This window comes from Stenotrophomonas sp. LARHCG68, assembly GCF_052871705.1.
Genome location: NZ_JBIXJV010000001.1, coordinates 57,128 through 114,798 on the forward strand (window position 1 = coordinate 57,128; position 57,671 = coordinate 114,798).

A 57,671-nucleotide genomic window follows, 5' to 3' on the forward strand; every position below is an offset into this window, starting at 1 on the left:
GCAGGTTGAGGTCGATGCGCACCGCCGGCGTCGAGGCACCGGCGATGTCCACCTGTGATACGCCCGGCAACTGGCGCAGCCGCTGCGCCAGCAGCGAGTCGGCCAGGTTGTACAGCTCGGCGACCGATTGTGTTTCCGAGGTCAGCGCCAGCGCGATCACCGGGTCGTCGTTGGGGTTGGCCTTCTGGTAGGTGGGCGTGTTGATGCCGGCCGGCAGGTCGGCCATCGCCGCGTTGATCGCGGCCTGCACGTCCTGCGCGGCGGCGTCGATGTCGCGGCTGGTGTTGAACATCAGGAACACCATGCTGCGCCCGTCGCTGCTGCTCGAGCGCATGGTGTCGATGCCCGGCACCTGGCCGAGGTGGCGCTCCAGCGGCGCGGTCACCGTGGCGGCCATGGTGTTGGCGTCGGCACCGGTGTTGGAGGCCTGCACGAAGATCACCGGGATGGCCAGGTTCGGCAGGGCCGCCACGCCCAGCCGCAGGTAGCAGACCAGGCCGGCGAAGAACAGGCCGATGGCGAGCAGGCCGATGCCGATCGGGCGCTTGATGAAGGGCGCGGAGATGTTCATCCGTGCGCCTCAGCGGGCGGCGTGCAGGCGCGCGGCGGCACGCTGCTCGCGGCGCCTGGCCGCCCATTCGGACAGGCGCTCGAAGTACAGGTAGATCACCGGCGTGGTGTACAGCGTGACCAGCTGCGAGAGCAGCAGGCCGCCGACGATGGCCACGCCCAGCGGGCGGCGCAGCTCCGAACCGATGCCGGTGCCCAGCGCCAGCGGCAACGCGCCCAGCATCGCCGCCGCGGTGGTCATCATGATCGGGCGGAAGCGCAGCAGGCAGGCACGGCGGATCGCGTCGTACGCGTTGGCGCCGGCCCGCTGCGCGTCCAGCGCGAAGTCGATCATCATGATCGCGTTCTTCTTGACGATGCCGATCAGCAGCACGATGCCGACGATGCCATCCACCGACAGGCTCATCCCGCACAGGTACAGCGCCAGCAGCGCGCCGACGCCGGCCGGCGGCAGCGTGGAGATGATGGTCAGCGGGTGGATGTAGCTCTCGTACAGCACGCCCAGCACGATGTAGATCACCGCGATGGCGGCCAGCAGCAACAGCACCACGTCGGTCTGGCTGCTGGAGAACTCGGCGGCGGTGCCGATGAACTGGGCCTGCATCTGCTGGGGCAGCTGCAGTTCGGCCACCGCCTTGTTGATGGCGTCCACGCCTTCGGACAGCGAGTAGCCCGGGGCCAGGTTGAAGGAGATGGTCGCCGACGGCAGCTGCTGCTGGTGGCTGACGATCAGCGGCGCGGTGCCGGGCACCGCGATGGCGATGGCCGACAGCGGGATGCTGCCGCCGCCCCCCAGCGCGATGCCGGTGTTGCTGTTGCCGATGCCGGTGGCGGTGGAGGAGTTGCTCGAGCTCACCTGGCCCAGCGTGGTGGCGTTGCTGCCGGTCAGCGTGCCGCTGCCGTTGCTGCCGATCGCCAGCTGGTTCATCAGCGCGTCGCTGTTGCGGAACTCCGGCGCCACTTCCAGCACCACGCGGTACTGGTTGAGCTGGGTGAAGATGGTGGAGATCTGGCGCTGGCCGTAGGCGTCGTACAGGGTGTCGTCGATGGTCTGCATCGGCACGCCGTAGCGGCTGGCCTTGTCGCGGTCCACCTGCACGTGCAGCGCCCGGCCATGGTTGGCCAGGTTGTTGTCCACGTCGGCCAGCTCCGGCAGGCGCCGCAGCGCATCGGTGACGCGCTCGGTCTGGGCGGCCAGCTCGGTGCTGTCCATGTCCGAGAGCGAGAACTGGTAGGCGGTGGCGGCCACGCGCGTGTCCAGGGTCACGTCCTGCACCGGCTTGAGGTACAGCGCGACGCCGGGGATATGCGCGGCGGCGGCCTGCAGGCGCGGCAGGATCACGTCCAGCCCGTCACGCTCGCCACGGTCCTTGAGCACGATGCTCAGCTGGCCCTGGTTGAGCGTGGGGTTCATGGTGCCGGCGCCGATGTAGGCGGCCACACCGGTGACCGCCTCGTCGTGGCGCAGCGCCTCGGCCACGGCCTGGGTGCGCAGCTGCATCTGGTCGAAGGCCACGTTCTGGTCGGCCAGCACCACGCCGGTGACCATGCCGGTGTCCTGGTCGGGCAGCAGGCCCTTGGGGATGGCCATGTACAGCAGCACGGTCAGCGCCACCGAGGCCAGCGCGATGCCCAGGGTCAGGCGCTGGTGGCGCAGCACCCAGTCCAGGCTGCGCTCGTAGGCGTGCACCAGCCGCGACCAGGCGGTGACCTTGCCGGCGGCCGCCGCCCGCTCGTGGGCGTCGTCACCCTCGGGCAGGGCGTCGGGCTTGAGCAGGTAGGCGCACATCATCGGCGTGAGCGTGAGCGAGATCAGCATCGAGATCGCCACCGCGATCGACAGCACCCACGCGAACTCGTGGAACAGGCGCCCGGTGACGCCGGGCATCAGGATCAGCGGCAGGAACACCGCGATCAGCGACACCGTCAGCGACAGCACGGTGAAGCCGATCTCCTTCGAACCCACCTCGGCCGCTTCCTGGCCGTCCTTGCCCTGCTCGATGTAGCGCACGATGTTCTCGATCATCACGATCGCATCGTCGACCACGAAGCCGGTGGCCACGGTCAGCGCCATCAGCGACAGGTTGTCCAGCGACATGCCGGCGAAGGCCATCACCCCGAAGGTGCCCAGCAGCGACAACGGCACCGCCACCGACGGGATCACCGTGGCCCACAGGCGGCGCAGGAACACGAAGATCACCGCCACCACCAGGCAGATGGTGAGGATGAGCGTGAACTGCACGTCGTGCACCGAGGCGCGGATGGTCACGGTGCGGTCGGAGAACACGTCCAGCGTCACGTCGGCCGGCAGCATCGCCTGCAGGCTGGGCAGGATCTGGCGGATGCTCTCCACCGTCTTGACGATGTTGGCGCCGGGCTGCCGGCGCACTTCCAGCAGCACCGCCGGCTTGCCGTCGGCCCAGGCGGCGATCTGGTCGTTCTCCACGCCGTCGACCACCTTGGCCACGTCGCGCAGGCGTACCGGCGCACCGTTCTGGTAGCGGATGATGATGTCGTTGTACGCCGCCGCGTCGGCCAGCTGGTCGTTGGTGGACAGCGTGTAGCTCTGCGTCTTGCCGTTGAGCGAGCCCTTGGGCGCGTTGACGTTGGCCTGGGTCAGCGCGCTGCGCAGGTCCTCCAGGGTCATGCCCATGTTCGACAACTGCGCCGGGTTGGCCTGGATGCGCACGGCCGGGCGCACGTTGCCGGCGATGGAGACCAGGCCCACGCCGTCGGTCTGCGACAGGCGCTGGGCCAGCACCGAGTCGGCCAGGTCGTTGACCTCGCGCAGCGGGCGCGTGTCCGAGGCCAGCTTGAGGGTCAGGATCGGCGCATCGGCCGGGTTCACCCGGTTGTAGACCGGCTGGTAGGGCAGCGAGCTGGGCAGGGTGGCCTGGCGGATCGCGGCCTGCACGTCCTGCGCGGCGGTGTTGATGTCGCGCTCCATCGAGAACTGCAGCACGATGCTGGACAGCCCGGCCGAGGAGTCGGAGGTCATCATGTCCAGGCCGGAGATCTGGCCCAGCTGCCGCTCCAGCGGCGTGGTCACCAGCGAGGCCATGGTCTGCGCGCTGGCACCGGGGTACTGCGTGGTCACCACCAGGCTGGGCGCCTCGATCTCGGGCAACGCGGCCACCGGCAGGCGCTGGTAGCCGAGGATGCCCAGCAGCATCAGGCCGATCATCAGCAGTGAAGTGGCGATCGGTCGGCGGATGAAGATAGTCGAGAAGCCCACGGGCGATTCCTGGTGCGAAGGGGGAGGGACGGAGGGCGCGCGGCGCGTCAGCGCGGCGGACCACCCCTGCCGCCACGGCCCTTCTGGCTGGCCGCCTTGAGCTGGTCCTCGGTCGGTTCCGGCGGTGCCTGGCCCGGCGCCAGCTGGGTCACCTTGCTGCCTTCCTTCAGGCGGAACTGGCCTTCGGTGACCACCTTGTCGCCGCCTTGCAGGCCCTTGCTGATCACCACGTGGCTGTCATCGACCTGGCCGCCCTGGACCACGTCGCGCAGCGTCACCGTGCCATCGGCCTTGATCAGGTAGACGAAGTCGCTGTTGCTGCTGCGCTGCACGGCTTCGGCCGGCACCACCACCGCATCGGGCAGCTCGTTGAGCTGCATGCGCACGTTGACGAACTGGCCCGGCCACAACGCGCCCTCGGCGTTGCCGAACTCGGCGCGCAGGCGGAAGGTGCCGCTGGTGCTGCTGATCTGGTTGTCCACCACCTGCAGCTTGCCGTCGGCGTTGACCACGCTGCCGCCCTCGCGGTCGAGCGTGGCGGTCTGCAGCGGTCCGGCCTGCTGGGCGCTGCGCACCGCGTCGAGCTGCTGCTCGGGCAGGTTGAACAGCACGTAGATCGGCTGCAGCTGGGTCACGGTGACGATCTGGGTGCCGGCGCTGACCACGTTGCCCGGGTCCACCGCGCGGATGCCGGCAACGCCATTGATCGGCGAGGTGATGCGGGTGTAGTCCAGCTGCACCTTGGCCTGGTCCATCGACGCCTGCGAGGCGGCCACCGCGGCCTGGTACTGGGCCACCTGGTTGCGCAGCGTGGTCAGGTCGGTCTGCGCGACGAACTGGCGGTATTCCGGTGAGTTGGAGCGCTCGAAGTTGGACTGCGCGGTGGCCAGCAGGGCCTGGTTCTGGCGCTTGCTGGCCGCGGCCTGGTCGTACTGGGCCTGGAAGGTGCGCGGGTCGATCTGCGCCAGCAGCTCACCCTTCTTCACGGCCTGGCCTTCGCGGAAGTTCACGCTCAGCAGCTCACCGCCCACCTGTGGGCTGACGGTGACGGTGTTGTAGGCGGTCACCGTGCCCTGGGCGGTCACGTACACCGGCACGTTCCTGCGCTCGGCGGCGACCACGGTGACCGGCACCGGGGCGTCGTTGCCCCCGCCCTGGCCCCCGCGCATGGCATCTGCCGCCGGCGCGCCCGCCTTCTGCTTGCCGCCCCCCATCACCCGGTAGCCGATCCCGGCCACGAGCAGCACTGCGATGACCAGCAGCACAATCTTCCAGAAACGCGACATGCGAAAACTCCTGAGAAACCGATAAGGGGAAGAAACGATCAAGCTGCCAAGGATAGCGCCGGCCCGTGTCGGTCTGTTTCATGACCGATGGCCTACGCGCTCAGACCGCGACAGGGTCGTGAACGTTCCAGAGCGCCCCGGGTTGACCGCCGTAGTGCCACACCCGGCCGTCATTGTCCCGGTAGTGCCGAGCCACGCTCGGCCGAAGCCTTCCGGTCACGCCCCGGCGGCGCACGGCCCCGGTTCTGGCTTACAGTCCCCCAACGCTCCCTTTCCAAGGAATTGCCGATGGCCCGCACGACCGTGTTGCTGACCGCGCTGCTGTGCGCCCTCTCCCCGCTGGCGCAGGCACAGCAGGCACAACGCCCGGAAGTGGCGGAGGCGGCCAGGCGGCAGCAGCAGCAGGTGGTGGACTGGCGTCGCGATTTTCACGAACACCCCGAGCTCTCCAACCGCGAGGAGCGCACCGCGGCCAAGGTCGCCGAGCGCCTGCGCGCGATGGGCCTGCAGCCGAAGACCGGCGTTGCCGTGCACGGCGTGGTGGCGATCATCAAGGGCGGCCTGCCGGGCCCGAAGATCGCCCTGCGTGCCGACATGGACGCGCTGCCGGTCACCGAGCAGACCGGCTTGCCGTTCGCTTCCAGGGCCAAGGCCGAGTATCGCGGCGAGCAGGTCGGGGTGATGCACGCCTGCGGCCACGATGCCCATACCGCCACCCTGCTGGGCGTGGCCGATGCGCTGGTGGCCATGCGCGACCGCTTGCCAGGTGAAGTGATGCTGATCTTCCAGCCGGCCGAGGAAGGCGCGCCGCCGCCGGAGCAGGGCGGCGCCGACCTGATGCTCAAGCAGGGCCTGTTCAAGGACTTCAAGCCCGAGGCCGTGTTCGGGCTGCACGTGTTCTCCAGCGTCCAGGCCGGGCAGATCGCGGTGCGCGGCGGCCCGTTGATGGCGGCCTCGGACCGCTTCTCGATCACCGTCAACGGCCGCCAGACCCACGGCTCGGCACCGTGGAACGGGATCGACCCGATCGTCGCCGCCTCCGACCTGATCGGCACCGCGCAGACCATCGTCAGCCGCCGCGCCAACCTGTCCAGGCAGCCGGCGGTGCTGACCGTCGGCGCGATCAAGGGCGGCATCCGCTACAACATCATCCCCGACTCGGTGGAGATGGTCGGCACCATCCGCACCTTCGATGCGGACATGCGCCGGCAGATCTTCGCCGACCTGCGCAACGTCGCCGAGCACACCGCCGCCGCGCACGGCGCCACCGCCGTGACCGATATCTACGAGAACGACGGCAACCCGGCCACGGTCAACGACCCGGCCCTGACCGCGCGCATGCTGCCCAGCCTGCAGGCGGTGGTGGGCACGGACAACGTCTACGAGCCGCCGCTGCAGATGGGCTCGGAGGACTTCTCGCTGTATGCCCAGCAGGTGCCGGCGATGTTCTTCTTCGTCGGCTCGACGTCCCCGGGCATCGACCCGGCAACCGCGCCCAGCAACCATTCGCCGAAGTTCCTGCTCGATGAAAAGGCGCTGGACGTCGGCCTGCGCGCGCTGCTGCAGGTGTCGCTGGACTACCTGCACGGTGGCAAGGCTGGCTGACTCCCGGTAGTGTCGTGCCCCCCTCGACACGGAAGAAGGACACTCCCATGAGCGCCAGCCTGGCCATGCTGCTGCAATCGCAGCTTGATCCAACGCTCACCGCCGACGCCCTGCTGGCGCAGATGCGCAGCGATTGGCCCGACCTGGACCCGTCGCTGCTGCGGCTGGGCGAGATGCCCGCCGAGGACGGCCAGGACAAGGCGGCCGGCGGCGACGAGTCGCCGATGCAATGCCTGGAGTACGGCGATGCGCTGATCGCGCTGATGCCGATCCCGGTGCAGATCGGCGACGACATCGACCAGATCTGCGCGCACAGCCGGCTGTGGCCCGACGCCACGCCGGCGCCGGTGGATTACGCCGCGCACACCATCGTCACCGTGATGGCGTTCGGCCAGGACGGCCAGGACACCAACCTGGTCGCCCAGGCCGCGCTGCTCAGCCGCGTGCTGGCCTCGGCCATCGCCCTGTCCGACAGCATCCAGGCGGTGTATTTCGGCAGTGCCAACCACGTGGTGCTGCCGGGCCTGTTCCGTGAACTGACCCAGGCCACCCTGCCCGAGCCGATGCCGATCGCCTGGGTGGCGATCAACGTCGGCGCCCGCCCGGACGGGGTGATGACCGGTCACACCCGCGGCATGGACATGCTGGGGCTGATGGACATCGAGATTCCCGAGACCCAGGACAGTGCCGAGGAGGTGTTCGGCCGGCTCACCGGCATCGTCGATTACCTGGTCGAGAACGGCATGGTCATCAGCGATGGCGACACCCTGGGGGCCAGTGCCGAGGAACGCATCCGCGTCGTCTACGGCCCCTCGGCGCTGGACCCGGAGCGGCAGGTGATGCGCCTGCAGAGCGAGGAGGTGCCGCAGGCCAAGCCGGGCACGTCGTGGTGGAAGCGGCTGCTGAACTGAACCTGCGCCTGGGGTGGGGTGTGCAGTGAAAGCGGGTGTCGGTAAATCCGCCGCTCAAACTGCTGCCCCTACAATGGCGCCGATGAATACCCCCCAAGATTCCAGCCTCGGCCGCGAGGTCGATTACCCCCGCCAGTACGACGCCAGCCTGCTGTTCCCGATCCCCCGTGCCGGGGCCCGCGCGGAAATCGGCCTGGGCGGCGGCGACCTGCCTTTCCACGGTGAAGACCGCTGGCACGCCTATGAACTGGGCTGGCTGGACGCCCGCGGCAAGCCGTGCGTGGAGACGTTGACCCTGTGGGTGCCGGCGACCTCGCCGAACCTGATCGAGTCCAAGTCGCTCAAGCTTTACCTGAACTCGCTCAATAACGCGCGCTTCAACCGGCCCGAGGCGGTGCGCGAGCGCATCGCCACCGACCTGTCGGCCTGCGCCGGCGCCGACGTGCGGGTCGAGTTCGGCCTGCCGGCCTTCGCCGGGGCGGACGGTGAGTCGGTGGACCACGTCGACGTGGACATCGACTGCTACGGGCCGCCGGACGCCGGCTTCCTGCTGGCCGATGCCGGCACGGCGGTCGAGGAGACCCTGACCTCGGCCCTGCTCAAGTCCAACTGCCCGGTCACCGGCCAGCCGGACTGGGCCAGCGTCAGCATCCGCTACTGCGGGCCGCGCATCGACCGCGAAGGCCTGCTGCGCTACCTGGTCAGCTACCGCGACCATGCCGAGTTCCACGAGCAGTGCGTGGAGCGCATCTTCCTGGACCTGCAGCGCCGCTGCGGCCCAGCCTCGCTGGAGGTGGAGGCCCGCTACACTCGCCGTGGCGGCCTGGACATCAATCCGCGCCGGGCCAGCCCGGACCGGACCGCCGCCACCGCGCCGATCCGCGACCTGCGTCAATGAACATTCAGCCCCGTACGCTGGTTTTTACACGGCCGAGATAAAACCTTAACAGGCGGCGTGTAATCGTGGTCGCCAGTCAAGAAGCGGAGTGGCTTGGATGGGTACCGACAAGAAGGCGGATTTCTCTGACGTTTCTGCCTCCGTTACCAGTACGGAGCAGATCGTGCAGAAAGCGGACTTTTCAGACGTGACCGCATCGGTGACCAGCACCGAGCAGATCGTGAGCGAGCAGCAGTACACGGTGCAGAAGGGTGACAACCTTTCCAGGATCGCCAAACACCTGCTCGGCGACGCCAACGCGTGGAAGCAGATCTTCGAGGCCAACCGGGATGCGCTGGACGACCCGGACAAGATCTTCCCCGGTCAGGTCCTCAGGATTCCGCCGCGCCAGGCCTGATGCAGCACCGTTTCCGCTGTCCAAAACCAAACACATACCGGAGCAATCCATGAAGAAGACTTCGCTCAGCAGTGCCCTGATGATCGCTGTGATCGGCGCCGTCGCGCTGGTCGGTTGCAAGAAGAAGGAAGAGGAAGCCGCACCGCCGCCGCCGGCCGCCAGCACCCCGGCTCCGGCCCCGGCTCCGATGGCTGAACCGGCTGCGCCGGCGTTGTCCGTCACCTCGGTGACGGTGGGCAACACCGTTGCCGCCGACCAGTCCGTGGCGCCGGTGGCCATGCTCGGCACCAAGGACAAGATCGTGGTCTCGGTGAAGACCAGTGGCACCGCCAACAATGTCACCGTCGGCGCCAAGCTGACCTACCAGGACGGCCAGGTGGCCGGTGAGCAGAGCGCGACGCTCAATGCCACCGACACCGGCACCACCAATGTCGAGTTCACCAAGCCCAGCGGCTGGCCGGCAGGCAAGTACACCGCCGACGTGACCGTCGATGGCAAGTCGGCGGGCTCGCAGCAGTTCGAAGTGAAGTGAGGTAGGGCGTCCACCGGCGCACTCTCTCCCGCCGGTGGTACGCATGGGCGCAGCCGATTGGCTGCGCCTTTTTTATGCGCCGCTTCCGGCCGCATGCCACCGCGCCTGCGCGTCCGCCGGGCCTGTCCCGGGACAACCGCATCGGTTGCAGCTGAGACCAGCAGCATGCACCGGGCCGTGATGCAAGGCACGCCAAGGCCTGCGCACGGTTGCATTGGAAACGCCGCGATCATCCCTACGTTTGCGTATGGCGCGCTTTTGCCGGACCCGGGTGAAAACGCGACAATGCAAAGGTTTCCCCACGGCGGCCCGGCCCGGGGCCGGGCATTGCCCGCGTCCGCTGCACCGGCCACCCCCGTTCACCACGCAACGCATCCGTCAGCAAGAGAGTTCCTGCCCCCATGTCGAATACGCCGAAGATCATCTACACGCTCACCGACGAAGCTCCGTTCCTGGCGACCCAGTCGCTGCTGCCGATCGTCGATGCCTATACCGCCACCGCCGGTATCTCGGTCGAGACCCGTGACATCTCCCTGTCCGGCCGCATCCTGTCGCAGTTCCCGGATTACCTGAAGGACGGCCAGCAGATCAGCGACGACCTGGCCGAGCTGGGCGAGCTGGCGACCCAGCCGGACGCCAACATCATCAAGCTGCCCAACATCTCCGCCTCGGTGCCGCAGCTCAAGGCCGCCATCAAGGAGCTGCAGGACCAGGGCTACGTGCTGCCGAACTACCCGGACGCACCCACCGACGACGTCTCGCGCGACATCAAGGCGCGCTATGACAAGGTCAAGGGCAGCGCGGTGAACCCGGTGCTGCGCGAAGGCAACTCCGACCGCCGTGCGCCGCTGTCGGTCAAGAACTACGCCCGCAAGCACCCGCACCGCATGGGCGCGTGGAGCGGCGATTCCAAGTCGCACGTCGCGCACATGGACGGCGGTGATTTCTACGGCAGCGAGAAGTCGGCCACGCTGGCCAATGCCGGTAGCCTGAAGATCGCGCTGGTCCAGAACGATGGCAAGACCGTCGTGCTGAAGGAAAAGACCGCGGTCAAGGCCGGCGAGATCGTCGACGCCTCGGTGATGAGCCGCAAGGCGCTGGCCAGCTTCATCGACGCCCAGGTGGCCGATGCCAAGGCGCAGGGCGTGCTGTTCTCGCTGCACCTGAAGGCGACGATGATGAAGGTCTCCGACCCGATCATGTTCGGCGTGGTGGTGGAGGAGTTTTACAAGGACGTGCTGGCCAAGCACGCCGCCGCCCTGAAGGAAGTCGGTTTCGACGCCAACAACGGCATCGGCGACCTGTACGCGCGCCTGCCGCAGCTGCCCGAAGCCACCCAGGAAGCGATCAAGGCCGACATCGCCGCCGAATACGCCAAGCGCCCGGCCGTGGCCATGGTCAACTCCGACAAGGGCATCACCAACCTGCACGTGCCGTCGGACGTGATCGTCGACGCCTCGATGCCGGCGATGATCCGTGACTCGGGCAAGATGTGGAACGCCGAAGGCAAGCTGCAGGACACCAAGGCCGTCATCCCGGACCGCTGCTACGCCGGCGTGTACCAGGCGGTGATTGAAGACTGCAAGGCACACGGTGCGTTCGACCCGGCCACGATGGGCTCGGTGCCGAACGTCGGCCTGATGGCGCAGAAGGCCGAGGAATACGGCTCGCACGACAAGACCTTCCAGATCCCGGCCGATGGCGTGGTCACCGTCACCGACGACGCCGGCAACGTGGTGTTCGAGCACACCGTGGAAGCCGGTGACATCTGGCGCATGTGCCAGACCAAGGACGCGCCGATCCAGGACTGGGTGAAGCTGGCCGTGTCCCGCGCCCGCCTGAGCAGCACCCCGGCGGTGTTCTGGCTGGATGCTGCCCGCGCCCACGACGCGCAGGTGATCGCCAAGGTCGAGCGCTACCTCAAGGACCACGACACCAACGGCCTGGACATCCGCATCCTGTCGCCGGTGGAAGCCACCGCGTTCTCGCTGGAGCGCATCCGCAAGGGCCAGGACACCATCTCGGTGACCGGCAACGTGCTGCGCGACTACCTCACCGACCTGTTCCCGATCCTGGAGCTGGGCACCAGCGCCAAGATGCTGTCGATCGTGCCGCTGATGGCCGGCGGTGGCCTGTTCGAGACCGGCGCCGGTGGTTCGGCCCCGAAGCACGTGCAGCAGTTCGTCGAAGAGGATTACCTGCGCTGGGATTCGCTGGGCGAGTTCCTGGCCCTGGCCGCGTCGCTGGAGCACCTGGCCCAGCGCTACGACAACAAGGCCGCCGCCGTGCTGGCCAAGGCGCTGGACGAGGCCAACGGCACGTTCCTGGACAACGACCGCTCGCCGGGCCGCAAGCTCGGCACCATCGATAACCGCGGCAGCCATTTCTACCTGGCCATGTACTGGGCGCAGGCCCTGGCCGAGCAGAACGACGACGCTGCGCTGAAGGCCAGGTTCGCACCGCTGGCCGAGGCGCTGGCCAGCAACGAGCAGACCATCGTCGACGAACTGGTCGCGGTGCAGGGCAAGGCCGTGGACATCGGCGGCTACTACCGCCCGGACCTGGCCAAGGCCGGCCCGGCGATGCGCCCGAGCGCCACCTTCAATGCGGCGCTGGCCAAGCTGAAGGGTTGAGTGATGTGAAGCGCGACGACGCCTTTCAGTAGCGGCCGTTACACAAGCCGCTGCGGGTGTCAGCACGTAAGAGAAGCCTGCATCCGTTGTCGGATGCAGGCTTCTTTCATTTTGGTTACCGCCTACGCATGCCTACGACGAACGTATAGGCGTGAAAGACTTCCTGACAAATCGAACTGTGGGAGCAGTCACCCTTTCACAGCCGGCATCTGGCATAGCCTCATTGGACTGCCATGGAAATGCATGACGCACGGCGTCGAAAGGGGACAGGCATGACCAGAGTGCTGGTGGTGGGCTCTGACAACCGTGAGGAGCAGGTATTGCTCGGCCGGTTGCGCAAGGCTGCGGGGTTGCCGCCGGAGGCGCTGCAACGCTGCGTGGACCTGGATCAATGCGACCTGTTGCTGGTGCGCGACACACCGGCACTGCGCAGCGCGGCATTGCACATGGCCAGCAAGCGGCCATCGATGCGGCTGTGGATGCACGACGACGACGGTGCCGTACACGATGGACGCGCGGCCACGCCGGTGTTCCTGGACGACCAGCAGATCCAGTCCGCGCTCGCCCCCCGGGTCGATGTCACCACCGATGGCCTGTACCTGGCCAGCGGCGCCAAGCAGGTCACCCGCCTGTTGCGGCAGCGCCTGCAGGAGCGCAAAGGCCGGGCGCTGCTGACGCTGCAGGGCCAGCCGCAACTGCTGATCGATTTCGAGCATGACCAGGCGGTCCCGCTCTACCTGCACCCCGGCGCGGGACCGACGCTGGCCCAGCAACTGGGCGAACTGCTTGAACTGCTCGCCTTGCAGGAGCTCTCGCCGGCGCGCTACGAGGCATTGGCCGAAAACCTGTCGCGGCAGCCGCTGCGGCCGTTGCTGTGGCAGATGGCGCAGCACGGCGACTACTGGAGCGATTTCGAACGCCGCCTCCAGCAGAACGCGCAGATGCACCTGCTGCGCTGGCCGGATTTCCGCGTACTGGCCCACCAGCACGATGGGTTCCGGCTGTGCTCGTTGCTGTTGAAGAAGCCGTGCAGCCTGAGCGAGTGCACCCAGCTGCTGGACCTGGACATCAATGCCACGCGGGCGTTCATGCGCTCGGCCTACCTGTGTGGCTACGCCGAGGTGAAGGTGCCGGTCGATGCACCGCCACCGGTGCCGGTGGCGCAGAAGCACGGTGCCAGTGCCTTGCTGGCCAGGATGTGGCGCAGCGTCCGCGGCCGCACGGGAATGCATGCATGATCGAGCACAAGATCGTTGTCCTCGGGGCCATGGGCGCCGGCAAGTCCACCCTGGTGCGTGCGGTGGCCGGTGGCACCGTGATCGATACCGACGTGCTCAACACCGACGTCAGTTCGTCCAAGCTGGCCACCACCGTGGCCATGGACTATGCCGACGTGAGCCTGCCCAACGGCGACCGCCTGCGCCTGTACGGTACGCCGGGACAGGAGCGTTTCTCCTTCATCTGGCCGGTGTTGCTGCAGGGCGCGCGCGGCGTGGTGATCCTCGCCGATGCCTCCAGCCCGGAGGTGGCGACCGAACTGGATACCTACCTGCGCACGCTGCGCACCCATGCCGACCGGGTTCCGGCGGTGGTGGGCGTGTCCAAGTTCGACCTGGTACCCGACGTGGACCTGGATGCGTGCCAGCTGCGCGTGCAGGAGGTGGCGGGGCGCCCGCTGCCCCTGGTGCCGTTCGATGCGCGGTCGGAAGACGAAGTGATGATGTTGATGGACGTGTTGATGGGCGAGGTGGAAGCGGCGGCACTGGTCGAAGCACATGGGTGAACCAAGGGGGGTAGCGGTGCTGGAGGACTGGGAAGTCACGGCGGTGGATGCCCGGCTCAGGGAGTTCACCGAATCGGTGGATGGCGTGCGCGCGGCGGTGGTGGCCAGCGTGGACGGCTTCGCCCTGGCCCAATCGGCCACGCAGCAGTCCAGTGGCGAGCGGTTGGCGGCGATGACCAGCGCGATGCTGGCGCTGGCCAGCGCGGTGGGTCGCGAGCTGTCGCTGGGAACGATGGAAGTGCTGATGCTGGAAGCCAGCGAAGGCAAGGTGCTGATGCAGTCGATCCCGCTGGCGCGTGGTTCGCTGTTGCTGATGGCCGCCTGCGGCCAACGCAGCGTGATCGGCCACGTGCTGTGGAGCGCCCGCGAATGCGGTCGCAAGATCCAGGCGGAGTTGTCCAGCGGCTGAGCGCTGGAGCCCGCGGTGGTGGCGAGCCGGTACGCCTGACGACACACGGACCGCCCCCTTCCTTTGCCGCAGGCAAGGGGAGGGCGGGGGAGGGGGGCCTTTCGCGCGATGTGGACTTCCCGGCTTCACGCCCAAGGACGCTCCCGCCGGGCGGGCGCCCTGTCGCGGGAGGCGTGCGGTGTCGTATGGTCATGTCCATCCCCCCTCCGGCGACAGCCATGCGATCCCATCTTCTCCCTGCAGTCCGTGCATTGCCGGTGCGGCCGTGATGAATGCAACGGTCATCGGTGCCGCCCTGGCGGACAAGCTTGCCCAAGGCATCGCTGCGGGGTTCGAGGACTACCACCAGGGCTTCGCCGACATTACCCGTCGGGCACGCGCGCGCTTCCAGACACGCGACTGGAGCGCAGCCAGGACGGATGCGGTGGAACGCATCGAGCTGTACGACGCGTGCGTGGCACGCTGCCGGGCGCAACTGCAGGCGTTGCTGGCCGGCATCCCGCCCACGCAGGCGCTGTGGCGGGAAGTGAAGCAGTGCTTCGACGCACGGGTTTCATCGCGCATCGATGGCGAGCTGTACAAGACGTTCTACAACACCCTGACCCGGCGCCTGTTCGGTACCCATGGCGTGGATGACGACATCGAGTTCATGGCGCTGGACATCGAGCCGTCCGATGCCATCACCCACCCGGTTGCGCGTCATGTCTACGCCGTTTCCGAAGCGCGTCCGGCCGATGCGTTCTCGCGCCTGCTCGCCGACTATGCCTTCGACGTGCCTTACCAGCATCGCCTGCGCTGCGCCGCGGCCATCGCGGTGCGCCTGCAGGACGACCTGGCCCATTGGGGCACGTACCCGGTGCGAGCCATCGAACTGCTGGAGACCGTGTTCTACCGCGAGCGCCGTGCATACCTGGTTGGGCGCGTGTTCGGTGAGCACCGCTTCTCGCCCTGCGTGATCGCGCTGGTCAACGGGGAGGAAGGCATCCGCGTGGAAGCGGTGCTGAGCCGACGCCGCGACGTGGCGCATCTGTTCGGTGTCTCGCGCAGCTATTTCCAGGCCGACCTGCCCACCGTCGCCGACGCGGTGGTGTTCCTGCGCAGCATCCTGCCGGGCAAGCCGGTCGATGAGATCTACACCGTGCTGGGCCGCGCCAAGCAGGGCAAGACCGAGCGCTATCGCACCTTCTTCAGCCATTTCCAGCAGCATGCCAACGAGCGGCTGGTGCATGCCGAAGGCACCCCCGGCATGGTGATGGCGGTGTTCACGCTGCCGAGCTATCCGCTGGTCTTCAAGCTGATCCGCGACCGCTTCGCCTGGCCCAAGACCATGAGCCGGCAGGACGTGGAGGAGAAGTACGCGCTGGTCTTCAACCTGGACCGCATCGGCCGCCTGCTCGACGCCCAGCCCTATCGCCACCTGCGCTTCCCGGTCAGTCGCTTCGCGCCGGAACTGCTCGATGAGCTGGTCACCCAATGCAGCCACAGCGTGCAGGTCGAAGGCGGCGACGTGGTGATCGCGCTGTGCTACGTGCAGCGCCGTTTCCGGCCCCTCAACCTCTACCTGCGCGAGCAGGGCAGTGAAGCGGCCCGCGCCGCGGCGTTGGACTACGCGCAGGCCATCCGTGACATGGCCTGCAACAACATCTTTCCCGGCGACATGTTGCTGAAGAACTTCGGTGTCTCCCGGCACGGCCGTGCGGTGTTCTACGACTACGACGAGTTGTGCCTGGTCACCGACTGCAACTTCCGGGCCTGGCCAACACCGCGCAGCGAGGAGGAGGCCATGGCCAGCGAGCCGTGGTTCCACGTCGCGCCCAACGACGTGTTCCCGGAACGTTTCGCGTTGTTCATGGGCCTGCCCCGCGCATTGCTGGACGTGGTGCAGGAGCGCTACGGCGAGCTGTTCGAGCCATCGTGGTGGCAGGGACTGCAGCAGGGCTTCGGCAGGGGTGAGTTCCCCGACACCCCGCCGTATCCGCGCGCGCTGCGCGTGGCCTGAGGGGGCATTGCGGCCGGGCGATGCCTGCGCTGTAATCCGCCGACCAAGGGAATCCAACGGGGTGGGCTATGCATGGCAGGTTCAGTGCGTGGGTGATGGTGGCCGGGGTGTTGTTCGGCATGTCCGGCACCGGTATGGCAGCCGGAGGCAGCAGCATCACGGAGGTGCGCGAGCGCATCGAGCGCAGCATGCTCGTCAAGGGGGAGCTGCTGCTCAGCGAGGAGGGCACGGTCGCCTCGTTGCAACTGGACAGGGAAGAGATGCTGCCGACGGCCATTGCCGGCTACGTACGCGCCACGGTACTGCCATGGCGGTTCGAGCCGGTTCGCGAGCTGGGTCAGCCCGTGCGCGCGAAGGTGCCGGTCAGCCTGCGGGTAGTGGCCAAGCAACGGGACGACGGCAACTTCGAGGTAGCACTGCGCGGAGTGAACTTCATCGGCGGTGGCAAGGATGATCCGCGCGGTCTTTCATGTATCAGCACGACGCCGCCGCGTTATCCGCGTGAAGCCATTGACCTTGGTGTTGGCGGCACCGTTTACCTGCGTTTGCGGATTGGCAGGGATGGCAAGGTGATGCAGGCATTCGCCGAGCAGGTCAACCTGAAGTTCGTCAGCCGCGAACGGGATCAGCTGAAGTTCCGCCAGTTGTTCTCCGAGAGTGCGATCGAGCAGGCGTTGAAGTGGAGCTATCGCACACCTACGGAAGGAGACCTTGCGGGTCGCCCATATTGGGATGTCTGGGTGCCGGCGGACTACTCCTTCACCGATAGAGCACAGCCGGCGGTAAGGGGGTACGGCCATTGGCAGATCTACGTGGCCGGACCCATCGAGCGTGCGCCATGGGCGGAATCGGCCGCGCAGACCTGGCTCTCGCTGGATGCCCTGGAGGAGGGTGGCGTCTACATGGCCGACGGCAACGGCGGCCCGCGCCTGCTGACCCCGCTGCAAGGCGGTTGAGCAACCGACAGGTATCCCGGCGTGGCGTGATTGATGCGGTCATCCGGTTTGCGTTGTAATCGGGGCACTTCAATCTCAAGGATGTGAGCATGAACGTTCGAATCGGCGCGTTGGGCCTGGCCGGGGTGTTGTTGCTGGGCCTTCCCTCGATGGTGGTTGCCGAGCCGTCGCCGGGCAGCGTGGCGCAGGTCCGCCAGCAGGTGGAAAGCAGCATGCTGGTCAGTGGCGATGTGCATATCGAGACCGATGGATCGGTGTCCAGGTTGGTGCTCCGCCAGGAGGAGACGTTGCCCGAGGGCGTGGTCAAGCTGGTGCGCGACAGTGCGCTGCAGTGGCGTTTCGAACCCATCGTCGTGGACGGGAAGCTGGTCCGCGCGGTGGCACCGATGAGCCTGCGGGTGGTCGCGCGCAAGCTGGAGGGCGGCAGCTACGAGGTCAGCCTGCGTGGGGTGAGCTTCCAGAAGTACGACTCCACCGATCCGCAGAACGTCGCAAGCATCCAGATGAATCCGCCGCGGTATCCCGAGTTGGCCTTCCGCGCAGGCGCAACCGGCAGCGTCTACTTGCTGGTGAAGGTCGGCCGCGACGGAAAGGTCGAGGATGCCTTCGCCGAGCAGGTGAACCTGACCTTCCTCAGCCGTGAATCCGACCAGCGGCGTTTCCGCGAGGTGCTGGCCCGCAATGCGATAGCGGCGGCGAAGGGCTGGACGTTCCGGGTCCCCACCGAAGGTGACGTCGCCTCGCTGCCCTATTGGAACGTGCGCGTGCCGATCAATTACGCGATGGACCCCGGCCGGGACAAGGGGGCCGAAACCTATGGTCGCTGGGTCAGCTATGTGGCCGGCCCGCGTGAGCGTGCGCCCTGGCGCACGGAAGACCGCAACGTGGAGACCTCCCCCGACAGCCTGGCCGAAGGCGGCGTCTACATGGCCGACCGCAACACCGGCCCGCGCCTGCTGACCCCGCTGCAGGGCGGCTGATTTCCTGCCGGGAAAACAGAAAGCCCCGCTTGCGCGGGGCTTTCTGCTGCAACGCATCCGGTGATCGGATCAGCGCTTCATCGAACCGAAGAACTCGTCGTTGGACTTGGTGTTCTTCATCTTGTCCAGCAGGAATTCCATCGCGGCGATTTCGTCCATCGGGTGCAGCAGCTTGCGCAGGATCCAGATCTTCTGCAGCAGCTCCGGCTCGATCAGCAGGTCTTCGCGGCGGGTGCCGGAACGGTTGATGTCGATCGCCGGGTAGACGCGCTTCTCGGTGATGCGGCGGTTCAGGTGCACTTCGCTGTTGCCGGTGCCCTTGAACTCCTCGTAGATCACCTCGTCCATCTTCGAGCCGGTTTCAACCAGCGCGGTGGCGATGATGGTCAGGCTGCCGCCTTCCTCCACGTTGCGCGCGGCACCGAAGAAACGCTTCGGGCGGTGCAGGGCGTTGGCGTCGACACCACCGGTGAGCACCTTGCCGGAGCTGGGCACCACGTTGTTGTAGGCACGGGCCAGGCGGGTGATCGAGTCCAGCAGGATCACCACGTCCTTCTTGTGCTCGACCAGGCGCTTGGCGCGCTCGATCACCATCTCGGCGACCTGCACGTGGCGCGCGGCCGGCTCGTCGAAGGTCGAGGAGACCACTTCGCCGCGCACGGTGCGCTGCATTTCGGTCACTTCTTCCGGACGCTCGTCCACCAGCAGCACGATCAGGTGCACTTCCGGGTGGTTGGTGGTGATGGCCGTGGCGATCTGCTGCATCATCATCGTCTTGCCGGCCTTGGGCGGCGAAACGATCAGGGCGCGCTGGCCCTTGCCCTGCGGTGCCATCAGGTCGAGGATGCGGCCGGTGATGTCTTCGGAGGAACCATTGCCGCGCTCCAGGGTGAAGCGCTTGCGCGGGAACAGCGGGGTCAGGTTCTCGAACAGCACCTTGTTCTTCGATGCTTCGATCGGCTCACCGTTGATGGTGTCCACGATCGACAGCGCGAAGTAGCGCTCGCCGTCCTTCGGGAAGCGGATGCGGCCGGACAGGTGGTCGCCGGTGCGCAGGTTGAAGCGGCGGATCTGGCTGGGCGAGATGTAGGTGTCGTCCGGGCCGGCCAGGTAGCTGGCCTCGGCTGCACGCAGGAAGCCGAAGCCGTCCGGCAGGATTTCCAGCACGCCGTCGGCGGCGACGCCGTCGCCGTGGCGGGTCAGCACCTTCAGCAGCGCGAAGATCACGTCCTGCTTGCGGGCACGGGCCACGCCTTCGGAGATCTGCAGCTGCTCGGCGATTTCCAGCAGCTTCTGCGCCGGCATCCGCTTCAGGTCGCTCAGCGAGTAGACCGGGAAGCCTTCCGGCACGCTCGGCATCGGGCGCGGCGCGTAGTTCTCGTTGCCGCCCTCGTTGGGCATGCCGTTGTCGTCGCGGAAGCGGTTGTTGCGGTCGCGGTCGCGGCGGTTGCGGAAACGGTCGCGGCGGTTGCCCTGGCCCTGCTGCTGGCCCTGGCCACCCTGCTGCCCGTTCGGGTTGTTGTGGCGCTGCGGGTTGTTGCCGTCACCGCGCGGCTCGCCGCCTTCCTGGCCGCCGGAGGCGTTGCCGGAAGTGGCCGGGCTGTCGTTGCCGCCGGCAGCGGGCGCCGGGGCGGAAGATTCCTGGGCAACCGGAGCCGGCGTCGGTGCGGCGGGCGGCAGCGGCAGTGCGGGCTGGGCCGGAGCGGGGGCGGCGCTGGTATCGCTGCCTTCGGTGGCCTTGGCGACACGCGGCTTGCGCACGCGCTTCTCGACGGGCGCGTCGGGGCTCCCGGTTTCGGAAGGAGTGTTCTCGGACAAGTGCTTGATTCCTCTCGCTAAGACGTGCGAGCGCCCTGGGGGCGGCGAACTGGTTGGGAGTGATCCGGTCGAGAACCCGGCCGGAGGGTGCGGCATGCGAACGCTGCCGGATAGGACGACACTAACACCGCCGCGCGCGGGGGTGCAAGTTGCCCGGAAACCCTGTTGGGCCGCCGTATTGGCAAGGCCCGCATGGCCCGGCGGCGGAGCGCCACCGGGCCGGGTGGATCGATCAGGCCAGGGCCTTGTCGATCATCTGGCTCAGCTGGCCCTTGCCGACGGCGCCGATCTGGGTGGCCTGGATCTGGCCATCCTTGAACAGCAGCAGCATCGGGATCGAGCGCACGTGGTACTTCACCGCGGTGGCGCGGTTGTCGTCCACGTTCAGCTTGACGATCTTCAGCTTGCCGTCATAGGCGTCGGCCAGCTCGTCCAGCACGGGGGCGATCATCTTGCACGGGCCACACCATTCCGCCCAGAAATCCACCAGGACCGGTTCGCCGGACTGCAGGACGGCGCTGTCGAAGTCGGCGTCGCCGACGTGTAAAACCTTATCGCTCACTTGTGAGTCTCCTGGGTCAATGCGACTGTCGATGCCGGGTTGACCGTCGCATTGCGGTAAACTGGGTTATTGCGCGGACAGAAAGGGTACAGCCCAAGCCGCGCGACCCGGCGCAGGGGCCGCAGTGTGCGACGGTGCCCGTATTGATGCAAGCCGCCCGGCCACACTGGCCGCCTGGCACTACAAAGACAGAATAATGAGCGACAAACCGCTGACCGATGTGACGTTTTCCTCCTTCGAACTGCAGCCAGCATTGCTGGCAGGGCTTGAAGGAGCAGGGTTCACCCGCTGTACCCCGATCCAGGCGCTGACCTTGCCGGTCGCGTTGCCAGGCGGCGACGTGGCAGGGCAGGCACAGACCGGCACCGGCAAGACGCTGGCCTTCCTGGTGGCGGTGGTCAACCGGCTGCTGACCCGGCCGGCGCTGGCCGACCGCAAGCCGGAAGACCCGCGCGCGCTGATCCTGGCGCCGACCCGCGAGCTGGCCATCCAGATCCACAAGGACGCGATGAAGTTCGCTTCCGACTCCGGCCTGCGCTTCGCGCTGGTGTACGGCGGCGTGGACTACGACAAGCAGCGCGAACTGCTGCAGCAGGGCGTGGACGTGATCATCGCCACCCCGGGCCGCCTGATCGACTACGTCAAGCAGCACAAGGTGGTGTCGCTGCACGCCTGCGAGATCTGCGTGCTGGACGAAGCCGACCGCATGTTCGACCTGGGCTTCATCAAGGACATCCGCTTCCTGCTGCGCCGCATGCCCGAGCGCACCACGCGCCAGACCCTGCTGTTCAGCGCCACCCTCAGCCACCGCGTGCTGGAGCTGGCCTACGAGCACATGAACGAGCCGCAGAAGCTGGTGGTGGAGACCGAACACGTCACCGCCGACCGCGTGCGCCAGCGCATCTACTTCCCGGCCGACGAGGAGAAGCTGCCGCTGTTGCTGGGCCTGTTGTCGCGCAGCGAAGGCGCCCGCACCATGGTGTTCGTCAACACCAAGGTGTTCGTCGAGCGCGTCGCGCGCGCGCTGGAGCGGGCCGGCTACCGCGTCGGCGTGCTGTCCGGCGACGTGCCGCAGAAGAAGCGCGAGAGCCTGCTCAACCGCTTCCAGAAGGGCCAGCTGGAAATCCTGGTCGCCACCGACGTGGCCGCCCGCGGCCTGCACATCGACGGCATCAAGTACGTCTACAACTACGACCTGCCGTTCGATGCAGAGGACTACGTGCACCGCATCGGCCGCACCGCGCGCCTGGGCGAGGAAGGCGATGCGATCAGCTTCGCCTGCGAACGCTATGCGATGAGCCTGCCGGACATCGAGGCCTACATCGAGCAGAAGATCCCGGTCGAGTCCGTCACCAGCGAGCTGCTGACCCCCCTGCCGCGCCCGGAGCGCGCGCCGGTGGAAGGCGCCGAGGGTGAGGAGAACGAAAGCGTGGGGGCCATCTTCCGCGAAGCCCGCGAGCAGAAGGCCGCCGACGAGGCCCGTCGTGGTGGTGGCCGGGGCGGCAAGCCCGGCGAGCGCCGTGGCGGTGGTGAGCGTGGTGCCGATGGCCGTCCGCGTCGTGAGCGCAAGCCGCGCGTGGAAGGCGAGCAGGCTGCCGCACCGAAGCCGCCGCGCCCGGACACCGCCAGCAGCGCACCGAATGCGTCGGGCACCCCGGCGGTGGAAGGCGAGCGCGCCCCGCGCAAGCGCCGTCGTCGTCGCCACGGGCGTCCGGTCGAAGGTGCCGAGGGCGTGGCCGCACCGGCCGTGGCCAATGCACCGGTGCAGGTACAGGCCAAGTCGATGCGCGGTGGCAGTGACAACGACTCGTTCCTGACCCGCCTGGGCCGCAAGATCCGCCGGATGCTTTCCGGCAGCTGATCGGCCCGGCCCGGGAACGCCGAGCCCTGCTCGGCACCGGGCCGTGCGGGGATCCTGTGCCGGGCATGGCTCGGCACTACCGGGTGCGCTCCTGCATAATCGGCGGATGAGCGTCCTGCGTTTTGACAATGTCAGCAAACAGTACGCCGGTGGCCATCAGGCGCTGGCGGATGTCAGCTTCGAGGTGGCGGCCGGCGAGATGCTGTTCGTCACCGGGCACTCCGGTGCCGGCAAGAGCACCCTGCTCAAGCTGATCCACCTGAGCGAACGGCCCACGCGCGGCGCGGTGCTGTTCGGTGAGCGCAACCTGCTGAAGGTGCGTGGCGGCAAGGTCGCCCTGCACCGGCGCGAGGTGGGCGCGGTCTACCAGGACCACCGCTTGCTGGTGGACCGCAGCATCGGCGAGAACGTCGCCCTGCCACTGATCCTGCGCGGCGGCCGCCGTGCCGATACCGCCAAGCGGGTGCGCTCGGTGCTCGAACGCATGGGCCTGGCGCACCGCGAGAAGGCCCTGCCCACCGAACTGTCGGCCGGCGAGCAGCAGCGCGTGGGCATCGCCCGCGCCATCGTGGGTGAACCGCGGCTGCTGGTGGCCGATGAACCCACCGGCAACCTCGACCCGACCCTGGCCGCGGAGATCATGTCGCTGTTCGCCGAGCTGCCCGGGCGGGGCACCAGCGTGCTGGTGGTCAGCCACGACCTGGCGCTGATCAAGCAGATGCGCAAGCGCGTGCTGATCCTGGACCACGGCAAGCTGGTCGATGACATCTCGCCGCACGAACTGGCGGAGTGAGCGCAAGACGATGAGCAAACCCGCAAACACCGAAGCCGCCGCGCCGTCGCGCGTGCTCACCTGGTTCCACCACCACCTGCACAGCGTGGTGTTCAGCCTTGGCCGCGCGCTGCGCAAGCCGTGGGCCACCGCCCTGACCGTGGCGGTGATGGCGCTGGCGCTGGCATTGCCGCTGGGCCTGTCCATCGCGCTGGACAACCTCAAGCATTTCGCCGGCAGCGTGCAGCAGTCGCGTGACATCAACCTGTTCCTGAAGCCCGAGCTGGACGCGGCCGCCGCGCAGACGGTGGTGGCCGTGCTGCGCGCCCGTGCCGACGTGGCCGAGGTGGCCGTGCGCACCCCGGAAGAAGGCCTGGCCGAGCTGCGGCAGAGTGCCGGGCTGGGCGAGGCGATCGATGCGCTGGGCGACAACCCGCTGCCGACGCTGTTGATCGTCACCCCGGCCACGGGCGATGACGCCGCGTTGGCCAAGTCGCTGGAAGCCCTGCCGGAAACCGACCTGGTCCAGCACGATGCGCTGTGGCGGCAACGGCTGGACGGCTGGCTGGCGTTCGGCGCACGGCTGGTGCAGGTGTTGTCGGTGCTGTTGGGCGTGGGCGCGGCGCTGGTGGTGGGCAACACCGTCCGGCTCGACATCCAGGCCCGGCGCGAGGAAATCGGTGTCCTGCAGCTGCTCGGTGCCAGTGACGGCTTCATCCGCCGTCCGTTCGTCTACCTGGGGGCGTGGTATGGCCTGGGGGCCGGCGCGGTGGCGCTGGGGTTGATCGGCATCTGCGGTCTGGCGCTGCGCCCGCCGCTGGCGACGCTGTCGCAGAGCTATGGCAGTCCCTTCGTGCTGCACGGGCTGGACCTGTTCCACTCGCTGATGGTGCTGGTGGCGACCACGATCCTGGGCTGGCTCGGGGCATGGCTGGTGACCGGCCACTTCCTCAGGCAGACTCGCCCGACTGAAACCTGAGGCAGGCATGGCGAAGCACGAACTCAAGCATCTGATCAGCGACGCCCCCCGGGTGATGGTGGTCGATGGCTCAAAACTGGTGCGGCGCCTGATCAGCGATGTGCTCACGCGCGAGCTGCCCGACGTGGAGGTGGTGGGGTGCGCCAGCATCGCCGAGGCCCGCGCCGCGCTGGCGGCTGGCCCGGTGCATCTGGTCACCACCTCGCTGGCCCTGCCCGATGGCGACGGCCTGACCCTGGCGCGCAGCGTGCGCGACGCCGCTGGGCAGGCCTACGTGCCGGTGATCGTGGTGTCCGGTGACGCCCAGCAGCACCTGGAGCAGCGCCGTTTCACCGAATACGTCACCGACTATTTCGACAAGTCGCTGGGCCACGAGGCGTTGGCGGCCTTCATCCGTGGCTACGTGCAACCCGAGCCGGTGCCGGATGCGACCGTGCTGTACGTGGAGGACAGCCGCGTGGTGGCCGAGGCGACCAAGCGCATGCTGGAGCGGCACGACCTGCACGTGGTGCACGTGCTCACCGCCGAGGATGCGTTCTCGCTGCTGACCGCCGAATCGCTGGGCCGTACCCAGCGCGAGATCGACCTGGTGCTGACCGACGTGACCCTGAAGGGCGAGTTGAGCGGGCGTGACGTGGTCGAGCGGATCCGCATCGATTTCGGCTACGGCAAGCGCCGCCTGCCGGTGCTGGTGATGACCGGCGACGGCAACCCGCACAACCAGTCGGCGCTGCTGCAGTCCGGGGCCAACGACCTGGTGCAGAAACCCATCGAAGAACGCCTGCTGGTGACCAAGGTGCTGTTCCAGCTCCGGCTGGCGCGCATGGCCCAGCCGGCGGTGACGCTGTGAACCCGGAGCAGGCGGCGCAGATCCAGCTCGAGCCGAGCTGGAAGGCACACATCGGCGACTGGCTGCTGCGTCCGGAGATGCGCGAGCTGTCGGCCTTCCTGCGCCAGCGCAAGGCGGCCGGCGCGCACGTGTTCCCGCCGGGCCCGCAGATCTTCGCCGCCTTCGACGCCACCCCGTTCGAGCAGGCCAAGGTGGTCATCCTTGGCCAGGACCCGTACCACGGCCATGGCCAGGCGCATGGGCTGAGCTTCTCGGTGCCGCCGGGCGTACCGGTGCCGCCGTCACTGCTGAACATCTACAAGGAGATCGAGGCAGACCTGGGCATCCCGCGCCCGGACCATGGCTGCCTGGTCCCGTGGGCGAAGCAGGGCGTGCTGCTGCTCAACGCCGTGCTGACGGTGGAGGAGGGCAAGGCCGGGGCCCACCAGGGGCGGGGCTGGGAAGGCTTCACCGATCATGTGGTGGACGTGCTCAACCGCGAGCGCGAGGGCCTGGTGTTCCTGCTGTGGGGCAGTTACGCCCAGCAGAAGGGCAAGGTGATCGATACCCGCCGTCACCGCGTGCTCAAGGCCCCGCATCCCTCCCCGCTGTCGGCCCACCGCGGCTTCCTGGGCTGCCGCCATTTCTCCCAGGCCAACGACTACCTGCAGCGCCGCGGGCAGGCCCCGATCGACTGGGGCCTGCCACCGCGGGCGGTGCTCGACGCCGCGCTCGCTGGCGGCTGAATCAGCGTGCTCCCTGTCATTTGACTGAGATGCCTGCTCTGGTAGGGTGTGGGGGATGGGGAAAGCAGCTGTTTGTGGCACCTATTCAGGCTGAAGTCCGGGTGTCGTGCCAAAAACAGAATGCTGGAACTTTTTCTGTACCGGTCAGTCCAATAGCTCTGACTGCTAAGATTGGGACACTATGAGCCTGCATACCTCCACTGCCCTTGTGGCAAACAATCTCCCGATTCCCAGTGCGCTCGGCTCGCTGGATGCCTACATCGGTGCCGTGCACCAGATCCCGGTGCTGTCGGTCGATGAGGAACAGGAACTGGCGCGTCGTTTCCGCGACGAGCAGGACCTGGATGCCGCGCGCGAGCTGGTGCATTCGCACCTGCGCTTCGTCGTGCACGTGGCCCGTGGCTACAACGGCTACGGCCTGCAGCTGGGCGACCTGATCCAGGAAGGCAACATCGGCCTGATGAAGGCGGTCAAGCGCTTCGACCCGGAAATGGGCGTGCGCCTGGTGTCCTTCGCCGTGCATTGGATCCGTGCCGAGATGCACGAGTTCATCCTGAAGAACTGGCGCATCGTCAAGGTCGCCACGACCAAGGCGCAGCGCAAGCTGTTCTTCAACCTGCGCAAGTCCAAGACCCGCCTGGGCTGGATGAACGCGGCCGAAGTCAGCGCCGTTGCCAAGGACCTGAACGTCTCCGAGCGTGAAGTGATGGAGATGGAGTCGCGCCTGTCCGGTCGTGACGTCGGTTTCGATGCGCCGTCCGACGAGGACGACGACCATGCACCGCCGTCGCCGGCCGCCTACCTGGTCGCACGCGATGAAGACCCGTCGCAGGCCTACGAGCGCGAGGACAGCGAGGACAACCAGCTGAGCCTGCTGCGCGAAGGCCTGGCCAAGCTGGACCAGCGTTCGCGTGACATCATCGCCCGCCGCTGGCTGGATGCCGACAGCAAGGTGACGCTGCAGGAGCTGGCCGACGAGTACGGCGTGTCGGCCGAGCGCATCCGCCAGATCGAGGCGAACGCGCTGAAGAAGATGAAGGCACTGTTCGCCGCCTGATCAGGCGTTGAGGTGCACCGAAAAGCCCGGGGAAACCCGGGCTTTTTCGTGGGCGGTGGTGCCGTGCCATGCGTGGCGGGCTCTTCCGGTGAAGCTCCCGGCCGAGCGTGTCCCGGCGCGACGGTGTAGATTCCGCGCTTGCATCCTGGAGGGAGACGACGATGAAGGGTACTTGCCTGTGTGGCGCGATCGAAGTGATTGCCGGTGACGCGCACGTGCAGATCGGCCTGTGTCATTGCAGCATGTGCCGGCGCTGGTCCGGCGGGCCGTTCTTCGCGGTGCATTGCGATGACAAGGTACGGTTCAACGGCGCCGAACCACGGCGCTACCGTTCCTCGGAATGGGCCGAGCGCGGCTTCTGCGGCGACTGCGGCACCCACCTGTTCTACCGGCTGGTGCCGGACGGGGAGTACTTCGTGTCGGCAGGGTTGTTCCAGCAGGCACCGCTGGAGCTGGTCAGCCAGATCTTCATCGACGAGAAGCCGCCGTTCTACGCATTGGCCAATGACACGCCGACGCTGACCGGCAAGCAGGTGTTCGAGCAGTTCGCTGCCGGGCAATGAACCGGGCCGTGCCGGGCGATGCCCGGCACCGGGGTGTCGATGATGCCCGGCGGGGCACGGCTCCGCTCTACCGGGGATCGGGCTTCCGGTCGTCGTAGGGGTTGCCCAGGATGATGCGCGCGCTGCGCTGGTAGCTCCAGTACGCCACGCCCCAGTTGAGCAGCACCACCAGGCGGTTGCGGAAGCCGATCAGGAAGAACACGTGCGCGGCCAGCCAGAACCACCAGGCCAGCACCCCGGACAGCTGCAGCTTGCCCATGTGCACGATGGCAGCCATGCGTCCGATCGTGGCCAGGTTGCCCTGGTCGTTGTAGCGGAACGGGGCAGGGGGTGAGGCACCGTCCAGGCGTGCACGGATCACCTGGGCGACGTAGGCCCCCATCTGCTTGGCGGCCGGCGCCACGCCGGGCACCGGGCGGCCGTTGTCCTGCTGCAGCGCGGCCAGGTCACCGGCGACGAAGATCTCCGGATGGCCGGGGACGGTCAGGTCCGGCTGCACCTGCACGCGGCCGGCGCGGTCCAGTGGCACGTCCAGCGTGCGCGCCAGTGGCGAGGCGGCCACGCCGGCGGCCCACACCACGGTACGCGCGGGCACGTGCACGTCACCGAGCTGGAAACCGAAGGCGTTGATGTCATTGACCGGGGTGCCGGTCAGCACCTCCACGCCGAGCCGTTCCAACTGCTCGCGCGCCTTCTGCGACAGGCGTTCCGGGAAGCTGGACAGCACCCGCGGCCCGGCCTCGACCAGGCGCACCCGTGCCGACGCGGGGTCGATGTGGCGGAACTCGTTGCGCAAGGTGTGCCGGGCGATCTCGGCCAGGGTGCCGGCCAGTTCCACGCCCGTGGGGCCAGCGCCGACCACCGCGAAGCTGAGCCAGGCGGCTTTCTTCTCCGGGTCGTTCTCGGCCTCGGCACGCTCGAAGGCCAGCAGCAGCTTGCGCCGCAGCAGCAGGGCATCGTCCAGCGTCTTCAGGCCCGGCGCGTCGCCGGCCCACTCGTCGTGGCCGAAATAGGCGTGGGTGGCACCGCTGGCGACCATCAGCAGGTCATAACCGACGCGGGTGCCGTCGCCCAGCACGACTTCGCGCTGTTGCTTGTCGATGGCGGTGACCTCGCCCAGGCGCACGTCGACATTGCGTTGCCGGCGCAGGATGTGGCGCAGCGGTGCGGCGATATCCGGCGAGGACAGCCCGGCGGTGGCGACCTGGTAGAGCAGCGGCTGGAACAGGTGATGGTTGCGGCGGTCGATCAGGGTGATGCGCAGACGGGCCTTGGCCAGGGCACGGGTGGCCCAGAGACCGGCAAAGCCGCCGCCGACGATGACCAGGTGGGGGACTGGGTCGTGTGGCATGTACGTTCTCCAGAAAGACCGGCATCGGGCCGGCCATTGGTGGGGGCAACGGGCGCTGTCGATGATGTCATGTGATGTGCGGACAACATAGATGGCCGATACTGCGGCTCAGCCTTTCGTCATGGAGCTGTGTCATGTCCGAGCCGGAGAAGCGGATTGCCTTGTTGATCGATGCCGACAACGCGCCTGCATCGAAGATCGATGAAATCCTGGTCGAGGTGGCGGCCTTTGGCGTGGCCAACGTGCGCCGTGCCTATGGCGACTGGAAGAACCCGCGCCTGAAGGGCTGGGAGCACGTGCTGCATGAGTTCGCGATCCGGCCGATCCAGCAGTTCGCCTATTCCAAGGGCAAGAACGCCTCGGACATGGCGATGGTGGTCGATGCGATGGACCTGCTGTACGCACGCAACCTGGACGGGTTTGCGATCGTGTCCAGCGATGCGGACTTCACGCCGCTGGTGATGCGGCTGCTGACCGACGGCGTGAAGGTGTACGGCTTCGGCGAGCAGAAAACGCCGGTGGCCTTCGTCAACGCCTGCTCCAAGTTCATCTACCTGGAAGCCCTGGGCAATGATCGCTCCGAGCCGCATGAGCCGAGCGCGGAGCCCGTGGCGGCCGCGCCGGTGCCGGCCGCGGCCAATGCCGGCGAGGGCGCGCCGAATGCAGCGCCCCCGGAAGCGGCCCCGATCACGCCGCGTTCCAGCGGCGAGTTGCGCGGTGACACGCGCCTGATCAACCTGCTGCGCGGCGCGGTGGAAGCCGCCGCCGACGAACAGGGCTGGGCGATGCTCAGCGCGGTGGGCAACCAGATTGCCAACCGCGCTTCGTTCGATTCGCGCAACTACGGGTATCGCAAGTTGAGCGACCTGATGAAGGCGACCGGGTTGTTCGAGGTCAAGAAGGACGGCAAGTCGTCGGCCGTGCGTGCAGCGCCGCGCAAGGCGAACAAGGTAAGCAAGGCAAGTACGAAGCGGGCCGAGGCGAAGCCGTGACAATCAGTTCAATGATGCAAAGCGAACACAACGGAGCAAGCGGATGTTGAAGATCTGGGGTCGGCGCAATTCAAGCAATGTGCGCAAGGTGCTGTGGTGTGCCGAGGAGATCGGCTTGCCGTACGAATCGATCGAGGTCGGCGGCGCGTTTGGTGGCACCCAGTCGCCGGACTACCTGGCGATGAACCCCAACGGGCTGGTACCGGTGATCGAGGACAACGGCCTGCCGGTGTGGGAGTCCAACGCCATCGTGCGCTACCTGAGCGCACGTTACGCGCTGGGCACGTTGTATCCGGAAGATGCCGCCGCGCGCGCGCAGAGCGAGAAGTGGATGGACTGGACCATCTCCAGCTTCGCGGTGGCGTTCCGCGACCTGTTCTGGGGCGTGGTGCGGACCGCGCCGGCCGATCGCGATGAAGTACGCATCGCGGCCGCGCTGCAGCGTTGTGGCGAGTTGTTGAAGCTGGCTGACGCCGAGCTTGCGCGACAGCCGTGGCTGTCCGGCGAGCAGTTCGCGATGGGCGACATCCCGCTGGGCGCGTTTGCCTATGCCTGGTTCGAGATGCCCATCCAGCGGCCGGATCTACCGCATCTGGAGGCGTGGTATGCGCGGTTGAAGGCGCGCCCGGCGTATCGGGCGGCGGTGATGACGGCGTTGACCTGAGCGCGCGGCCTTGGGCTTTTCCTGGAGCCCCTCTCCCGTTTCTTGCAGGAGGGGGGCTGAGGTGAGGGAAGCTTTCAGCGCTGCTTTCCGAGAAGACGCGGTGCTGCTGTGGGCTTCGGTTGAAGGGCAACCGCAACAGCGCCCCCATCCGCCCTTCGGGCACCTTCCCCCGCCAGCGGGAGAAGGGAAATTCCAAAGCCAAGTCCAAGTCCAAGTCCAAGTCCAAAGCCAGAGCCAGAGCCAAAGCCAAAGCCAAAGCCAGAGCCAAAGCCAAAGCCAAAGCCAAAGCCAAAGCCAGAGCCAAAGCGGTTTGCTGGCGTTGGCTGCGCTTCGTGCTTTCCCTTTCTGAAAAAGAAACGGCAGCCGCCAGGTACCAGCGCGACTGCCGTGGAGGAGCGCCCCGCGCGCTCAGCGCGGAGGGGTGAGGCTTAGAACTTCCAGTTCACGCCGAAGTAGACGACACGGCCCGCGTAACCGTTGGAGTAGAAACGGGCCTTGGTGTCGTTGCCCAGGTGGGTGCGCGTCTCTTCCTTGGTCAGGTTCAATACCGAGGCACTCAGGCTCAGCGCCGGGGTGATGTTGTACGCGGCGTTCAGATCGATCTGCTGGTAGGGCTCCTGGTAGAGGTTCAGGCCACTGATCAGGCCCTGCACCACTTCGCCGCGACGGTTCCACGAGGCGCGCAGCAGCAGCTTTTCCACTTCATAGAACACGGTGAAGTTGGCCTGGTTCTCGGCGCTGCCAACCAGCGGCGATTTGCCGATCTGGGTGCCGTCTTCCAGGGTGATCGCCGCTTCGTTGGTGTCGTTCCAGGTGTAGTTCGCCTGGAAGCCCAGGCCGAAATCCAGCGTGTGCTGGGCATAGAACTCCAGACCCTGCGACACCGCGTCACGACCACCGGCCGTGGTGGAATAGTTCTGCACGACGACGGTCTGGCCGCCGACGTTCTGCGTGACGTCCTGCACCACCGGTACCGAGAAGTTGCTGACGTCCTTGCGGAACAGGCCCAGGCCCAGCACTGAGCCGGGGTGGAAGTACCACTCCACGCCGATGTCGTACTGGGTGGCCTTGTAGGCTTCCAGATTCTTGTTGCTGCCAGAACCGTACCAGCCCTGCTCACTGGCACCACCGGTGAGGCGGCGGTCGTTGACGTATTCGGGGCTGAAGTATTCCAGGCTGCCCGGTGCGGCGATGTTGCTGTAGCTCGGGCGCGCGATCACCTTGGAGGCTGCTGCACGCAGCAACAGGTTCTCGGTCAGTTCATAGGCCAGGTTGAAGCTGGGCAGCACGTCGGTGTAGTTGCGGTCCAGGCCGCTGACCGCGAACGACTCGGCGCGCGCTTCGCTGTCGGAGAGGCGCCAATAGCCCTCGGTGCCGCAGTAGGTACGTGCCGGTGCGGCGCCGGGCACCGTGTCGCCGGCCTGGCAGGCCAGCGGGTTGCCATTGGCATCGTCGTAGAAGTAATCGTTGTACGAGGTGACCTTGTCGGTGGAATCGGCATGCTGGCGGGTGCTGACCACGCGCACGCCGACGTTGCCGCGCAGGCGCTCGGTGCGGAAGTTGGCCTGCAGGTAGGTGGAGTAGATTTTTTCGTCCACGTTGTAGACGAAGTTGTCCTCGTTGCGGGTCTGCATCCCCCCGTAGGTCTTGTTCAGGTACGAGATGTAGGCCGGGTAGTTGATGGCCGGGAACGCGCTTGCATTGATGCCGCCTGCCAGGTTGCCCATGCCGTAGATGAAGTCGGGCGAGAACTGCAGGGCGAGGTCGTTGCAGCCGCCGTTCCAATAGCGGTTCTCGTAGTCGCTGGCATCGGTGCCGGGGCAGGCCCAGTAGCTGTTGCCGGTGCTGCGGTGGATGCCGCCGTCACGGTACTTGACGCCGAACTGCAGCGATTCCAGGAAGCCGCTGTCGTTGTGCCAGGTGGTGTCGATCTGGGCGTACTTCTGCTCGTTGGTGTTGCGCGTCCACGACGAGCCGGTGGAGCCCAGGTCAACCTGCAGGATGCCGTTCTTCAGGTTCTGCATCAGTTCCGGAGAGAACGCCATCGACGGCGTGCCGGCCAGGCTCCAGGCGCTGGCCAGGTTGCCCAGGTTCCAGCTGCCGTCCGCATTCTGGCTGCGCGGCTTGAGCGGCACCGAGAACTGCAGCGACGGGCCGCCCTTGGCCCAGGTGCGCCCGCCCTTGAAGGCGACGTCGACCGACTCGCCGCGCCATTCGGCGGAGAAATCGGCGGTCTGCGACAGTGCCTTTTCGAGGTTGTAGCTGCCGGTGATCTGCGGGGTCGGCACGGTGCAGTCGTCAGAACCCCAGCCACCAGGCGCCATGCCGCCGGCCGCGGCCTCGTCCTCGCTGCAGTAATAGGTCTTGCCCGGGTGCCGGCTGTAGTCGGCGCCGGTGACGATGGTGCCGCTCGGGTCCATGGTCAGCCCATCGAGCAGGCGTCCGCCGGCCCAGTTGCCGTCGCCCCAGTAGCGGGCGATGTTCCATTCCGGCACCTTGATGGTGTGGGTCTGGGAGTCCTGCGACAGGTCGAAGCGGAAGTAGTTCGCGGTCAGGGTGAGGTTGTCCAGCGGCTTGAACTGGAGCGTTATCTGGCCGCCCTTGCGCTCGCGCTTCTCGTCCTTGACGTCGAGGTTCACCGAGGTGGGCATCATGAAGCCGGTGTAGTACTTGCCGCTCTGGTCGTAGAAGCCAGTGCCGCCCCACCAGTTGGAGTTGAAGTCGGAGGGGTTGCCGTTGACGTCAACCGCAGTGCCGCCTTCGTCACGGCCATACCAGGACCAGCCTTCGGTGCTGGCGCCCAGGGTGCGGGTGGTGCGCTTCTGGTCGGTATAACCGACGAACACGCCGAAGCGGTCGTCCTTGTCATGCCAGGCGTAGGAGGCGGAGAGCTGGCCGTCGGCCTTCTCGGTGGTGTCTGCCCAGGTGCCTTCAACCGAGACGAAGCCGGTGTTGGCTTCCATGTCCAGCGGGCGACGCGTGTGCAGGATCACCGTGCCGCCGATGCCGCCTTCGTCGATGCGGGCTTCCGGCGACTTGAACAGCTCGGCGCTGCCCAGCATGTTCGACGGCAGCAGCGTGTAATTGAACGAACGGGTGGGGTCGCCGTTGGATTCGGCGGTGGCCACGTAGTTGCCGTTCAACTCGGTAAGTGTCAGCTCCGAGGACAGGCCGCGCACGCTGACGTTCTTACCTTCGCCGCCGCTGCGGGTGATGATCACGCCGGGCACGCGCTGCAGCGCGTCGGCGACGTTCTTGTCGGGGAACTTGCCCACGTCCTCGGCGGTGATCACCTCGACCACGGCGTTGGCATCACGCTTCTGTTCCAGGCTCTTCTCGATGGCGTAGCGGTAACCGGTGACGGTCACGCTGTCCAGCGTGGTGGCGTCGGGCTGCGTGGCAGCCTGTTGTGCGAACGCCGCGCCCGGTGCGATCGCGACGGCGAACAATGCAGCGGCAATGGCGGCGGACAATGCGTCGCGGCCCTGCATGCGGGTGATCTGTTTCATTCCACTCTCTCCCTCTCCTGGATTGAACTGGTAGCTGATACGGAAACTTGAATCGATCTAATTTTTGAAGCCGATTTCTTTTTGACGTTGCAGGTGTTGCCCGTGGCGTTGCCTCGGTCCTTTGCGCCTTTCACGATCAGGCAATCGCGACCGAGTTATTTGGATCGATCTAAACGATTGGCGGCAAATTTTTACCACAGCAGCCGGGTGCGACGCATGCTGCTGCGCAATATGAGCCGGGCCTGGCCGTTTGGGCCGGTGTCGGGGCAGGGGGCTCAGGTCAGGGGCGTCCGGTCCGGGAGGGGGCGGGCACCGGGTGACGCGTGGGGCGATCCGCAGGCGCAATGGTGCGCCGCAGAATGCAAGTCCAGAAAATCTCGTGTTCTACTTAAATCGATCTAAATTTGCAGGAGGGCGGACCTGCACCGATTGAAATGCTGGTTTTCCTGCCTCCATGGCGGGCTGATCGGCAGCTGATCGATGCCGTTGTCCACCTGATCGCCGCCGCTGGGCTTTTCCATCGGCAGCCGCCTGCCCGCTTGTTGAGGCCGACTCTCTCCCCCGTCCTGCCGACGGACGGGCCGGCCTCACAGGCCCGGCTTCGGCCGGGCCAACCTGACGACGCCGTACCGACATCGACCCAAAGGATCCATCGCATGAGCCGATTGCCGTCTGTTTCCTCCCGCCTGATCCGGCCACGGCCGCTGGCGCGCCTGGCCTGCGTGCTGGCCCTGTCCGTGGTCCCGCTGCTGCAGGCCGCGCCGGTGGCGCTGGAGCGCGAGGTCAACACCTTCATCGGCAGCAAGGACGACGGCAATACGTTCCCGGGGGCGTCGGCCCCGTTCGGCCTGATCCAGGTCAGCCCGATCGGCAGCCACTACTCGGGCTGGCGCTACGACGACGAGAAGATCCGCGGCTTTGGCCACTCCTTCATCTCCGGCGCCGGCTGTTGGGAACAGGGCGGGCAGGTCTCGATCCTGCCGGTGACCGGCAGCATCGGTCCGGGCGGCGACTTCGACACCCGCGATGCCAAGCGCTTCGACCACAAGAGCTACGCCTCGGCCTATGCGCACGACGGCGAAGTGGGCCAGGCCGGCTACTACAAGGTGCGCCTGACCGACTACGGCGGCATCGACGTGGAGACCACCGCGCGTACCCGTGCCGCAGCCGAGCGGTATACGTTCACCGCCGGCAGCGGGCTGGGCCATGTGCTGGTCAACGTCGGCCAGGCCAACGAGCGCCACTCGGTCATCGGCAGCGTCGTCGACGTGGTCGGCGACCGCGCGGTGGAGGGCAAGCTGGTGACCAAGAGCTTCTGCGGCGGACACCAGTACACGACGTGGTTCCGCATCGAGTTCGACCGCCCGTTCAAGGCGCATGGTACCTGGGGCGAGAACGGTGGCCTGCCCGATGCGCGGCACAGCATGGAAGGCGAACTCAAGCCCAACGGCGCCTGGTTGAGCTTCGACCTGGCCGACGGTCGCAGCGTGACCGCCACCAGCGCGATCTCGCACGTGGACGCCGAGGGCGCGCGCAACAACCTGCGCGCCGACGGCAAGCAGGGCGATCGTCTGCTCGGCTTTGACCGCATGCGCGCGCTGTCGCAGCAGAGCTGGCGTGAGCAGCTGGACAGCGTGCGCGTCCAGGGCGCCAGTGCCGATGACCGCGTGGTGCTGTACACCGCGCTGTACCACGCGCTGTTGCAGCCGATGACCGGCAGTGACGCCGATGGGCGCTATCGCGGCTACGACGATGCGATCCACCGTGCCGATGGCTGGACCTACTACGAGTACTTCTCGCTGTGGGACACCTACCGCTCGCAGAACCAGTGGCTGGCGCTGACCCGCCCGGACGTGGCACGGGACATCGCGCGCAGCGTGCTGGCCATCGATGCGCAGGGCGGTTGGCTGCCGCGCTGGGGCTACGCCAACTTCGAGACCAACGTGATGACCGGTGACCCGGTGACGCCGTTCCTGGTCGACCTGTGGCGTTTCGGTGCATTGACCGGCCGCGAGGCCGAGGCCTGGACCGCGCTGCGTCGCAATGCGTTCTCGATGCCGCCGATCAACTCGCGCCATGCCGGCCGCTCGGGCAATGCCACCTATCTTGCCGACGGATATGTCGCCTATGACCGCGCATTCCCGTCCAGGGGCATGGACGTGGACCCGCACCACGGCGGCTCGGCCACGCTGGAGTACGCCTTGGCCGATTGCGCACTGGCACAGATGGCCGATGGCCTGGGCCATGCCGACGATGCGCAGGTGCTGCGCGCCCGCGGCGGCAACTGGCACAAGGTGTGGGACGCCGACGTGCGTGATGCCGAGGCCGGCTTCAGTGGCTTCCCGCGTCCGCGTGCCGAAGGCGGCCAGTGGTACACACCGGCCGATGGCCACTACAGCCCGCGCTCGCAGCATGGCTTCCACGAAGGCACCGCCTGGCAGTACCAGTGGCTGGCGCAGCAGGACATCCCGGGCCTGGTGACGGCGATGCATGGCCGCGAGGAGGCCGGTCGCCGGCTGGATGCGTTCTTCGCCTATGACGAACTGCTCAAGTCGCCGCAGACCGCCGCGCGCAAGGAATGGGTGGTCGGGCCGTACAGCTACTACAACCAGTACCGCTACAACCCCAACAACGAACCGGACCTGCATGCACCGTGGATGTACACGCTGATCGGCCAGCCGTGGAAGACGGCCACCGTGGTGCGCGCCGCGCAGCAGTTGTTCACCAACGCGCCCAACGGCGTGACCGGCAACGACGACCTGGGCACGATGTCGGCCTGGTATCTGTTCAGTGCCCTGGGGCTGTATCCGGCGGTGCCGGGTACGGGACAGTTCCTGCTGCATACGCCGCGGTTTTCCAGCGCTGAAATCAATCTCGGCAACGGAAAGCGACTGCAGCTGAGGGCACAGCGTGCCGATGCGAATCGCTTGCAGTACATTCACGCCGTCCAGTTCGAGGGCAAGCCGCTCAACACGGTGTGGCTCGACTGGGAGCGGCTGAGCAAGGGTGGGACGGTGGAGTTCCAGCTGGGCGAAGACGTTCCGACGCAGGGCTGGGGTACGGCCATTGCGGATCTGCCGGTGTCCTATTGCGCCACGCCGGGCAGTGAAATGAAGTGAGCTGCTGCGACGCCGTTGCCAGTGGGTCCGGGCAGGGTGCGTCGACGCGCTGCCCCGATCCTTTAGGATTTTCGCGAATCGAGCCGTCAGCCTGAGCCATGAACGATAAGAAACCCGCCGCCAGCCAGCGCGCCGGCAAGGAAGCAAAACGTGCGGTGACCGTGACCGACATCGCCCAGGCGGTGGGCGTGTCGCGTGCGACGGTGTCGCTGGTGCTGCGTGGCAGCCCGCTGGTCAACGTGGACACGCGCGCCAAGGTGGAAGCGGAGCTGCGTCGCCAGCGCTACGTATACAACCGCACCGCCGCCAACCTGCGCCGCCGCACCTCCTCCTCGATCGCGTTGGTGATCAACGACCTGTCCAACCCGTTCTTCGCCGAATTCGCTTCCGGCGTGGACGAAGCCCTGGGCGAGAAGGGGTATGTCACGCTGTTGGGCAGCACCTCCGAGTCGCCGTCCCGGCAGCAGGCGGTGCTGTCCACGCTGATGGAACACACCCCGACCGGCTTCATCCTGTCGCCGGCCGAAGGCAGCGACACCCAGGCGCTGCGCCAGGTGCTCGGCGTCAACGCCAACGTGCTGCTGTTCAACCGCGAGCTGGAAGGCGCCGACTGGGACTTCCTGACGATGGACAACCAGAACGGTGCCTACCTGGCCACCCATCACCTGATCGAGCAGGGCCATCGCGACATCGCCTTCTTCGGCGGGCATGCCGCGTCGAGCTCGTGCCACCAGCGCCGCATCGGTTACCAGCGTGCGCTGTCCGAAGCAGGCCTGGGCCTGCGCCAGGACTGGCTGATCGAATCGGCACCGAACCGCCTGGAGGCCGCCGCACGCACCGGCGAGCTGTTCGAGGGTGGCCAGCGTCCCAGCGCCGCGGTCTGCTACAACGACACCGTCGCCCTTGGCCTGATGCTGGGCCTGACCTCGCGTGGCATCCGTCCCGGCGCCGACTTCGCGGTGACCGGTTTCGACGACATCTCCGAAGCGTCGGTGGCGGTCCCGCCGCTGACCACGCTGACCGCCGACCCGCGCGAGCGTGGCCGGCAGGCGGCGTCGCTGTTGCTGCAGCGCCTGGACAACCCTGACGCGGCTCCGATGCGCGTGGTTGCGCCGGTGCAGCTGCGTGTCCGTGAGAGCAGCGCGGCGTTGCCACGCTGACCGCCCCCTTCCACCGCATCCACCGCAAGGCGCCTTCCCATGCCGACACTTCCTCCATCCCCGCTGAGATCCACAGCTGCAGCACCGGTGGTCAACACCAAGGTGGCGCTGGCGGTGGTCACCACGATCTTCTTCATGTGGGGCTTTCTGACCTGCCTCAATGACATCCTGATCCCGCACCTGAAGAGCGTGTTCCAGCTCAACTTCGCGCAGGCGATGCTGGTGCAGTTCACCTTCTTCGGTGCGTACTTCCTGATGTCCTTGCCGGCCGGGCGGCTGGTCGCGCACGTGGGCTACAAGCAGGGCATCGTGATCGGGCTGGTGATCGCCGGCATCGGTGCCATCGGCTTCTGGCCGGCGGCGGAACTGCGCGTGTATGGCGCGTTCCTGACCGCGTTGTTCGTGCTGGCCACCGGCATTACCGTGCTGCAGGTGGCGGCCAACCCGTACGTGGCGCTGCTGGGCCCGGAGCGCACCAGTTCCAGCCGGCTGACGTTGGCGCAGGCGATGAACTCGCTGGGCACCACGCTGGCGCCGTACTTCGGTGGCGTGCTGATCCTGTCCAACACGGTCAAGACCACCGACCAGATCGCGGTGCTGCCGGACGCCGAGCGCGCGGCGTACTTCGCCCACGAGGCCAGTGCGGTGCAGGGGCCCTATCTGGGCTTGGGCATCTTCCTGTTCCTGCTGGCGGTGTTCGTGTTCCTGTTCCGCCTGCCCAGGCTCACCGAGACCACCGAGAAGGCCGATGAAAGCCATCATTCGTGGAGCGACGTTCTGCGGCACCGCCACCTGGTGCTGGGCGTGCTCGGCATCTTCTTCTACGTGGGTGCGGAAGTGGCGATCGGCAGCCTGATGGTCAACTACTTCTCGTTGCCTGAGATTGGTGGCATCACCGAGGCGCAGGCATCCAACTATCTGTCGGCATACTGGTTCCTTGCCATGGTGGGCCGGTTCACCGGCGCGGCGCTGATGGTGAAACTGTCACCGCGCAAGCTGCTGGCATTGTTCGCGGCGGTGAACATCGCGCTGCTGGTGACCACCGTGAGCAACACCGGCATGACTGCCGTGTACAGCCTGATCTGCATTGGCCTGTTCAACTCGATCATGTTCCCGACCATCTTCGCGCTCAGCATCGAGGGCCTGGGGCCGCTGACCAGCAAGGGTTCGAGCCTGCTGATCATGGCCATCGTCGGTGGTGCGATCGTGCCGTACCTGCAGGGCCAGCTGGCGGATCGCATCGGTCTGCACCATTCGTTCGTGCTGCCGCTGCTGTGCTACGGCTACATCATCTTCTATGGCCTGTTCGGTGCCCGCCGCGGCGCGGCCGCCACTGGGGCCGCATGAGCCAGCCATGAGTACTCCACGCATGCCATCCCCGTGCGCCAACCGCTCCGGCCCCCGGCAGGACGGGGCAGGGCCAAGTTTTCCCTACACCTCCGTTGCCGGCGCGTGGTCCGGTGACGAAGGTTCCGTGCCGCGGTGCGGCCATCCGCTATCCCATGGCAGGACGGGCATGTCGCCCGCCGCCGTCATCGCCCAAGGAGACTGAGGCCAGATGGGCAAGATTGTTTGTTTCGGCGAAATTTTGATCGATCTACTCGCGCAGCCGCCGGCCACGCCGGATACCCCGCGCGCGTTCCTGCAGTACGCCGGTGGCGCGCCGGCCAACGTCGCGGTGGCCGCCGCGCGGCTGGGTGCCAGCAGCCATTTCGCCGGCATGCTGGGCCGCGACATGTTTGGTGACTTCCTCGCCGAGAGCCTGGCGCAGGCCGGCGTGGCGACCGACTGCGTGGTGCGTACCGATGCGGCCAAGACCGCGCTGGCGTTCGTGGCGCTGGATGCTGCGGGCGAGCGCAGCTTCAGCTTCTATCGTCCGCCGGCGGCGGACCTGCTGTTCCGTGACGAGCACTTCGTGCCGGCCTGCTTCGACGGGACGGCCTGCTTCCACGTCTGCTCCAACAGCCTGACCGAGCCGGCCATCGCCGCGGCCACCTACGCCGGCATGGACCGCGCGCGCGCGGCCGGTGCCATGGTCAGCCTGGACCTCAACCTGCGCCCGGCGCTGTGGCCGGCCGATGCCGACCCCACGCCGTGGCTGTGGCAGGCGCTGGAGCGTGCCGATCTGGTCAAGCTTTCGCGCGAGGAACTGGACTACCTGGCCGCGCCGCTGGGCGAGGACGGCGAAGCCCGGGTGATCGCGCGCCTGCTGGCCGCGCGTGCCGGTTGGGTGATCATCACCGACGGCGCCGCGCCGCTGCGATGGCATACCCGGCACGGCCATGGCCAAGTGCCCAGCTTCAAGGTGGCGACCGTGGATACCACTGCGGCCGGCGATGCCTTCGTCGGCGGCGTGCTGGTGGCGATGAGCGAGCGCGAAGGGTCCGGCCAGGGCTTTGCCGCGTTCTGCGCCAACCCGCAGGCCATCACCGACACCCTGCGTTTCGGTGCCGCCGTCGGCGCGCTGGCGGTCACCCGCAAGGGCGCGTTCGCCGCGATGCCCGACCGTGCCGAAGTGCATCACCTGCTGCAGCAACAGGAGCAAACCGCATGACCACCGCATCGCCCGCGTTCCGCTCGCCGGAGTTCCTGCGCGCCCATATCGCCAGGACGATGGCGTTCTACCACCCGCACTGCATCGACCCGAACGGCGGCTTCTTCCACTACTACCTGGACGACGGCACGGTGTATGACGCCAGCCACCGCCACCTGGTCAGCAGTACGCGCTTCGTCTTCAACTATGCGATGGCCTACCGCGAGTTCGGCAACGCCGAGTACCTGGCCGCGGTGAAGCACGGCGTGGACTACCTGCGCAACGTGCACCGCAACCCGGCCACCGGCGGCTACGCCTGGACCCTGCGCGATGGCAAGGTCGAGGACGGCATGAATCACTGCTACGGCCTGGCCTTCGTGCTGCTGGCCTACAGCTGTGCGCTGAAAGCCGGCATCGCGCAGGGCCGGGAATGGATGGACGAGACCTGGCAGCTGCTGGAGCGGCACTTCTGGGAAGCGCCGCACGGCCTGTACCGCGACGAGGCCGATGCGCAGTGGAACTTCACCGGCTACCGCGGCCAGAACGCCAACATGCACATGTGCGAGGCGATGCTGGCCGCGTTCGAAGCCAGCGGCGAGCAGCGCTACCTGGACCGTGCGCTGCAGCTGGCCGACAACATGACCCGCCGCCAGGCAGCCAAGGCCGGTGGCCTGGTGTGGGAGCACTACGACACCGCGTGGAACATCGACTGGGATTACAACCTGGACAATCCCAAGCACCTGTTCCGTCCGTGGGGCTTCCAGCCCGGCCACCAGACCGAGTGGGCCAAGCTGCTGATGATCCTGGACCGGCACGTGCAGGCCGACTGGCTGGTGCCGACCGCGCGCCACCTGTTCGACGTGGCGGTGGCCAATTCCTGGGACGCCGCACGCGGTGGCCTGTACTACGGCTTCGCGCCGGAAGCCCGCCGCCAGCCGGACATGCACGGTGCGCCGATCGGCACCGACAGCTTCGTCTGTGACGACGACAAGTACTTCTGGGTGCAGGCCGAGTCGCTGGCCGCGGCCGCGTTGCTGGCCCAGCGCACCGGTGATGATGCCTACTGGCAGTGGTACGAGCGGCTGTGGGCGTATTCGTGGGAACACATGGTCGACCACACCTACGGTGCCTGGTTCCGGATCCTGGACGCCGACAACTGCAAGTACAGCAACGAGAAGAGCCCGGCCGGCAAGACCGATTACCACACCATGGGTGCCTGCCACGAAGTGTTGAACGTGGTGCGTGGCGCGCACTGAGCAGCACTGAACAGCGGGCGCCTGCGTGACTGCGGGCGTCCGGGCATCACCGGCAATCGCCGCGGCACCCCGGCGCCGTGGACGCAATGAACGACACGCCGGAAGGCGTGGCCCTCCCGCAACCGGCAGCACGAAGGAGCTCGCATGCAGTACGTGCGCACGAAATTTGGATCGATACAAAATCGTTTCATCCGGTTCGGTTGGCTGGCCCTGCTGGTGGTGTCGTGCACCGTGGCGGGCGTTGCGTCGGCGGCTCCCCTGCAGGCGCAGTGGAGCTTCCGGCTGCTGCCGGGCAGCGTGCATACCGACCTGCAGGCCGCCGGCGTGATCGGTGATCCCTACGTCGGCGCGGCCGAGGCCGGCCTGCAGTGGATCGGCCTGGGCGACTGGGAATACCGCGCCCGCTTCGACGTGGAGGCGACCACGCTCAAGCGCCGCCATGCCGAACTGCGCTTCGACGGCTTGGATACGTTTGCCGAGGTCAGCCTCAACGGTGCGCCACTGCTGCGCGCCGACAATGCCCACCGCACCTGGCGCGCGCGCGTCGATGGGCGGCTGAAGGCCACCGGCAACGAGCTGCGCATCGTGTTCCGCTCGCCGATCCGCATGTTGCTGCCGCAAGTGCAGGCGATGCCGCACAAGATTGCCGGCAACTATCCCTCGCCCTACGGCGACGAGCCGAAGGACGCGATGGTCGGCAACTTCGCGCGCAAGCCGGCCTACCACTTCGGCTGGGACTGGGGCCCGCGCTACGTCACCGCCGGTGTCTGGCGCGCGGTGCAGCTGTCCAGCTGGGACGGCAACCGCATCACCGACCTGGCCGTGCGCACCGACACGCTGGACGAGGCACATGCCGCGCTGACGGTGCTGCTGCAGGTCGAGCAAAGCGACGCCGCCGGCAGCGCCAGCGTGGCCGTGGACGTGCTGGACCCGGACGGAAAGCGCGTGCAGCGCATCGAGCGGCAGCTGATGCTGCGCCCCGGCAGCAATGACCTGCAGCTGCCGGTCACTATCGAGCAGCCGCGTCGCTGGTGGCCGGTGGGACAGGGCGCGCAGGACCGCTACACGGTGCAGGCGCGTGTCGAAGGTGGCCGTAGCGATGAACAACAGGCGCGCCTGCGCACCGGGTTGCGCACGGTGGAGCTGCGCCGTGAGAACGATGCGCAGGGCGGGCAGGGCTTCAGCTTCGTCATCAACGGTGTGCCGGTATTCGCCAAGGGCGCCAACGTGATCCCGTTCGATGCGTTCCCGGCGCGGGTCACGCGCGAACGCCTGCGCCGCGACCTGCAGGCCGCGCGCGATGCCAACATGAACATGCTGCGCAACTGGGGCGGTGGTTACTACGAGGATGATGCGTTCTTCGACATCGCCGACGAGCTCGGCCTGCTGGTCTGGCAGGACTTCATGTTCGGCGGCGGCATGCAGCCCGGCTACGACCCGGCGTTCCGCGCCAGCGTGGTGGCCGAGGCGCGCGACAACGTGCGCCGGCTGCGCCACCACCCAAGCATCGTGCTGTGGTGTGGCAACAACGAGGAAGAAACCGCGTGGAAGGACTGGGGCCACGGCAAGGACCTGAGCGCCGCCGACCCGGTGTTCGCGGCCAAGGTCTGGCAGGGCTACGTGGACCTGTTCGGCACCGACCTGCGCGCCGTGGTGGCCGAGGAAGGCCTGGGCGTGCCGTACTGGTCCAGCTCGCCGAGCAACGACCTCGATGCCAAGGCCAATGATTCCACGCGCGGCGACAAGCACTACTGGCAGGTATGGGGCAACCCGGCATTGCCGGTGACCGCCTACCTGCGCGAGACACCGCGCTTCATGTCCGAGTACGGGCTGCAGGCGTGGCCGCAACAATCCACCATCGATGCCTTCGCGACCGGCCAGGAACAGCAGATCGACGGCCCGGTGATCCAGGCGCACCAGAAATTCATGGCCGGCAAGGGCAACGAGCGGCTGTTGCACTACATCCAGATGGAGTACGGCACGCCGCGTTCGTTCGCCGACTTCGTCTACCTGAGCCAGGTGATGCAGGCCGAGGGCATCGCGCTGGCGGCGTTGCACCACCGCGCCTCGCGGCCGTACACGATGGGATCGCTGTACTGGCAGCTCAACGATGTCTGGCCCGGTGCGTCGTGGTCGAGCGTGGACTACTACGGCCACTGGAAGGCGCTGCACTTCCATGCGCGGCGCTTCTTCGCCGATGTCGCGGTGGCGGCGCTGCGTGACGAGGGCGTGACCCGGGTCAGCCTGCTCAATGACGGCCGCAGCGCGCTGCAGGCACAGCTACGGATCCGCGTGCTCGATGTCGACGGCAGGCAGCTCCACCAGCAGCAACAGGCGGTGACGCTGGCCGCGCAGGCGGCCACCGAGGCCGCGCGCCTGAGCGATGCTGCGCTGCTGCAGGGGGCCGACCCGCGGCGCAGCCTGGCCGTGTTCGAGCTGCTGCAGGACGATGCGGTCATCGCCGAGCGGGTCGTCTACTTCGCCGCCGCCAAGGACCAGCCGCTGGCGGCCGGGCAGGTGGCCAGCGCGCTCGTCGCACAGGGCGACCATTACCTGCTGCGCCTGCGCAGCCCCTCACTGGCGCGTGCGCTGTGGATTGATTTCGGCAACGTCGATGCGCGCGTTGAGGACAACGCCTTCGACCTGCTGCCTGCTTCCCCCCGTGACGTGGTCGTGCGCAGCCGCGCCGACCTGTCGACCCTGCGTGCCGCGCTGCGTCTGCAGACGCTGGGCGACACGCTGCACTCCACCCTTGCACCACCGCAAGACGTTCCCACTCCGAGGACCCGATGATGAACCGAGCCCTGCGCACCGCCCCGCTGGTCGCCGCCCTGATGCTGGCGCTGAGCGCCTGCAACCCGTCGCCCGCCCCGAGCGACAGCACGCCCGCCGCACCGGCCGCCGCCGCTGCCACGCCCGCCCTGGCCACCGTGCCGGCCGTCGACGAGGCCGAAGCGGCACGCATGGCCGAACAGGTCCGCGAAGCCACCCGCCATGCCTGGCAGGGCTACATGCAGTACGCCAAGGGCCACGATGACCTGAAGCCGCTCAGCGCCAAGCCGCGTGACTGGTACCCGCAGCCGCTGCTGATGTCGCCGGTCGATGCCCTGGATACCCTGCTGCTGCTGGGCATGGACAAGGAAGCCAACGAAGCGCGCGAGCTGATCGTCAGCCAGCTGTCCTTCGACCAGGACATCGACGTGCAGAACTTCGAGGTCACCATCCGCCTGCTGGGTGGCCTGCTGTCGGCCTACCAGATGACCAACGACGAGCGCCTGCTCAAGCTCGCCGATGACCTGGGCACGCGCCTGTCGCCGGTGTTCGACAGCCCCACCGGCCTGCCGTACACCCACGTCAACCTGCGCACCGGCAAGACCAGCGGCACCATCAGCAACCCGGCCGAGACCGGCACGCTGCTGCTGGAGTTCGGCACCCTGGCCAAGCTCACCGGCAAGCAGGCGTACTACGACAAGGCCAAGCGCGCGCTGGTGGAAACCCACAACCGCCGCTCCAAGATCGGCCTGGTCGGCCTGAACATCAACGTCGAGACCGGCGAGTGGACCAACACCGATGCCTCCATCGCCGGCGGCATCGACTCGTACTACGAGTACCTGCTCAAGTGCTGGAAGCTGTTCGGCGACGAGGACTGCAAGCGCATGTGGGACGAGAGCATCGGCCCGCTGAACCAGTACCTGGCCGACGAGGTGCGTGAAGGCGAGCTGTGGTACGGCCACGCCGACATGAACACCGGCGCACGCACCTCCACCACCTACGGCGCGCTGGATGCGTTCATGCCGGGCCTGCTCGCGCTGGGCGGCGACCTGGACCGCGCCAAGCGCCTGCAGGAGTCCAACCTGAAGATGTGGCGCCTGCACGGCATCGAGCCGGAGTCGCTGGACTACGCGGCGATGGAAGTGCGCTCGCCGGGCTACGCACTGCGTCCGGAGATCGTCGAGTCGGCCTACTACCTGCACCACTACACCGGTGACACCCGCTACCGCGGCATGGGCAAGGAGTTCTTCGACGACTTCGTCAAGCACACCCGCACCGAGCACGGCTTTGCCGCGCTGAAGGATGTGCGCAGCAAGGAGAAGGACGACTCGATGGAGAGCTTCCTGTTCGCCGAGACCTTCAAGTACTACTACCTGCTGTTCGCGCCGGCCAAGACCCTGGACTTCGACGGCGTGGTGTTCAACACCGAAGCGCATCCGCTGCGGAAGACCTGGTAAAGCGGAAGCGACCCTTACCCCACCCCTTCCCCCGCAGACGGGGGAGGGGCTCAGATCTGCATCGGCTTTCTGCTCAAAGCCCCTCTCCCGCCTGCGGGGGAGGGGGTGGAGGGCGTGCTCATTCATCCGGGCAGGCACGAGACTTGTCGTAAGAGCGCGCTAAACTCCACCGCAACGGGGAGCGAGGCGGGCGCTGATGGAGTTGTCTTCCATCCTGATTGTCGATGATGACGCGGCGTCGCTGGCGCGGCTGGCACGGCTCGTGGCCGAACTGCTGGACCCGCAGCCGGTGCGGCTCCGGACCGCCGCCAACCTTGCCGATGCCCGCGACCTGCTGCAGCGCGAATCCTTCGCGCTGGCGTTGGTGGACATGCAGCTGCCCGACGGCACCGGCACCGATCTGATCGCGTGGATGCAGCAGCAGGCCACGCAGGCGCAGGCGGTGATCGTGTCCGCGTTCGCCGAGGAAGAGGCGATCTTCGCCGCGCTGCGTGCCGGTGCGGTGGGCTACCTGCTCAAGGACCGCGATGACATCGAGCTGCGCGTGGCGTTGCGCAGCCTGCAGCGTGGCGGTGCACCGATCGACCCGATGATCGCCCGGCGCATCCTTGCCTTCGTGCCCGCGGCGACACCCACGGCACCTGCTCCGGCGGCCAGCGTGCCGCTGTCCGAACGCGAGCTGGGCATCCTCGGCCTGGTCGCGCAGGGCTACGGCAACCGCGAGATCGCCGAGCTGCTCAGCCTGTCGCGCCTGACCATCGAGGCACATACCCGCAACATCTACCGCAAGCTGGCCGTCGGTTCGCGCACCGCGGCGGTGTTCGAGGCGCGCGTGCTCGGGCTGCTGCCATGATCCGCGGGCTGCTGGGCCTGCTGTTGCTGCTGGTGATGGGGAGCGCGCTGGCCGCTCCGCCGGCGGTGGCGCGCATCGTGCAGGCCGAAGCGGTGCGCAGCGGCTGGGAGGCGCAGGCGCCACCGTTGCAGGGGTGGGAGCCGGTGACCCTGGCCGACCAATGGCAGACGCGCTGGCCCGACCACGACGGCGTGGTCTGGTACCGGCTGCGCTGGGAGCAGGGCGATGCCGGCGAACCCACCGGCCTGCTGCTGGACTACACCTGCATGGCCGCGGCGGTCTACCTCAACGGCAGCCTGATCGACCGCGACCCGTCGCTGGTCGAACCGTTGTCGCGCAGCTGGCATGTGCCGCGCTACTACCTGCTGCAGTCGCCATTGCTGCGGCAGGGTGAGAACGAACTGCTGGTGCGGGTGTCGGGGCTGGCCGCGTACCAGCCATCGTTCGGCGTGGTCGACGTGGGCGATGCCGCCGTGCTGCAGGCACGCTACCGGCAGGAAGTACGCGTGCGGCATGACCTGCAGCTGCTCGATACCGCCATCGGCTTCGTGCTGGCCGGCGTGATCGGCCTGTTCTGGCTGTTGCGGCGCAAGGAGGCGATGTACGGCTGGTATGCGCTGAGCGCGGTGTTCGGGCGCATGTACGACACCAACTTCGTGGCCACCAGCCCGTGGCCGTTTACCACCACCGATGGCTGGCAGGCCTTCATCGCTGGCTGCTACGTGGTGGCTGCGGCGGCGCACACCGTGTTCCTGCTGCGCTTCAGCGAGCGGCGCTGGCCACGCTTCGAGCGCGTGCTGATGGCCCTGGCGGCGGTGGCGATGGCCGCGGCGCTGCTGTGGCCGCAGTGGATGGGGCCGCATCGCAACCTCTACCTGGTGCCGCTCATCGCCTTCCTGTACGTGGTGTCGTTCACCTTCATGGGCTATGCGCTGCGCAGTGGCCGTCGTGACGCGCAGGTGCTGGCCTTGTGCATCGTCCTGCCGATCCTGGTGTCGCTGCACGACCTGGGCGTGTACATGGGCTGGTACGGCGGGGTCAGTTACCTGGGATCCTTCACCTCGCCGTTGATGCTGCTGGGCATGGGCTTCGTGCTGGCCTACCGTTTCGCCAACACGATGAAACGCGTGGAAGGGTTCAACGCCGAGCTGCGCCATGAAGTACAGCAGGCCACGTCCCAGCTGTCGCAAACCCTGAACGCGCAGCATGCGCTGGAGCTGGCGCACAGCCGCGCCGGTGAGCGCCTGCAGTTGGTGCGCGACCTGCACGATGGTTTCGGCGGCACCCTGGTCGGGGCGATCGCGCGGCTGGAGCAGGCCCCGCAGGAGATGCCGCGTTCCAAGGTGATCGAACTGCTGCGCGAGATGCGCGACGACCTGCGCCTGGTGATCGACAGCACCGCACGCGAGCACGCCGACCTGGCCGAGATGCTGGTGCCCTTGCGGCACCGCGCCAGCACCCTGCTGGAAGCCGGCGGCATCGATACCTACTGGCACCTGCAGGACCTGCACGGGGTGGAACTGGGCGCCTCACGCAGCCTGGACCTGCTGCGGCTGATGCAGGAAGCCCTGACCAACGCGTTCAAGCATGCCCGTGCGACACGGGTGGACATCACCCTGCGACGGGACGGTGACCGGCTGCAGCTGCAGATCGACGACGACGGCATCGGCCTGCCGGCGACCGTCCCAGGCAGCGCAGCGGGCGGCGCCGGCATGGCCAGCATGCAGCTGCGGGCCAGGCGCATGGGCGGTGACCTGCAGGTGGGCCCGGCCGATGACCGGAACGGAACCCGCGTGCAGCTGGAGCTCGACCTCGCCCGTTGATCCGCGTCCCAAGGACACCTGCGTACCTGATTTCGTGGATGCTGATCCTGCAACGATGGCGATAGGGTTTGCCCCTTGTTGAATCGGGGGACACCATCATGCGCGGCCGTGTCATTTCAAAGGCTGATCGAGTAGCCGCGGCACTGGCGGTCGCCGGCCTGCTCATCTTGTTCCCATCGCTGCCTGCGGATGCAGCCGAAGTGGTCGGTGGAACCACGCCAACGGCCCCCTGCACTCAGGATGCAAGTACCGGTGCCCTGGCCTGCCTGGACGGCAGTCGGGTGGGCGGTGACGGTGCGTCTGGGCCATACCAGCTCGGTTACTCCAGTTCGGCCGGCGGCTTGGGAAATGCGACGGGCAACATGGCGATCGGCAAGGGCAGCTCGGTCGGCATGGGCGGGCAAGGTGCCAACGGGACGGCCGGTGGGAGCGGTGGGGTGGGTGGCAGCGGTGGAGGCTACAACCTCGCCTTTGGTGCCGGCAGCAGCGCCGGCAATGGCGGTAAGGCCGGCGACGGCAGTGCCGGCGGCACCGGCGGAGATGGTGGTGCCGGCGGAAACTACAACATCGCTCTGGGCGATGGCAGCGAGGCGGGCAACGGCGCCGATGGCAAGGAAGGCTGTTGTGGCTTCAAGGGCACGTCTGGCACCGCAGGTACGGACAACAACGTGGCCATCGGCAGGAATGCCAAGGCAACGGGCGGCAGTTCAGTTGCACTGGGGGCGGGCAGCACCGATGCCGGCCTGGCCAACGTGGTGTCGGTCGGTTCGGCCAGCCAGCAACGGCGCGTCGTCAACGTTGCCGCCGGCGTTGCCGCCACCGATGCCGCCAATGTGGGCCAGCTCACCGCGCTGGGCACGTCGTTGAATGCGAACCTGGGTGGGGTCGCGGCCTGGCTGGGCGGTGGGGCCGCTTACAGCGGCGGCGTGTTCACCGCGCCGACCTTCGCCGTCCAGGGCAACAGCTACGGCAATGTCGGTGCCGCGCTGTCGGCCATCGATACCCAGCTCACCGCGATCAAGGGCCGCGCGGACCTGGCGGTGTACTACGACGACGCCAGCAAGGCCTCGCTGACGCTTGGCGGCGGCGCCGGCTCCGGCTCGGGTTCGGGGGGAACATCGGGGGGGACCCAGGTGGCGGGCGTGGCCGATGGCACCGCTGCCGACCATGCAGTCAACAAGGGGCAGATGGATGCGGGGGATGCGGCCGCCATCGACGCGGCCGGGAATTACACCGATGCCCGCGAAGGCGCGATCCGTGCGGATATGGCCACCGCCGACGCCAACGTGCTGTCCTCGGCCAAGGCGCATGCCGACAGCGGTGATGCAGCCACCCTGGCGGCGGCCAACGGTCATACCGACAACCGTGAAGCCGCGATCCGCACGGACATGGCCACTGCCGATGCCAACGTGCTGTCCTCGGCCAGGGCGCATGCGGACAGCGGTGATGCCACCACGCTGCAGTCGGCCCGCAGCTACGCAGATGGCACCGCCAGCCAGGCCGTCGCTGCCGCGAACAGCTATACCGACAGCCGTTTCGAGGCCGTGGACCTGCAGTTCGACGGGTTGCGGCGGGAGATGGATGACCGCTTCACCCGCCAGGACCGTCGCATCGACCGGATGGGCGCGATGAGCAGCGCGATGCTCAACATGGCGGTGAATGCGGCGGGTTCGCAGAGCAATGGCGGGCGCGTTTCGGTCGGCGCGGGTTTCCAGGGCAGCGAGAAGGCCCTGTCGATCGGCTACGGCCGCAAGCTCGGCGCGCGTGGCTCGTTCTCGCTGGGGGGCGCATTCAGTGGCAGCGAGAAATCAGGCGGTATCGGCTTCGGCGTGGATCTGTAGGTCGTTCGATCCGCGCCAGCGATGCGGGGGCGTCATGAACACTTTCAGGTGCATGGTCCAGGCGCGTCGTGCCGAGGGCGTGCCGGGCCGGCAGAACAACGCGTGGCGCGCGTGCAGTCCGATCCGCTGGCCCGCCGCGGGGCCGGTTGCAGGTGCATGGCTGGTCCACGACCCGGACCTGCGGCGCTGCATCGAGTGCGATGCGAACCAGGATGCCTGGCGCACGGTGATCGCGCAGCAGCAGGCGTTCGCCTCGGTGATCACCCGCATGGAGGCCGCCGCGGCGTCCTCCATTGGCGGTTGAACGCTGCCACGTCAGTACAGGTCCATCGGGTCGACATCCAGCGACCAGCGCACGCGTCGCGCCTGCGGCAACGCATACACCTGTGGCATCAGCCCATCCAGCAGGCCATGCAGGGGCCGCCGCTGCGTGGCTGACAGCAGCAACTGGGTGCGCTGGAATCCCGCCCGTCGCGGCATCGGTGCCGGCATCGGGCCATAACGCTCGACGACGCTCTCGGTGGGGACCAACTGCTTCACCGCGGCCAGGAAGGCATTGGCCTGTTCCACCTGCTTGGCCTCGGCGCGCAGCAATGCCAGGTGCGCGAACGGTGGAAAGCCCGCGGCCTCGCGTTGCACCAGCTCGGCTTCGGCGAAGGCGTGGTAGCCGCCGTTGACCAGCGTGTGCAGCAGCGCATTGTCCGGGTGGTGGGTCTGCAGCCAGACCTCGCCGGGGCGGTCGGCGCGGCCGGCGCGGCCGGCGACCTGGATCAGCTGCTGGGCCAGCTTCTCGCTGGCGCGGAAGTCGGCCGAGAACAGGCCTTCATCGATGCCCACCACCACCACCAGGGTCAGCTTGGGCAGGTCGTGGCCCTTGGCCAGGATCTGCGTGCCGACCAGGATGCCGGGCTGCTCGCCCAGCGTGGCCAGGGTCTGCTCCAACGCGTCGCGTCGCGCGGTGGTACCACGGTCGATGCGCAGCACGGGATACTCGGGGAACAGCTGCAGCAGGCGTTCTTCCAGCCGCTCGGTGCCGATGCCCTGCGGCTGCAGGGCCAGGCTGCCGCAGTCCGGGCAGGCCAGCGGCACCGGTTGGCGCGCGCCGCAGTGGTGGCACTGCAGCCGTCGGCCCGCGCCGTGCACGGTCATCGGCGTGCTGTGCAGGGGCGTGCTGCAGCGCTTGCAGGGCGCGGTCCAGCCACAGTCGTGACAGAGCAGCACCGGTGCGTAGCCGCGGCGGTTCTTGAACACCAGCACCTGGTTGCCGGCCTGCAGGTGCTGGCCGATGCCGGCCAGCACTTCGGGCGAGAGGCCATCCTGCAGTGGCCGCTTGCGCACGTCGTAGATGCGCACGCCCGGTGGCTTGGCGTCGCCGGCGCGCTGCTTCAGGCGCAGGTGCGTGTAACGTCCGCTGCGCGCGTTGTGCAGCGATTCCAGCGACGGCGTGGCGCTGCCCAGCACCACCGGCACGTCCAATGCCTTGCCACGGACCAGCGCGAAATCACGGGCGTGGTAACGGATGCCGTCCTGCTGCTTGTAGCTGCCATCGTGCTCTTCGTCGACGACGATCAGGCCCGGTTGCGGCAACGGGATGAACACCGCCGAGCGCGTGCCTACGATCACCCGCGCCTCGCCGCGCGAGGCCGCGGCCCAGACGCGGGCGCGCTCGTTGTCGTTCAGGCCCGAATGCAGCGCATGCACCGGGATGCCCAGTCGCTTGCGGAAGCGCGCCAGCATCTGCGGGGTCAGGCCGATTTCCGGCACCAGCACCAGCGCTTGCCGGCCCTGTTCCAGGCAGCGGCTGATCGCCTGCAGGTAGACCTCGGTCTTGCCGCTGCCGGTGACGCCGTCGAGCAGGAACGGCTGGAAGCCGGGCGCCGCGGCGATGGCATCGATGGCCAGTTGCTGCTGCGGGTTCGGGACCGGCCCGGGATGCAGGTGCGGCACCGGCACCTGCGCGGGCACCTCGATGCGATGGGCGAAGTCACGCTTGGCCAACGCGCGGGCGGCGCTGCGCCAGTCCTCGAGCAGGTCGTCCAGGCGGTCCTCGTTGACCGCGCCATCCTGCAGCACCTGGGCCAGGCGCTGCGGGCGGGTGCCGGCGCGCAGGCGGGACAGCCCGGTGCGCCCGGCCTCGGTCAGCTGCCACGCCCAGCCATGGGTATCGGGCAGCGGTTCGCCGCGGCGCAGGGGCGCCGGCAGCGCGGTGGCGATCACTTCACCCAGCGGCGCGTGGGTGTAGCGGGCCAGCCACAGCAGCGAGGCCGCCAGCTCGCCGGCCAGCAGCGGGGCGGGGTCGAGCCATTCCAGTGCGGCCCGCAGCGGTGCCGGGTCGTCCACCTGGCCGATGCCCTCGACCACCCCCACCAGTTCGCGCGGCCCGAACGGCACGCGCAGCCGCCGGCCGATGTCGCCCTCCACGGGAGCAGGGCTGCCATCGGGCGGAAGGTAGTCGAACAGATGCGGCAACGGCACCGGCAGGGCGATGCGCAGGGTGGGGCAGGCAGGCATGGCGGGAAGTGTAGCCGCAGCAGGCCATCGCGCCGCGGCCGTTCACTTGCATCGGTTTGTTGTGCGCGGATCCATAAATGGCATGTAAACGCTCGCCCCGATTGAGGATTTCGGCTTATCCACATTTGCTGTGGATAACTCTGTGGGTGAGCGTTGTGCTCCACGCGCTTTGGGCGATGGTTCAAGCCTCAGGGTCAACTTGGACAAAAAATCGCCACATTGCTTATTCAATGAAAATCAATGGGTTAGCCGTGAAACAAAAACGAAATGCAAGCGCGGCGAGCGCTGGACACGGCGACTGTTACCGCGTCTTGACGCTGTGCACAAGTTGCGGCACGCCATGCGCAACGCCCGTGAAGCGTATGTGCAGCGGATCGGCAGTGCGGGGCGCTCTGGGTATCATTCCGGGCATGACGGAGTTCACGTGATGGCTGCACCAGCCCCTCTTTCCCCGGCCGCAGCCAATGCCCTTTCCGCGTTCCTGCGGGGGGTGGAGCGGCGTGCGCTGGTCGTTTCCGAACTGCAGACCGGTGACTCCGGCCTGGCCGAACGCGCGGTGGCGGTTGCCATGCGCGCCTTCGTCGGCCCGGCCGCCGCGCTGCAGATGGCCGAATGGCCGGCCCGCTTCTGGGGCCTGCTGTGCAGCACCCCGCAGCTGCTCAACCCGCCGGCCAGTGGTTACTGGGAAGGCCCGCTGGGCCACCTGCAGACCCTGGCCCCGGCCGAACGGTTGGCCTTGCTGCTGCGGATCGGCGCCGGGCTGGACGAGGAAATGGCCTCGGCCGTGCTCGGCGTGGACGCTTCGGCCTATCGGCGGGCGCTGGCGGCGGCCTGTCCGCTCGACGCCGGCGGCAACCCGGATGCGGCCGCCTGGCGCGCCCTGGCCGAACAGGTGCAAGTACAGATCCGCGACCTGTCGCAGCCGCGCGTGCGCCAACTGGAACAACTGCGCGAGTCGGTGATCAGCGGCGTGCTGCCGGCCCGGCCGGCGGTTGCCAAGGCCGCACCGGCCAAGGCCGAAGACCGCCGTCCGTCGCCGCGTCGCCGCGCGCGCGCGCCGTGGAGCCTGGTGACCTGGCTGCTGCTGTGCCTGCCGCTGCTGTTGCTGGTCGCCGTGGCGCTGTGGTGGTGGCGTTCCCATTTCGGCGGTGCGGTCGACCCGCCCTCCGGGCTGGCCAGCGAGGACCCGGTGCAGGTGGAAGCGTTGCGTGACAGCAGCACCCCGGCCGGTCCTGGCCAGGACCCGCATGCCGCCGGTGACGCCGCGATGCTGGCCGATCCCGACCTGGCGGTGGCCAGCGAGGCCGATTTCCTGGCCTGGTACGCCGCCGGCGGACCATTGCCGGTGGACGAATCTCAACCGCAGCCGAGCCGGCCGGAGCCGGCCGGCGCGGCATTGGAGACGGTCGATGCGGAGAACTGATCGCCTGCGTGCCTTCGGCGTGCTGCTGCTGGCCTTGGCCGGTGCCGCAAGCGCGACGACACCCAACGGCCTGCCCGGGGTGCCACAGCCAGCACCGGCCAGCGCGCCCTCGGTGCAGCCGGCATGGGCGTCGATGACCCCCCAGCAGAAGCGCGACCTGCGCGCCCGCTATGCCGCCTGGCAGGCCTTGCCGGACGCCGAGAAACTGCGCGTGCGCCGCGCCGGCGCCGCCTTGGTGGCCATGCCGGCCGCGGAGCGGCAGGCACTGCAGGCGCGTTTTGCCGGCATGGACCAGATGCACCGCGAAGGCTGGCTGCTCGGCCCGCGCCTGGGCGCGGCCTATGCGCGCCTGCAGCCGCTGCTGGGTTACCTGCCGGCAGCGCAGCGCGAGCCGATGCTCAGCCTGCTGGAGCAGCTCGATGCCGACAGCCTGGAGCAGCTGAGCCTGATCTCGCAGCGCACCCCGCCGCAGGACCGGGCCGCGCTGCGCGAGGCGCTGCTGGCGGTGGCGCCGGCCCAGCGCGCGGCGTGGCTGCGCGAGAAGGTTGGCCATTGAGCAGTCGGCGGGACAGAGCATTCATGCCCCGGGCAGGGTCATGACGCCATCACCACGCTAGAATACGCACACTCCGCGACCCGGCATCCGCGCACTCCCTGCGCCGGCCGCAGTCCGCGTCTCCTGCTTTATGTCCAGTTCTCCCGCTACGCCGCGCTTCTCGCATGAAGTGCGGACGACCGGTCTGCTCGCCTTGCCGCTGGTGCTTGGCCACGTTTCCACCGGTCTGATCTCCTTCGTCGACAACACCATCGCCGGCCACCACGGCACCGACACGTTCGCCGCGGTCAGCATCGGCACGGCGTTGCTGTGGCTGCCGATGCTGGTGCCGATCGGCACCCTGATCTCGTTGACCGCGTCGGTCTCGCAGCTGCATGGCGCTGGCCGCGAGCGCGAGATCGGCACCTTGTTCCGCCAGGCGTTGTGGCTGGGCGTGGGCCTGAGCGCGTTGATGTTCCTGTTCCTGAGCGTGGTGCCGGCATTCCTGCCGGCGTTCGGCATCGCGGCCGAAATCGTGCCCGGGGCGACCGACTTCCTGCATGCCATCCGTTGGGGCGTGCCTGCGCTGACCCTGTACTTCTGCATGCGCTACCTCAGCGAGGGCATGCATTGGACCTTGCCGACCATGCTGATCGGCTTCGGTGGCCTGCTGGTGCTGGGGCCGTTGGGTTACGCGCTGTGCAATGGCAAGTTCGGCTTCCCGGAGATGGGCGCCGAAGGGCTGGGCATCGCCTCGTCGGTGACCATGTGGGTGCAGGCACTGAGCTTCGCCACCTACCTGGCGTTGACCAAGCGTTTCGCGCACCTCGAACTTTTCAGCCACCTTGAACTGCCGCGCTGGAGCGCGATCTGGGATCTGTTGCGGACCGGCCTGCCGATCGGCATCACCGTGCTGATGGAAGGCGGCTTGTTCATCATCACCGCGCTGCTGATCGGCCGCATCGGCGCGGTGGAAGCCAGCGCGCACCAGATCGCGATCAACGTCGCCCAGCTGTGCTTCATGATCCCGATGGGCGTGGCCGAGGCCACCACCGTGCGCGTGGGCCACGCGGTCGGCAGCAACGACCCGTTGGGCGTGCGCCGCGCGACCTGGGCCGGCTATGCGATCGTGCTGGTCACCCAGATGGTGTCGATCACTGCGCTGCTGCTTGGCCACAACGCCGTGGTGCGCCTGTACACCGACGACCTGGCGGTGGCGGCGCTGGCTTCCACGTTGCTGTTGTACGCGGCCACCTTCCAGATCCCGGATGGCATCCAGGTGCTGTCGGCCGGCGCGCTGCGCGGGCTCAAGGACACGCGCGTGCCGATGTTCATCGCCATGCTGGCCTATTGGGGCATCGGCATGCCGCTGGGCGCGGGCTTCGGCCTGGGCCTGGGCTGGGGACCGCAGGGCATGTGGGTGGGCCTGATCATGGGCCTGACGGTGGCCGCGATACTGCTCGGCTGGCGCCTGCGGGTGAGCAGCCAGCGCTTGATTCTCCAGGCTTCACCCTGACTTAAAGGCCATGCCGGCCTTGCCGGTAGTGGTTATCCTGCCTTGCAACCAGCCCCTTCCGGAGCGTCCATGTCCTCCCCTCCCCCCCTGCCGCGTCGCAATCCCATCGCCAGCTTCTTCGTGGGTCTGTGGGATGTAATGAATTTCACCCGCCGGTTGATCCTCAACCTGCTGTTCTTCGGCCTGCTGTTCCTGGCGCTGATGATGTTCATGGTGATCCTGGGCAAGGGCGCCTCCTCGGCGAAGGTGCTGCAGGACCGCACCACGCTGGTGATCGCGCCGGAAGGCCGGCTGGTCGAGCAGTACAGCACCGACCCGGTCAGCCGCGCGCTGGCCAAGGCGCTGGGTGAAAGCAACGCCGAGGAACTGCAGCTGCGCGACCTGATCCGCGCCATCGAAGCGGCCAGGGACGACAAGAAGATCGAGCGCGTGGTGCTGAACCTGGACAAGCTCCAGCCCAGCGGCTTCGCCTCCATGCGCGAGGTCACCCACGCGCTGCAGGACCTGCGCGCGGCCAACAAGCAGGTCGTGGCCTTCAGCGAGAACATGAGCCAGTCGCAGTACCTGCTGGCCGCGCAGGCCGACGAGGTCTACCTCGACCCGATGGGCAGCCTGCTGCTGGAAGGCCTCGGCCGCTACCGCCAGTACTTCCGTACCGGCCTGCAGGAAAAGCTGGGCGTGGACGTGCACCTGTTCAAGGTGGGCGAGTACAAGTCCGCCGCCGAGCCGTACGTGCTGGACGCGGCCTCGCCGCAGGCCAAGGAAGCGGACCTGTTCTGGATGAGCGACGTGTGGCAACGCTACCTGGCCGACATCGCCAAGGCGCGCAAGCTCGACCCGGCGCAGCTGGCGGCCGGCATCGACACGCTGCCCGAAGGCATCGCCGCCGTCGAAGGCGACCTGGCCCGCTTCGCCCTGCAGCAGAAGCTGGTTGATGGCCTGAAGACGCGCGAGGAAGTCGATGCGCTGCTGGCC

At 67.7% G+C, this 57,671-nt stretch carries 44 protein-coding genes (2 of these 44 running past the window's edge); 36 read left to right on the forward strand and 8 right to left on the reverse strand.

The window, feature by feature from the left end; translation table 11 throughout:
• The 3 genes in view from ACIPR8_RS00245 to ACIPR8_RS00255 are tightly spaced (at most 47 nt apart) and all read right to left on the reverse strand, a layout consistent with a single transcriptional unit that may run on beyond the window.
• Positions 1-571 carry the beginning of an efflux RND transporter permease subunit gene (locus tag ACIPR8_RS00245; RefSeq protein WP_446539796.1) on the reverse strand. It extends 2,546 nt beyond the left edge of the window, so the window shows 571 of its 3,117 coding nt (coding positions 1-571); the start codon lies at positions 569-571; its stop codon lies off the left edge, out of view.
• Between the two features lie 9 nt (positions 572-580).
• On the reverse strand, positions 581-3,805 hold the full coding sequence (locus tag ACIPR8_RS00250) for an efflux RND transporter permease subunit (RefSeq protein ID WP_446539797.1): 3,225 nt from the start codon (positions 3,803-3,805) through the stop codon (positions 581-583).
• Between the two features lie 47 nt (positions 3,806-3,852).
• Positions 3,853-5,091 carry an efflux RND transporter periplasmic adaptor subunit gene (locus tag ACIPR8_RS00255; RefSeq protein WP_446539798.1) on the reverse strand — a complete coding sequence of 413 codons (1,239 nt, stop codon included), beginning with the start codon at positions 5,089-5,091 and terminating at the stop codon, positions 3,853-3,855.
• A gap of 288 nt (positions 5,092-5,379) precedes the next feature.
• Between ACIPR8_RS00255 and ACIPR8_RS00260 the strand changes: the two genes are divergently transcribed.
• The 12 genes from ACIPR8_RS00260 to ACIPR8_RS00315 all read left to right on the forward strand — a co-directional run bounded on the left by ACIPR8_RS00260 (position 5,380) and on the right by ACIPR8_RS00315 (position 18,194).
• On the forward strand, positions 5,380-6,696 hold the full coding sequence (locus tag ACIPR8_RS00260; RefSeq protein WP_446539799.1) for an amidohydrolase: 1,317 nt from the start codon (positions 5,380-5,382) through the stop codon (positions 6,694-6,696).
• Between the two features lie 47 nt (positions 6,697-6,743).
• Entirely contained in the window at positions 6,744-7,607 is an 864-nt protein-coding gene (locus ACIPR8_RS00265) for a DUF4261 domain-containing protein (RefSeq protein WP_446539800.1), read from the forward strand.
• A gap of 82 nt (positions 7,608-7,689) precedes the next feature.
• Entirely contained in the window at positions 7,690-8,505 is an 816-nt protein-coding gene (queF, locus tag ACIPR8_RS00270) for an NADPH-dependent 7-cyano-7-deazaguanine reductase QueF (RefSeq protein WP_446539801.1), read from the forward strand.
• 97 nt (positions 8,506-8,602) lie between these two features.
• A complete protein-coding gene (locus tag ACIPR8_RS00275) occupies positions 8,603-8,902 on the forward strand; it encodes a LysM peptidoglycan-binding domain-containing protein (protein ID WP_323438556.1) in 300 nt (99 codons plus the stop codon).
• A gap of 49 nt (positions 8,903-8,951) precedes the next feature.
• On the forward strand, positions 8,952-9,434 hold the full coding sequence (locus tag ACIPR8_RS00280; protein WP_132865916.1) for a hypothetical protein: 483 nt from the start codon (positions 8,952-8,954) through the stop codon (positions 9,432-9,434).
• Positions 9,435-9,835: 401 nt separating this feature from the next.
• Complete coding sequence (locus tag ACIPR8_RS00285) at positions 9,836-12,067, forward strand: NADP-dependent isocitrate dehydrogenase (protein WP_446539802.1); 2,232 nt, start codon at positions 9,836-9,838, stop codon at positions 12,065-12,067.
• Between the two features lie 272 nt (positions 12,068-12,339).
• Entirely contained in the window at positions 12,340-13,305 is a 966-nt protein-coding gene (locus tag ACIPR8_RS00290) for a hypothetical protein (RefSeq protein WP_323438559.1), read from the forward strand.
• Positions 13,302-13,850, forward strand: coding sequence for a GTP-binding protein (locus ACIPR8_RS00295; protein ID WP_132865913.1), 549 nt, complete (start codon positions 13,302-13,304; stop codon positions 13,848-13,850). The genes ACIPR8_RS00290 and ACIPR8_RS00295 overlap by 4 nt, the downstream gene beginning before the upstream one ends.
• Entirely contained in the window at positions 13,843-14,259 is a 417-nt protein-coding gene (locus tag ACIPR8_RS00300; protein WP_132865912.1) for a roadblock/LC7 domain-containing protein, read from the forward strand. The genes ACIPR8_RS00295 and ACIPR8_RS00300 overlap by 8 nt, the downstream gene beginning before the upstream one ends.
• Positions 14,260-14,527: 268 nt before the next feature.
• A complete protein-coding gene (gene aceK / locus ACIPR8_RS00305) occupies positions 14,528-16,258 on the forward strand; it encodes a bifunctional isocitrate dehydrogenase kinase/phosphatase (protein ID WP_446539803.1) in 1,731 nt (576 codons plus the stop codon).
• Positions 16,259-16,377: 119 nt separating this feature from the next.
• On the forward strand, positions 16,378-17,214 hold the full coding sequence (locus ACIPR8_RS00310) for an energy transducer TonB (protein ID WP_446539804.1): 837 nt from the start codon (positions 16,378-16,380) through the stop codon (positions 17,212-17,214).
• An 89-nt stretch (positions 17,215-17,303) separates the two neighbouring features.
• On the forward strand, positions 17,304-18,194 hold the full coding sequence (locus ACIPR8_RS00315; protein ID WP_446539805.1) for an energy transducer TonB: 891 nt from the start codon (positions 17,304-17,306) through the stop codon (positions 18,192-18,194).
• 69 nt (positions 18,195-18,263) lie between these two features.
• Here the strand turns inward: ACIPR8_RS00315 and rho are convergent, their stop codons facing one another.
• Both rho and trxA read right to left on the reverse strand, forming a co-directional pair.
• Entirely contained in the window at positions 18,264-20,012 is a 1,749-nt protein-coding gene (rho, locus tag ACIPR8_RS00320; protein ID WP_132865897.1) for a transcription termination factor Rho, read from the reverse strand.
• Positions 20,013-20,244: 232 nt separating this feature from the next.
• Complete coding sequence (gene trxA, locus ACIPR8_RS00325) at positions 20,245-20,574, reverse strand: thioredoxin TrxA (RefSeq protein ID WP_132865896.1); 330 nt, start codon at positions 20,572-20,574, stop codon at positions 20,245-20,247.
• A gap of 196 nt (positions 20,575-20,770) precedes the next feature.
• Between trxA and rhlB the strand changes: the two genes are divergently transcribed.
• From rhlB to ACIPR8_RS00360, 7 genes are all read left to right on the forward strand, one after another.
• Entirely contained in the window at positions 20,771-22,435 is a 1,665-nt protein-coding gene (gene rhlB / locus ACIPR8_RS00330; RefSeq protein ID WP_446539806.1) for an ATP-dependent RNA helicase RhlB, read from the forward strand.
• 106 nt (positions 22,436-22,541) lie between these two features.
• Positions 22,542-23,228, forward strand: coding sequence for a cell division ATP-binding protein FtsE (gene ftsE / locus ACIPR8_RS00335; protein WP_446539807.1), 687 nt, complete (start codon positions 22,542-22,544; stop codon positions 23,226-23,228).
• 10 nt (positions 23,229-23,238) lie between these two features.
• A complete protein-coding gene (gene ftsX / locus ACIPR8_RS00340; RefSeq protein WP_446539808.1) occupies positions 23,239-24,186 on the forward strand; it encodes a permease-like cell division protein FtsX in 948 nt (315 codons plus the stop codon).
• A gap of 7 nt (positions 24,187-24,193) precedes the next feature.
• Positions 24,194-25,036, forward strand: coding sequence for a response regulator (locus ACIPR8_RS00345; RefSeq protein WP_165931219.1), 843 nt, complete (start codon positions 24,194-24,196; stop codon positions 25,034-25,036).
• A complete protein-coding gene (gene ung / locus ACIPR8_RS00350) occupies positions 25,033-25,761 on the forward strand; it encodes a uracil-DNA glycosylase (RefSeq protein ID WP_313252507.1) in 729 nt (242 codons plus the stop codon). The genes ACIPR8_RS00345 and ung overlap by 4 nt, the downstream gene beginning before the upstream one ends.
• Positions 25,762-25,942: 181 nt before the next feature.
• A complete protein-coding gene (gene rpoH / locus ACIPR8_RS00355; protein WP_192287858.1) occupies positions 25,943-26,818 on the forward strand; it encodes an RNA polymerase sigma factor RpoH in 876 nt (291 codons plus the stop codon).
• Positions 26,819-26,979: 161 nt separating this feature from the next.
• Positions 26,980-27,381 (forward strand): GFA family protein, encoded by a 402-nt coding sequence (locus ACIPR8_RS00360; RefSeq protein WP_132865890.1) that lies wholly within the window; start codon positions 26,980-26,982, stop codon positions 27,379-27,381.
• Positions 27,382-27,448: 67 nt separating this feature from the next.
• Here ACIPR8_RS00360 and ACIPR8_RS00365 read toward each other — a convergent pair whose 3' ends face one another.
• Complete coding sequence (locus tag ACIPR8_RS00365) at positions 27,449-28,732, reverse strand: NAD(P)/FAD-dependent oxidoreductase (RefSeq protein ID WP_313252504.1); 1,284 nt, start codon at positions 28,730-28,732, stop codon at positions 27,449-27,451.
• 134 nt (positions 28,733-28,866) lie between these two features.
• Here ACIPR8_RS00365 and ACIPR8_RS00370 point away from each other — a divergent pair, with 134 nt between their 5' ends.
• Complete coding sequence (locus ACIPR8_RS00370; RefSeq protein ID WP_132865888.1) at positions 28,867-29,724, forward strand: NYN domain-containing protein; 858 nt, start codon at positions 28,867-28,869, stop codon at positions 29,722-29,724.
• Positions 29,725-29,767: 43 nt separating this feature from the next.
• Positions 29,768-30,388 (forward strand): glutathione S-transferase family protein, encoded by a 621-nt coding sequence (locus tag ACIPR8_RS00375; protein WP_446539809.1) that lies wholly within the window; start codon positions 29,768-29,770, stop codon positions 30,386-30,388.
• Between the two features lie 428 nt (positions 30,389-30,816).
• On the opposite strand, the gene ACIPR8_RS00380 is transcribed toward ACIPR8_RS00375, so the two are convergent.
• Entirely contained in the window at positions 30,817-33,897 is a 3,081-nt protein-coding gene (locus ACIPR8_RS00380; protein WP_446539810.1) for a TonB-dependent receptor, read from the reverse strand.
• Positions 33,898-34,553: 656 nt separating this feature from the next.
• Between ACIPR8_RS00380 and ACIPR8_RS00385 the strand changes: the two genes are divergently transcribed.
• From ACIPR8_RS00385 to ACIPR8_RS00435, 11 genes are all read left to right on the forward strand, one after another.
• Positions 34,554-37,016: a GH92 family glycosyl hydrolase gene (locus tag ACIPR8_RS00385; protein ID WP_446539811.1), complete on the forward strand. Its 2,463-nt coding sequence runs from the start codon at positions 34,554-34,556 to the stop codon at positions 37,014-37,016.
• Between the two features lie 98 nt (positions 37,017-37,114).
• Complete coding sequence (locus tag ACIPR8_RS00390) at positions 37,115-38,176, forward strand: LacI family DNA-binding transcriptional regulator (RefSeq protein WP_446539812.1); 1,062 nt, start codon at positions 37,115-37,117, stop codon at positions 38,174-38,176.
• A gap of 39 nt (positions 38,177-38,215) precedes the next feature.
• Positions 38,216-39,523: an L-fucose:H+ symporter permease gene (fucP, locus tag ACIPR8_RS00395; protein WP_132865884.1), complete on the forward strand. Its 1,308-nt coding sequence runs from the start codon at positions 38,216-38,218 to the stop codon at positions 39,521-39,523.
• Between the two features lie 211 nt (positions 39,524-39,734).
• Complete coding sequence (locus ACIPR8_RS00400; RefSeq protein ID WP_132865883.1) at positions 39,735-40,730, forward strand: carbohydrate kinase family protein; 996 nt, start codon at positions 39,735-39,737, stop codon at positions 40,728-40,730.
• Positions 40,727-41,965, forward strand: a complete 1,239-nt coding sequence (locus ACIPR8_RS00405) for an AGE family epimerase/isomerase (RefSeq protein WP_446539813.1) — start codon at positions 40,727-40,729, stop codon at positions 41,963-41,965. The genes ACIPR8_RS00400 and ACIPR8_RS00405 overlap by 4 nt, the downstream gene beginning before the upstream one ends.
• A gap of 144 nt (positions 41,966-42,109) precedes the next feature.
• On the forward strand, positions 42,110-44,758 hold the full coding sequence (locus ACIPR8_RS00410; protein WP_446539814.1) for a beta-mannosidase: 2,649 nt from the start codon (positions 42,110-42,112) through the stop codon (positions 44,756-44,758).
• Positions 44,758-46,194 carry a glycoside hydrolase family 47 protein gene (locus ACIPR8_RS00415; RefSeq protein WP_225591825.1) on the forward strand — a complete coding sequence of 479 codons (1,437 nt, stop codon included), beginning with the start codon at positions 44,758-44,760 and terminating at the stop codon, positions 46,192-46,194. Before ACIPR8_RS00410 ends, ACIPR8_RS00415 begins: the two co-directional genes overlap by 1 nt.
• Before the next feature lie 196 nt (positions 46,195-46,390).
• Positions 46,391-47,047, forward strand: coding sequence for a response regulator transcription factor (locus ACIPR8_RS00420; protein WP_132865880.1), 657 nt, complete (start codon positions 46,391-46,393; stop codon positions 47,045-47,047).
• Entirely contained in the window at positions 47,044-48,870 is a 1,827-nt protein-coding gene (locus ACIPR8_RS00425; protein ID WP_446539815.1) for an ATP-binding protein, read from the forward strand. The genes ACIPR8_RS00420 and ACIPR8_RS00425 overlap by 4 nt, the downstream gene beginning before the upstream one ends.
• A 362-nt stretch (positions 48,871-49,232) precedes the next feature.
• Positions 49,233-50,711, forward strand: a complete 1,479-nt coding sequence (locus tag ACIPR8_RS00430; RefSeq protein ID WP_446539816.1) for a YadA-like family protein — start codon at positions 49,233-49,235, stop codon at positions 50,709-50,711.
• A 34-nt stretch (positions 50,712-50,745) separates the two neighbouring features.
• The gene (locus ACIPR8_RS00435; RefSeq protein WP_446539817.1) at positions 50,746-51,015 is read left to right on the forward strand and encodes a hypothetical protein; all 270 of its coding nucleotides are present in this window, start codon (positions 50,746-50,748) and stop codon (positions 51,013-51,015) included.
• An 11-nt stretch (positions 51,016-51,026) separates the two neighbouring features.
• Here ACIPR8_RS00435 and ACIPR8_RS00440 read toward each other — a convergent pair whose 3' ends face one another.
• The gene (locus ACIPR8_RS00440; RefSeq protein WP_446539818.1) at positions 51,027-53,222 is read right to left on the reverse strand and encodes a primosomal protein N'; all 2,196 of its coding nucleotides are present in this window, start codon (positions 53,220-53,222) and stop codon (positions 51,027-51,029) included.
• Positions 53,223-53,649: 427 nt separating this feature from the next.
• On the opposite strand from ACIPR8_RS00440, the gene ACIPR8_RS00445 reads away from it, so the two are divergent.
• The 4 genes from ACIPR8_RS00445 to sppA form a co-directional block, all read left to right on the forward strand.
• Complete coding sequence (locus tag ACIPR8_RS00445; RefSeq protein ID WP_446539819.1) at positions 53,650-54,645, forward strand: hypothetical protein; 996 nt, start codon at positions 53,650-53,652, stop codon at positions 54,643-54,645.
• Positions 54,632-55,201 carry a DUF3106 domain-containing protein gene (locus ACIPR8_RS00450; RefSeq protein WP_446539820.1) on the forward strand — a complete coding sequence of 190 codons (570 nt, stop codon included), beginning with the start codon at positions 54,632-54,634 and terminating at the stop codon, positions 55,199-55,201. Before ACIPR8_RS00445 ends, ACIPR8_RS00450 begins: the two co-directional genes overlap by 14 nt.
• A 130-nt stretch (positions 55,202-55,331) precedes the next feature.
• The gene (locus tag ACIPR8_RS00455) at positions 55,332-56,696 is read left to right on the forward strand and encodes an MATE family efflux transporter (protein ID WP_446539821.1); all 1,365 of its coding nucleotides are present in this window, start codon (positions 55,332-55,334) and stop codon (positions 56,694-56,696) included.
• A 69-nt stretch (positions 56,697-56,765) separates the two neighbouring features.
• Positions 56,766-57,671, forward strand: partial view of a signal peptide peptidase SppA gene (gene sppA, locus ACIPR8_RS00460; protein ID WP_192287839.1) — the 5' portion only. It continues 1,005 nt past the right edge of the window; only the first 906 of its 1,911 coding nucleotides appear in the window; the start codon lies at positions 56,766-56,768; its stop codon lies off the right edge, out of view.

Excerpts from the sequence above, each read along its gene's own strand:
- ACIPR8_RS00255 (WP_446539798.1), bottom strand. The coding sequence starts at position 5,091 with ATGTCGCGTTTCTGGAAGATTGTGCTGCTGGTCATCGCAGTGCTGCTC.
- ACIPR8_RS00260 (WP_446539799.1), top strand. The coding sequence starts at position 5,380 with ATGGCCCGCACGACCGTGTTGCTGACCGCGCTGCTGTGCGCCCTCTCC.
- ACIPR8_RS00265 (WP_446539800.1), top strand. The coding sequence starts at position 6,744 with ATGAGCGCCAGCCTGGCCATGCTGCTGCAATCGCAGCTTGATCCAACG.
- queF (WP_446539801.1), top strand. The coding sequence starts at position 7,690 with ATGAATACCCCCCAAGATTCCAGCCTCGGCCGCGAGGTCGATTACCCC.
- ACIPR8_RS00275 (WP_323438556.1), top strand. The coding sequence starts at position 8,603 with ATGGGTACCGACAAGAAGGCGGATTTCTCTGACGTTTCTGCCTCCGTT.
- ACIPR8_RS00280 (WP_132865916.1), top strand. The coding sequence starts at position 8,952 with ATGAAGAAGACTTCGCTCAGCAGTGCCCTGATGATCGCTGTGATCGGC.
- ACIPR8_RS00285 (WP_446539802.1), top strand. The coding sequence starts at position 9,836 with ATGTCGAATACGCCGAAGATCATCTACACGCTCACCGACGAAGCTCCG.
- ACIPR8_RS00290 (WP_323438559.1), top strand. The coding sequence starts at position 12,340 with ATGACCAGAGTGCTGGTGGTGGGCTCTGACAACCGTGAGGAGCAGGTA.
- ACIPR8_RS00295 (WP_132865913.1), top strand. The coding sequence starts at position 13,302 with ATGATCGAGCACAAGATCGTTGTCCTCGGGGCCATGGGCGCCGGCAAG.
- ACIPR8_RS00300 (WP_132865912.1), top strand. The coding sequence starts at position 13,843 with ATGGGTGAACCAAGGGGGGTAGCGGTGCTGGAGGACTGGGAAGTCACG.
- aceK (WP_446539803.1), top strand. The coding sequence starts at position 14,528 with ATGAATGCAACGGTCATCGGTGCCGCCCTGGCGGACAAGCTTGCCCAA.
- ACIPR8_RS00310 (WP_446539804.1), top strand. The coding sequence starts at position 16,378 with ATGTCCGGCACCGGTATGGCAGCCGGAGGCAGCAGCATCACGGAGGTG.
- ACIPR8_RS00315 (WP_446539805.1), top strand. The coding sequence starts at position 17,304 with ATGAACGTTCGAATCGGCGCGTTGGGCCTGGCCGGGGTGTTGTTGCTG.
- rhlB (WP_446539806.1), top strand. The coding sequence starts at position 20,771 with ATGAGCGACAAACCGCTGACCGATGTGACGTTTTCCTCCTTCGAACTG.
- ftsE (WP_446539807.1), top strand. The coding sequence starts at position 22,542 with ATGAGCGTCCTGCGTTTTGACAATGTCAGCAAACAGTACGCCGGTGGC.
- ftsX (WP_446539808.1), top strand. The coding sequence starts at position 23,239 with ATGAGCAAACCCGCAAACACCGAAGCCGCCGCGCCGTCGCGCGTGCTC.
- ACIPR8_RS00345 (WP_165931219.1), top strand. The coding sequence starts at position 24,194 with ATGGCGAAGCACGAACTCAAGCATCTGATCAGCGACGCCCCCCGGGTG.
- rpoH (WP_192287858.1), top strand. The coding sequence starts at position 25,943 with ATGAGCCTGCATACCTCCACTGCCCTTGTGGCAAACAATCTCCCGATT.
- ACIPR8_RS00360 (WP_132865890.1), top strand. The coding sequence starts at position 26,980 with ATGAAGGGTACTTGCCTGTGTGGCGCGATCGAAGTGATTGCCGGTGAC.
- ACIPR8_RS00365 (WP_313252504.1), bottom strand. The coding sequence starts at position 28,732 with ATGCCACACGACCCAGTCCCCCACCTGGTCATCGTCGGCGGCGGCTTT.
- ACIPR8_RS00370 (WP_132865888.1), top strand. The coding sequence starts at position 28,867 with ATGTCCGAGCCGGAGAAGCGGATTGCCTTGTTGATCGATGCCGACAAC.
- ACIPR8_RS00375 (WP_446539809.1), top strand. The coding sequence starts at position 29,768 with ATGTTGAAGATCTGGGGTCGGCGCAATTCAAGCAATGTGCGCAAGGTG.
- ACIPR8_RS00380 (WP_446539810.1), bottom strand. The coding sequence starts at position 33,897 with ATGAAACAGATCACCCGCATGCAGGGCCGCGACGCATTGTCCGCCGCC.
- ACIPR8_RS00385 (WP_446539811.1), top strand. The coding sequence starts at position 34,554 with ATGAGCCGATTGCCGTCTGTTTCCTCCCGCCTGATCCGGCCACGGCCG.
- ACIPR8_RS00390 (WP_446539812.1), top strand. The coding sequence starts at position 37,115 with ATGAACGATAAGAAACCCGCCGCCAGCCAGCGCGCCGGCAAGGAAGCA.
- fucP (WP_132865884.1), top strand. The coding sequence starts at position 38,216 with ATGCCGACACTTCCTCCATCCCCGCTGAGATCCACAGCTGCAGCACCG.
- ACIPR8_RS00400 (WP_132865883.1), top strand. The coding sequence starts at position 39,735 with ATGGGCAAGATTGTTTGTTTCGGCGAAATTTTGATCGATCTACTCGCG.
- ACIPR8_RS00405 (WP_446539813.1), top strand. The coding sequence starts at position 40,727 with ATGACCACCGCATCGCCCGCGTTCCGCTCGCCGGAGTTCCTGCGCGCC.
- ACIPR8_RS00410 (WP_446539814.1), top strand. The coding sequence starts at position 42,110 with ATGCAGTACGTGCGCACGAAATTTGGATCGATACAAAATCGTTTCATC.
- ACIPR8_RS00415 (WP_225591825.1), top strand. The coding sequence starts at position 44,758 with ATGAACCGAGCCCTGCGCACCGCCCCGCTGGTCGCCGCCCTGATGCTG.
- ACIPR8_RS00420 (WP_132865880.1), top strand. The coding sequence starts at position 46,391 with ATGGAGTTGTCTTCCATCCTGATTGTCGATGATGACGCGGCGTCGCTG.
- ACIPR8_RS00425 (WP_446539815.1), top strand. The coding sequence starts at position 47,044 with ATGATCCGCGGGCTGCTGGGCCTGCTGTTGCTGCTGGTGATGGGGAGC.
- ACIPR8_RS00430 (WP_446539816.1), top strand. The coding sequence starts at position 49,233 with ATGGCGATCGGCAAGGGCAGCTCGGTCGGCATGGGCGGGCAAGGTGCC.
- ACIPR8_RS00435 (WP_446539817.1), top strand. The coding sequence starts at position 50,746 with ATGAACACTTTCAGGTGCATGGTCCAGGCGCGTCGTGCCGAGGGCGTG.
- ACIPR8_RS00440 (WP_446539818.1), bottom strand. The coding sequence starts at position 53,222 with ATGCCTGCCTGCCCCACCCTGCGCATCGCCCTGCCGGTGCCGTTGCCG.
- ACIPR8_RS00445 (WP_446539819.1), top strand. The coding sequence starts at position 53,650 with ATGGCTGCACCAGCCCCTCTTTCCCCGGCCGCAGCCAATGCCCTTTCC.
- ACIPR8_RS00450 (WP_446539820.1), top strand. The coding sequence starts at position 54,632 with ATGCGGAGAACTGATCGCCTGCGTGCCTTCGGCGTGCTGCTGCTGGCC.
- ACIPR8_RS00455 (WP_446539821.1), top strand. The coding sequence starts at position 55,332 with ATGTCCAGTTCTCCCGCTACGCCGCGCTTCTCGCATGAAGTGCGGACG.